This is a genomic window from Paracoccus sp. J56, from assembly GCF_019633685.1.
GTDB lineage: Bacteria > Pseudomonadota > Alphaproteobacteria > Rhodobacterales > Rhodobacteraceae > Paracoccus > Paracoccus kondratievae.
Window position 1 is genome coordinate 1 of sequence record NZ_JAFL01000026.1, and the last position, 46,252, is coordinate 46,252.

General features: G+C 62.0%; 46 protein-coding genes and 1 pseudogene. 30 read left to right on the top strand and 17 right to left on the bottom strand.

The window, feature by feature from the left end; translation table 11 throughout:
* Both M511_RS15555 and M511_RS15560 read left to right on the top strand, forming a co-directional pair.
* Positions 1–271, top strand: a 271-nt coding sequence (locus M511_RS15555; protein WP_139824593.1) for an integrase core domain-containing protein, incomplete at its 5' end; no start/stop codon positions are given.
* A 35-nt stretch (positions 272–306) separates the two neighbouring features.
* The gene (locus M511_RS15560; protein ID WP_254901067.1) at positions 307–591 is read left to right on the top strand and encodes an AbgT family transporter; all 285 of its coding nucleotides are present in this window, start codon (positions 307–309) and stop codon (positions 589–591) included.
* A gap of 26 nt (positions 592–617) precedes the next feature.
* Here M511_RS15560 and M511_RS15565 read toward each other — a convergent pair whose 3' ends face one another.
* Positions 618–1,256: a DsbA family protein gene (locus M511_RS15565; protein WP_085502682.1), complete on the bottom strand. Its 639-nt coding sequence runs from the start codon at positions 1,254–1,256 to the stop codon at positions 618–620.
* Positions 1,257–1,417: 161 nt separating this feature from the next.
* On the opposite strand from M511_RS15565, the gene M511_RS15570 reads away from it, so the two are divergent.
* The gene (locus tag M511_RS15570) at positions 1,418–2,119 is read left to right on the top strand and encodes a L,D-transpeptidase (protein WP_176224567.1); all 702 of its coding nucleotides are present in this window, start codon (positions 1,418–1,420) and stop codon (positions 2,117–2,119) included.
* Between the two features lie 30 nt (positions 2,120–2,149).
* Here M511_RS15570 and M511_RS15575 read toward each other — a convergent pair whose 3' ends face one another.
* Both M511_RS15575 and M511_RS15580 read right to left on the bottom strand, forming a co-directional pair.
* On the bottom strand, positions 2,150–3,517 hold the full coding sequence (locus M511_RS15575; RefSeq protein ID WP_085502684.1) for a sensor histidine kinase: 1,368 nt from the start codon (positions 3,515–3,517) through the stop codon (positions 2,150–2,152).
* Complete coding sequence (locus tag M511_RS15580) at positions 3,514–4,194, bottom strand: response regulator (protein ID WP_010394287.1); 681 nt, start codon at positions 4,192–4,194, stop codon at positions 3,514–3,516. Before M511_RS15580 ends, M511_RS15575 begins: the two co-directional genes overlap by 4 nt.
* Before the next feature lie 95 nt (positions 4,195–4,289).
* Between M511_RS15580 and dsbD the strand changes: the two genes are divergently transcribed.
* From dsbD to M511_RS15600, 4 genes are read left to right on the top strand one after another with little or no spacing between them, the layout of a single operon-like run.
* Positions 4,290–6,059, top strand: a complete 1,770-nt coding sequence (gene dsbD / locus M511_RS15585) for a protein-disulfide reductase DsbD (protein WP_085502685.1) — start codon at positions 4,290–4,292, stop codon at positions 6,057–6,059.
* Positions 6,056–6,868: a TlpA disulfide reductase family protein gene (locus M511_RS15590; protein ID WP_085502686.1), complete on the top strand. Its 813-nt coding sequence runs from the start codon at positions 6,056–6,058 to the stop codon at positions 6,866–6,868. The genes dsbD and M511_RS15590 overlap by 4 nt, the downstream gene beginning before the upstream one ends.
* A gap of 9 nt (positions 6,869–6,877) precedes the next feature.
* A complete protein-coding gene (locus M511_RS15595) occupies positions 6,878–7,525 on the top strand; it encodes a DsbA family protein (RefSeq protein WP_085502687.1) in 648 nt (215 codons plus the stop codon).
* A 36-nt stretch (positions 7,526–7,561) separates the two neighbouring features.
* A complete protein-coding gene (locus M511_RS15600) occupies positions 7,562–8,191 on the top strand; it encodes a DsbA family protein (RefSeq protein ID WP_085502688.1) in 630 nt (209 codons plus the stop codon).
* Positions 8,192–8,282: 91 nt separating this feature from the next.
* On the opposite strand, the gene M511_RS15605 is transcribed toward M511_RS15600, so the two are convergent.
* Positions 8,283–8,723 carry a MarR family winged helix-turn-helix transcriptional regulator gene (locus M511_RS15605; protein WP_227493509.1) on the bottom strand — a complete coding sequence of 147 codons (441 nt, stop codon included), beginning with the start codon at positions 8,721–8,723 and terminating at the stop codon, positions 8,283–8,285.
* Between the two features lie 142 nt (positions 8,724–8,865).
* Between M511_RS15605 and M511_RS15610 the strand changes: the two genes are divergently transcribed.
* The gene (locus M511_RS15610; RefSeq protein WP_010394295.1) at positions 8,866–9,312 is read left to right on the top strand and encodes a hypothetical protein; all 447 of its coding nucleotides are present in this window, start codon (positions 8,866–8,868) and stop codon (positions 9,310–9,312) included.
* Between the two features lie 58 nt (positions 9,313–9,370).
* Here the strand turns inward: M511_RS15610 and M511_RS15615 are convergent, their stop codons facing one another.
* From M511_RS15615 to M511_RS15640, 6 genes are all read right to left on the bottom strand, one after another.
* On the bottom strand, positions 9,371–10,321 hold the full coding sequence (locus M511_RS15615; RefSeq protein WP_085502690.1) for an ABC transporter ATP-binding protein: 951 nt from the start codon (positions 10,319–10,321) through the stop codon (positions 9,371–9,373).
* On the bottom strand, positions 10,318–11,310 hold the full coding sequence (locus M511_RS15620; protein ID WP_010394297.1) for an ABC transporter ATP-binding protein: 993 nt from the start codon (positions 11,308–11,310) through the stop codon (positions 10,318–10,320). The genes M511_RS15615 and M511_RS15620 overlap by 4 nt, the downstream gene beginning before the upstream one ends.
* Positions 11,311–11,313: 3 nt before the next feature.
* Positions 11,314–12,192 (bottom strand): ABC transporter permease, encoded by an 879-nt coding sequence (locus M511_RS15625; protein WP_029371640.1) that lies wholly within the window; start codon positions 12,190–12,192, stop codon positions 11,314–11,316.
* 3 nt (positions 12,193–12,195) lie between these two features.
* Positions 12,196–13,167, bottom strand: coding sequence for an ABC transporter permease (locus tag M511_RS15630; RefSeq protein WP_010394303.1), 972 nt, complete (start codon positions 13,165–13,167; stop codon positions 12,196–12,198).
* Between the two features lie 18 nt (positions 13,168–13,185).
* Positions 13,186–14,778 carry an ABC transporter substrate-binding protein gene (locus M511_RS15635; protein ID WP_029371642.1) on the bottom strand — a complete coding sequence of 531 codons (1,593 nt, stop codon included), beginning with the start codon at positions 14,776–14,778 and terminating at the stop codon, positions 13,186–13,188.
* Between the two features lie 104 nt (positions 14,779–14,882).
* Complete coding sequence (locus M511_RS15640) at positions 14,883–15,827, bottom strand: LysR family transcriptional regulator (RefSeq protein ID WP_029371644.1); 945 nt, start codon at positions 15,825–15,827, stop codon at positions 14,883–14,885.
* A gap of 105 nt (positions 15,828–15,932) precedes the next feature.
* Here M511_RS15640 and M511_RS15645 point away from each other — a divergent pair, with 105 nt between their 5' ends.
* On the top strand, positions 15,933–17,567 hold the full coding sequence (locus M511_RS15645; RefSeq protein ID WP_085502691.1) for an amidohydrolase: 1,635 nt from the start codon (positions 15,933–15,935) through the stop codon (positions 17,565–17,567).
* A 2-nt stretch (positions 17,568–17,569) separates the two neighbouring features.
* The gene (locus M511_RS15650) at positions 17,570–18,478 is read left to right on the top strand and encodes a CobW family GTP-binding protein (RefSeq protein ID WP_085502692.1); all 909 of its coding nucleotides are present in this window, start codon (positions 17,570–17,572) and stop codon (positions 18,476–18,478) included.
* Between the two features lie 371 nt (positions 18,479–18,849).
* On the opposite strand, the gene M511_RS15655 is transcribed toward M511_RS15650, so the two are convergent.
* Together M511_RS15655 and M511_RS15660 are read right to left on the bottom strand one after the other, a co-directional pair.
* Positions 18,850–19,452, bottom strand: coding sequence for a nitroreductase family protein (locus M511_RS15655; RefSeq protein WP_010394313.1), 603 nt, complete (start codon positions 19,450–19,452; stop codon positions 18,850–18,852).
* A gap of 136 nt (positions 19,453–19,588) precedes the next feature.
* Complete coding sequence (locus M511_RS15660; protein WP_010394315.1) at positions 19,589–20,233, bottom strand: TetR/AcrR family transcriptional regulator; 645 nt, start codon at positions 20,231–20,233, stop codon at positions 19,589–19,591.
* 190 nt (positions 20,234–20,423) lie between these two features.
* Here M511_RS15660 and M511_RS15665 point away from each other — a divergent pair, with 190 nt between their 5' ends.
* The 6 genes from M511_RS15665 to M511_RS15690 are packed head-to-tail and all read left to right on the top strand — an operon-like array spanning position 20,424 to position 27,360.
* Complete coding sequence (locus tag M511_RS15665) at positions 20,424–22,637, top strand: TonB-dependent receptor (protein WP_085502693.1); 2,214 nt, start codon at positions 20,424–20,426, stop codon at positions 22,635–22,637.
* A gap of 3 nt (positions 22,638–22,640) precedes the next feature.
* Positions 22,641–23,651, top strand: a complete 1,011-nt coding sequence (locus M511_RS15670; protein ID WP_269468785.1) for an ABC transporter permease — start codon at positions 22,641–22,643, stop codon at positions 23,649–23,651.
* Entirely contained in the window at positions 23,648–24,598 is a 951-nt protein-coding gene (locus M511_RS15675) for an iron chelate uptake ABC transporter family permease subunit (RefSeq protein WP_085502695.1), read from the top strand. Before M511_RS15670 ends, M511_RS15675 begins: the two co-directional genes overlap by 4 nt.
* Positions 24,595–25,371: an iron ABC transporter ATP-binding protein gene (locus tag M511_RS15680; protein ID WP_010394326.1), complete on the top strand. Its 777-nt coding sequence runs from the start codon at positions 24,595–24,597 to the stop codon at positions 25,369–25,371. The genes M511_RS15675 and M511_RS15680 overlap by 4 nt, the downstream gene beginning before the upstream one ends.
* The gene (locus M511_RS15685; protein WP_010394328.1) at positions 25,368–26,327 is read left to right on the top strand and encodes a siderophore ABC transporter substrate-binding protein; all 960 of its coding nucleotides are present in this window, start codon (positions 25,368–25,370) and stop codon (positions 26,325–26,327) included. Before M511_RS15680 ends, M511_RS15685 begins: the two co-directional genes overlap by 4 nt.
* 46 nt (positions 26,328–26,373) lie before the next feature.
* Positions 26,374–27,360 carry a YncE family protein gene (locus M511_RS15690; RefSeq protein WP_139824610.1) on the top strand — a complete coding sequence of 329 codons (987 nt, stop codon included), beginning with the start codon at positions 26,374–26,376 and terminating at the stop codon, positions 27,358–27,360.
* Positions 27,361–27,413: 53 nt separating this feature from the next.
* Here M511_RS15690 and M511_RS15695 read toward each other — a convergent pair whose 3' ends face one another.
* From M511_RS15695 to M511_RS15710, 4 genes are all read right to left on the bottom strand, one after another.
* Positions 27,414–28,919, bottom strand: a complete 1,506-nt coding sequence (locus tag M511_RS15695; RefSeq protein ID WP_085502697.1) for a tripartite tricarboxylate transporter permease — start codon at positions 28,917–28,919, stop codon at positions 27,414–27,416.
* A 1-nt stretch (position 28,920) separates the two neighbouring features.
* Positions 28,921–29,478: a tripartite tricarboxylate transporter TctB family protein gene (locus M511_RS15700; protein WP_085502698.1), complete on the bottom strand. Its 558-nt coding sequence runs from the start codon at positions 29,476–29,478 to the stop codon at positions 28,921–28,923.
* Positions 29,479–29,481: 3 nt separating this feature from the next.
* Positions 29,482–30,453 carry a Bug family tripartite tricarboxylate transporter substrate binding protein gene (locus tag M511_RS15705; protein ID WP_050804171.1) on the bottom strand — a complete coding sequence of 324 codons (972 nt, stop codon included), beginning with the start codon at positions 30,451–30,453 and terminating at the stop codon, positions 29,482–29,484.
* Between the two features lie 61 nt (positions 30,454–30,514).
* Positions 30,515–31,588, bottom strand: a complete 1,074-nt coding sequence (locus M511_RS15710) for a 4-oxalomesaconate tautomerase (protein ID WP_010394339.1) — start codon at positions 31,586–31,588, stop codon at positions 30,515–30,517.
* A gap of 100 nt (positions 31,589–31,688) precedes the next feature.
* On the opposite strand from M511_RS15710, the gene M511_RS15715 reads away from it, so the two are divergent.
* The 5 genes from M511_RS15715 (at position 31,689) to M511_RS15740 (ending at position 36,086) form a co-directional block, all read left to right on the top strand.
* Entirely contained in the window at positions 31,689–32,591 is a 903-nt protein-coding gene (locus M511_RS15715; RefSeq protein WP_010394341.1) for a LysR family transcriptional regulator, read from the top strand.
* A 292-nt stretch (positions 32,592–32,883) separates the two neighbouring features.
* Positions 32,884–33,261 carry a MerR family transcriptional regulator gene (locus tag M511_RS15720; protein ID WP_010394344.1) on the top strand — a complete coding sequence of 126 codons (378 nt, stop codon included), beginning with the start codon at positions 32,884–32,886 and terminating at the stop codon, positions 33,259–33,261.
* A 21-nt stretch (positions 33,262–33,282) separates the two neighbouring features.
* Positions 33,283–34,479, top strand: coding sequence for an MFS transporter (locus M511_RS15725; protein ID WP_085502699.1), 1,197 nt, complete (start codon positions 33,283–33,285; stop codon positions 34,477–34,479).
* 291 nt (positions 34,480–34,770) lie between these two features.
* Positions 34,771–35,175: a RidA family protein gene (locus M511_RS15730; RefSeq protein ID WP_085502700.1), complete on the top strand. Its 405-nt coding sequence runs from the start codon at positions 34,771–34,773 to the stop codon at positions 35,173–35,175.
* Positions 35,176–35,879: 704 nt separating this feature from the next.
* Entirely contained in the window at positions 35,880–36,086 is a 207-nt protein-coding gene (locus M511_RS15740) for a DUF1330 domain-containing protein (protein WP_083825820.1), read from the top strand.
* Here the strand turns inward: M511_RS15740 and M511_RS15745 are convergent.
* A complete protein-coding gene (locus M511_RS15745; protein ID WP_085502707.1) occupies positions 36,017–36,676 on the bottom strand; it encodes a TetR/AcrR family transcriptional regulator in 660 nt (219 codons plus the stop codon). The two genes, M511_RS15740 and M511_RS15745, sit on opposite strands and share 70 nt — an antisense overlap.
* A 243-nt stretch (positions 36,677–36,919) precedes the next feature.
* Between M511_RS15745 and M511_RS15750 the strand changes: the two genes are divergently transcribed.
* The 9 genes and pseudogenes from M511_RS15750 to M511_RS15790 form a co-directional block, all read left to right on the top strand.
* Positions 36,920–37,699 (top strand): cyclase family protein, encoded by a 780-nt coding sequence (locus M511_RS15750; protein WP_040601774.1) that lies wholly within the window; start codon positions 36,920–36,922, stop codon positions 37,697–37,699.
* Positions 37,700–37,755: 56 nt separating this feature from the next.
* Entirely contained in the window at positions 37,756–38,973 is a 1,218-nt protein-coding gene (locus M511_RS15755) for an MFS transporter (protein ID WP_085502701.1), read from the top strand.
* A 24-nt stretch (positions 38,974–38,997) separates the two neighbouring features.
* Complete coding sequence (locus tag M511_RS15760; protein ID WP_085502702.1) at positions 38,998–39,933, top strand: 3,5-dioxohexanoate:acetyl-CoA acetone transferase; 936 nt, start codon at positions 38,998–39,000, stop codon at positions 39,931–39,933.
* 277 nt (positions 39,934–40,210) lie between these two features.
* Positions 40,211–40,897 carry an acid phosphatase AphA gene (gene aphA / locus M511_RS15765; RefSeq protein ID WP_085502703.1) on the top strand — a complete coding sequence of 229 codons (687 nt, stop codon included), beginning with the start codon at positions 40,211–40,213 and terminating at the stop codon, positions 40,895–40,897.
* A 315-nt stretch (positions 40,898–41,212) separates the two neighbouring features.
* Positions 41,213–42,334 carry an ABC transporter substrate-binding protein gene (locus M511_RS15770; RefSeq protein WP_240547674.1) on the top strand — a complete coding sequence of 374 codons (1,122 nt, stop codon included), beginning with the start codon at positions 41,213–41,215 and terminating at the stop codon, positions 42,332–42,334.
* Positions 42,331–44,328, top strand: a complete 1,998-nt coding sequence (locus M511_RS15775) for an ATP-binding protein (protein ID WP_085502705.1) — start codon at positions 42,331–42,333, stop codon at positions 44,326–44,328. Before M511_RS15770 ends, M511_RS15775 begins: the two co-directional genes overlap by 4 nt.
* A complete protein-coding gene (locus tag M511_RS15780) occupies positions 44,300–45,583 on the top strand; it encodes a sigma-54-dependent transcriptional regulator (RefSeq protein WP_085502706.1) in 1,284 nt (427 codons plus the stop codon). The genes M511_RS15775 and M511_RS15780 overlap by 29 nt, the downstream gene beginning before the upstream one ends.
* 163 nt (positions 45,584–45,746) lie before the next feature.
* Positions 45,747–45,902 (top strand): hypothetical protein, encoded by a 156-nt coding sequence (locus M511_RS15785; RefSeq protein ID WP_240547675.1) that lies wholly within the window; start codon positions 45,747–45,749, stop codon positions 45,900–45,902.
* Between the two features lie 63 nt (positions 45,903–45,965).
* Positions 45,966–46,232 (top strand): annotated as a pseudogene (locus M511_RS15790) (transposase); the annotation flags it as partial.
* Positions 46,233–46,252 lie beyond the last annotated feature (20 nt).

Consider the following 46,252-nt stretch of genomic DNA (forward strand, 5'->3'; position numbering starts at 1 on the left):
CTTCACCACCACGCTGAAGGACGCCGGCATCCGCATCTCGATGGACGGGCGCGGCCGTTGGATGGACAACGTCTTCATCGAGCGGCTGTGGCGCAGCCTCAAATACGAGTGCGTCTTCCTCAACGCCTTCGAGACCGGAAGCGAAGCCCGCAACGGGATCGGTTCATGGATAGCCTACTACAATGAGAGACGCCCGCACTCGACCTTCGGCGGCAGGACACCCGACGAGGTCTATGCTACGGCGGAAATGACGGAGCGACTGGCGGCATAGAAACCAACCCGATCCACCTTAGCCAAGCCGCCAAACTGTCTCACCAGGCGGGTCCACCTCTTGGTGTCCATCCGGCGCTGACGCAGGCGATCCACCGTATGGGAGGCAGTGTCGCCAACCCGCTGACTCCGCTGAACGCCTTTTTTCCTGTGCTGCTGGGATTGGCGCAGAAATATGACCGCAATGTGGGGATGGGGACAATCTTCAGCGCGATCATCCCCTATAGCATCGCCTATTCGCTGGGATATCTGATCCTGATCGTCCTGTGGTATTTTCTGGATCTGCCGGTCGGGTTCGGCACTCCCGTCAGCTATCCGTAAAGGATCGGCGCGCAGTTTGCGCTGGGCTAGGCCCCGCGCACCTCTGCGATCATCGACCTGAGCTCGTCCAGGGATTGCTGGCCGAACGCGCCGAAGTCCCCGGCGATGTAGGTGGGTGTTCCGGACAGCCCCATGTTTTCGGCCAGAATCCAGGAATGCTCGATCTGGCGGGCGATATTGATGTCCTCCATGTCGCGGCGCAGCTGACCCATGTTGAGGCCGACCGAGCTGGCGGTGGCGATGGCGCTTTTGTCATCCGCCGGACCTTTGATGCGCATCAGGCTGGTGTGGAACTGCCAGAACTTTCCCTGTCGCAGCGAGGCGAGTGAGACTTTTGCACAATAAAGTGATCCGGCACCAAAGACTGGCCATTCCCGCAGCACCACCCGCAACTGCTGATCCTCAAGGATCAGCCGGTGCAGGTCAGCGACCGAAGCGCGGCAATATGGGCAGTTATAATCAAAGAACTCGGTCAGCGTCACATCACCAGAGGGATTGCCCAGAACTGCGCCCAGCTTTTCATGTTCAAGCGCCTGACGCAGCCCGTCAGGCATGGGATTTTCCTGTGCAGAGGCAGGGATGCCGGTGATGATGACGGCTCCTGTCGCAAGGCCGGTCTGCAGGAATTCGCGCCGGTTGCGAGAGGGGAGTGTTCTGTCTGGCATGGGCCTGTCCTTCTGCGATCTGGAGCGCATTGATAGGCGGCGGGCCTTAACCAAGCCTTAAGCGCAGAACTGTTCGCGCCTGATCACCCTTAAGCTGGTGTTAAGCTTTCTCGCCCATTCGGGCGCGGGATCCGATACCCCGAACGACTGGAGCGTGAAATATGAATCAACCTTGCCACCAACCCCCGCATGATCCGCGCCGCAAAACGGCGACTGTGGATGGCACAGCAAGCAGACGTGCGTTTCTGGGCGGGCTGATCGCCGGAGGGCTGGCGCTGCCGCGGCTTGCATCGGCTCAGGCCATTGATCCGACGACGGGGCAGGCCGTTTATGGCTCGGCGGCTGCCGGGCAGGCGCCGGATGTGGGCGTCTATCAGATCGACCCGACCAAAGACAGCCGCCGCAACCTGTCTTCGTTCCGCAATCGGCATTGGAGCGAGTTCTACCCCTCGCTTGGCAAGGGGGTCATTCTGGCGGACATCTCATCGCGTGCGCTGCATTACTGGTCGGGCGACGGGAACACCTATCTGCTGTTCCCCTCTTCGATCCCGGTGTCGGAAGAGCTGACCAAGCGCGGCCGGACCGAGGTGGTGCGCAAGGCCGAGAACCCGACCTGGACGCCAACCCCCAGTATGCGTCAACGCGATCCCAGTCTGCCGCAGCGGGTCGAAGGCGGGGCGCCGGACAATCCCTTGGGGGTCTATGCCCTGTATCTGTCCTGGCCGGCCTATCTGATTCACGGCACCCATGATACGCGCAAGATTGGCCGTAAATCCTCAAGCGGTTGCTACGGGCTTTATAACGAACATATCGCAAGGCTTTACCCGCTGGTCGAGATCGGCACGCAGGTCACCATCTTCTGAGCCTGCGCAGCGGGCGACCCCCAAATGTGATCAGGTGGTGCGGGGTGCGGCGGGCAGGATCAGTTCTGCCCGCTCTCCGCCATTGTGGCGCGGGGACAGGCGCAGCTCACCCCCCATCGTCCGGACCGCGGCGGCAACGATCGAAAGGCCCAGCCCGCTGCCGCCGCCCGAGGGGCTGGACGCACCGCGATAAAAGCGTTCGATGACATGAGGGCGGTCTGCCTCGGCAATACCGGGGCCGCGGTCCAGCACCGCAAAGCGTACAGTGTCGCCGTCCCGCAATAGCCGTGCCTCGACGCACGCGCCTTTGGGCGAGGCGAGGATTGCATTTTCCAGCAGGTTACGCAGTGCCGGTGCCAGCAGGGCTGCCTGCGTGGTGCGCCACTGGGTTTCTCCGGTCTCAAGCCGCAGGGTGACGCCGCGCGATTGCGCCAGAATCACCAGCGCATCGGCGACATCGGCAAGGATGCGCGCGCCTTCTTGCGGGGGTGCGCCGCTGTCGATGGCGTTCTCGGCCGCTGTCATATCAAGCAGTTGGCGCACCATCCGGTCAGTGCGGTCCACCCCGCGCGCGATCTGCCCCAGCGCCCGATCCCGGGTTGCCGTGTCCGGGGCCATTGCGGCGACTTGCGCCTGCGTTTTCAGCCCGGCCAGCGGGGTTTTCAGTTCATGTGCGGCAAAGGCGGTAAAGCTGCGCTCGCGCTCGCGCAGCCCCTCGACGCGCTGGAACAGGCCGTTCAGTGCCTCGATCATCGGGCGCAGCTCCGAGGCTGCATCGACCTGACGCAGCGGGCTTAAATCGGTCGCCGGACGGCGCGACAGCGCCTGAGTCAGCCGGTCAAGCGGCGCCAGCCCGCCGCGCACCGCCAGCCAGATCAGTACCGCCAGCAGCGGCAGGATCAGCAGGGCGGGTGCGAGCAGTCCCATCGCGACGTCATGCACCAGCCGTTCACGTATCGAGCGTGCATCGCCCACCATGACGCGCACGCCCATCTCGCGGTCCACATGGGTATAGACGCGCCAGACCTCGCCGTCGGCCTCGCGCTCGCTGAACCCTTCCTGCCGGGCAAGCTGGCCCGATGGCGCGCCGTCGGATTCGCTTTTCAGTTGGCCGTCAAAGCCCCAGACCTGACAGATCAGCTGTCGGGCATAATCATGCGGTCCGGTGCCTGCCAGGGCCGGGGCTTCATCGACCAGCATAGCTGCATCGGGGGCGGCGATGCCGCCGTTGCGACGGATCAGCGAGGCGACCATGCGGGCCGATTCCTGCAGGCGGCGGTCCAGAACATGGCCGACCTCGACCCGCGTCGAATGCTGAATCCAGCCCATCGCAGATAGCCAGATGATGCCGGTGGCGACCAGCAGGATCACGAACAGCCGTTTGCGGATCGAGTTCATGCCCCACCGTCCTGTTCGCTGGGCTTGCCCAGCCGATAGCCTGCCCCGCGGACCGTTTCGATGAACGAGGGGCCAAGCTTGGCGCGCAGCTTGTGGATATGGACCTCGACCGTGTTGCTCTCTACTTCGGCCTGCCAGCCATAGAGCCGCTCTTCCAGCACCGATTTGGCAAGGATCGCGCCGGGGTGTTCGATCAGCGCCTGAAGAATGGTGAACTCGCGGCGCGAAAAGGGGATATCCGTACCGTCGCGCCTGCCTTGCATGGTGGCCGGGTCCAGCTGCAACCCGTTCCATTCGATCACTGCCGCCGCCCGGCCCTCTTGCCGGCGCAGCATGGCGCGCAGGCGGGCGGCGAGTTCCGCAAGGTCAAAGGGCTTGCCAAGGTAATCGTCCGCCCCTGCATCAAGGCCTTGTACCCGGTCGCGTACCTGATCGCGCGCCGTCAGCAGCAGGATTGGCAGGCGCGACCCCGCGGCGCGCAGCTCGGCCAACAGGTCCAGACCCGAACCATCGGGCAGCATGATGTCCAGCACCATGCCGGCAAAGCCGCCACCCGTCAGCGCGGCGCGGGCATCACCCAGTGTTCCGACCGCATCGGCGGTGAATCCGGACAGGCCCAGGCCGACGCTTAACCCGTCTGCAAGGGCCGGATCGTCCTCGACAATCAAGAGGCGCATGGTTTTCCCCGCAATTCGTGACGATCACGCTATCGTTGATAAAGCTTAAGGTGGGCTTAAGGTCGCGTCTTTAGCCAGAGCCCATGATAACGAGATTGTTCCCCGCACTTGTGGCGCTGCTGATCGCGGTCCTTGCCGCCAGCGCCGCCACTGCCCAGTCCCACAAGGCGCCTTTGCCGCCGCATGAGGCCTTTGCCCTTTCCGTCAGCCACGATGGAGAAACAGGGCTTTCGCTGAACTGGCGCATCGCCGAGGGGTATTATCTTTATCGCAGCGAATTTTCTGCCGAGGCGGGCGGCCAGAGCCTGCCGCTTTCTTTGCCTGGGGGCGAGGTTCACGATGACCCCTATTTCGGCACGGGCCAGATCTATCGCGACGCGGTCTCGGGCCGGCTTGAAAGGATGGATCGGCCGGTGACCCTGCGTTGGCAGGGCTGTCAGCAGGATGGTATCTGCTATGCGCCACAAACCGCGCGGCTGGACGCTACGGGCAAGCTGATGGCAGGCGATGCCCAAGCAGGCGCGGGGTGGAGGCCGCAGGCCGCTGGCCCCGGGCTGCGGCTGACGCTGGCGCAGGATCAGGGGCTGGTGCAGGGGCTTGCCCTGCGCGGCGGGGGTGCATTGGTCATCGCGGCTTTTCTGGGCTTCGGCTTGCTGCTGGCCTTTACCCCTTGTGTCTTTCCTATGCTGCCCATCGTCGCGGGCATGCTCGCCGCGCAGGGTGAAAGTCTGACCGCGCGGCGGGGTCTGTTGCTGACCAGCGCCTATGTGCTGGCGATGGCGGTGGCCTTTGGTCTGCTCGGTGTGGCTGCGGCGTGGTCGGGGGCGAACCTGCAACTGGTGCTGCAATCGCCCGCCGCGATCGCTGTCATTGCGGTGCTATTCGTGGTGCTGGCCCTGTCGATGTTCGGCTTTTACGAATTGCACCTGCCGCAGGCGCTGTTATCCCGCCTTGGCCGGGCCGGGAGCCGTCGCGGCTCGGTCGGGGGGGCTATGGTGCTGGGCCTTACCTCGGCGTTGATCATTGGCCCCTGCGTGACCGCGCCGCTGGCCGGGGCGCTGATCTATATCGCCCAGACCGGAGATGTCATTTTAGGGGCTGGGGCGCTGTTTGCGCTGGGGCTGGGACAGGGGCTGCCGCTGCTTGCTATCGGGCTTTTTGGTCCGCGCATCCTGCCCCGCAGCGGTGGCTGGATGGAGGGCGCGAGACGCGCCTTTGGCGTGATCTTTCTGGGCTTTGCGATCTGGCTGGCGGGGCGGGTGCTGCCGGGTCCGGCGACGCTGGCGCTTTGGTCGGCCCTGCTGGTCGGGATGGCGGTCTTTCTGGGTGCGCTGGACCGGCTTGAATGCGATACGACGCGTACGCGGCGGCTTGGCGCGGCTATGGGGGTGCTATTGCTTTTCGCCGGGTTGGTTCAGGGTTTTGGTGCGGCGCTGGGGGCCGGTGATCCCCTGGGCCCGCTGGCGCCGCTTGCGGGACGGGACGTGCCCGCTCCGACCAAGGCAGGGCCACAATTTGCCGAGGTCTCGACCCGTGACGAGCTTGGCCGTGCCCTGACCGCGGCTCAGGGGCGTCCGGCGCTGGTTTACATTACCGCTGACTGGTGCGTGACATGCCGCGCCATCGAGCGCGGGCCTCTGGCCGATCCCGCCGTTCATGCCGCGCTGGCTGATCTGGCACCGATCCGGCTGGACGTTACCAGCTTTAACGCCGAGGCACAGGCGCTGATGCAGGATCTGGCTGCTGCTGGCCCGCCGACGATGATCTTTCTGGATCCTTCGCGGGCTGAGGCTTCGGGCAGCCGGCTGATCGGCGCGATGGACAGCGCCGCGCTGCTGGCCTCGATTGCGAAGATCGGGCTGTGAATGCGATCTCGATCGGGCCGTTGGTCCTTGACGGCGCACGCTTTGCCGCCGTGGTGGCGTTTGCCCTGTTCTTTGTGCTGGCTGAGGTCGCAGCGCGGGCAAAAGGGCGCGATGCGGTGCGCTGGCCAATTATCGCGGCGCTGGTCTGGGTTCTTGCCGCGCGGGCTGGCTTCGTCCTTGCGAACTGGTCCAGCTTTGCCAGCCATCCGCTGGACGCGTTGAAGCTGTGGCAAGGCGGCTTTCTGCCTGCTGCGGGCTGGGTCGCTGGCGCAGCCCTGCTGCTGTTTATGCTTTTCCGCCGTGTGCACGGCGCGGGTCTGGCGTTGGTTCTGGGCGGAGCGGTCGCCTTTCTGGCGCATCAGGTCGTCATCGCCGCGCTTCCGCGTCCTGTGCTTAGCGTGCCTGATATCCAGTTGCTGACGCTGGATGGAAAGGCGGTGCAGCTTGCCGGGCGCGGCCGCCCGTTGGTGCTGAATCTTTGGGCGACCTGGTGCCCGCCGTGCCGGCGCGAGATGCCGATGATGGTCGATCTGGCTGCGAATAGCCCCGGCATCGATTTCGCCTTTGTCAATCAGGGGGATGACCTGCGCCGGATTACGGGCTTTCTTGCTGCTGAGGGCCTGCCCGGACAGGGGATGATCAGTGACCCGCAAAGCCGGTTGATGGGAAAGCTGGGTGCTATCGGCCTGCCCTCGACGCTGATCTTTGACGCGCAGGGCAGGCTGGTCGCGTCCCATATGGGTGAGATTTCGCGTGCCGCCCTGACCCGCATGATTGCGCAGGCGGCAATGACCACGCAGCTAAGATAAGGAGACGTTATGAGTATCACCCGGCGCGATATTCTTGCCGCGACCACTGGCCTTGGCATTTCCGGTCTTGCCACAGGGGCGTTTCTTTTGAGCCGCAGACAGGGTGCCAGCGTAAAGCCGACGCCCGATGCGGTGATCGACCAGGCGCTGCACGATCCTGACAACCCGGTGCTGGGCAATCAACAAGGCGCACTGACCGTTGCTGAATATTTCGATTACCAATGCCCTTACTGCAAGATGGGCCATGCCATGCTAAGTCGGGTGGTCCGCGATGAAGGCGATATCCGGCTGGTGATGAAGGACTGGCCGATCCTTGGCGCACCTTCGGTTCTGGCCAGTCAGCTGGTGCTCGGCGCTGTGTCGATGGGTCGCTATCATCAGGCCCATGACGCGCTGATGGCGACCGACGCGCGGCTGTCCCAGGATCAGATCCACGAGGTTTTGAACGCGGCCGGCATTGACCCCGGGACCGCCCTGACTGCCTATCGCGCCGAACGTGATCGGTGGGACGGGCTTTTATCGCGCAACTCGGCCCAGGCGGCGGGGCTGGGCCTTGGCGGCACGCCGGTCTTTGTCATCGGCGGAACGGTCTATCCGGGTGCCATGGACGAAAACCGCCTGCGTCGCGCCATCGCTGAGGCGCGAGGTCAAATCTAAGCTGAAACGCCCGCCACTTTATAAAAAGGAGATCCCATGCAACGCCGAAATCTGATCCTCGCGGGCGCGAGCCTGCTGTCGCTGCCGGTTCTGGGCCGTCCGGCCCTTGCAAAGAAAACGCGTGAGAACCCGATGCCCGAGGATCTGCGCAAGGCGCTTGAGCGTGACCCGACCTCGCCGGTTCTGGGCAATCCGCAGGGGGACATCACCCTGACCGAGTTCTTTGATTATAACTGCCCGTTCTGCCGTAAGATGGTCGATCCGATGCACCGGCTGATCACCTCGGACAAGAACCTGCGGGTCGTCTTTCGTGAATGGCCGGTTTTCGGCGAGGATTCGGAATTTGCCGCGCGCGCCTCTTTGGCTTCATTGCAGCAGGGGAAATACTGGCAGATGCATACCGCGCTGTTTCGCACCAAGGGCCGCGTGACCGAGGTTGCAACCATGCGCGCCGCGCGAGAGGTCGGTCTGGATATCGCCCGGCTTGAACGCGACATGGCTGCCGAACAGATCGAGCGCCATATTTCGATGAGCCATATGCTGGCCGAACATATGGGGCTGGTCGGCACCCCGACCTTTGTTGCGGGCGATGAGGGCGCCTTTGGCCAATACAGCCTCGCCGATCTGCGCGGGCTGGTGGAACGTGCGAGAGAAACCCTGGGGTAGGGTGTCGCCAAGGCTGATGCGCCGCTGACTATCCTGACAGGCAGGGATGCGGCGGCCTGACGGTGGTCGTCCCTGGGTGGGGCGATGATGGTCAGGACTGTCCTTCCTGATCAGCCTCGGCCTCCAGCCGTTCGCGCAGCGTGGCCATGACCCGGTGCGCGGTTCGGATTTCCTCGGCTGACAGGTCCTTTGCCAGCGCATTCACCCGGGGGGTATAGGCGTCGATTGCCGCTTCATAGGCTTGGCGCCCCTTTTCGGTCAGCACCACCAGTTGCGCGCGGCGATGGTGGGGGTTGGGCTGAAACTCGACGAGCCCTTCTTTTTCCAGATCATTCACTATGCGCTGAACGTTCTGACGGTTCGCGCCAAGATCGCGGGCGATCCAGGCCACAGGGCGTGACATTTCTGACAGAACGATTGCGCCCAGAACCTGCCAGCGTGCGCTGGTCAGGCCGAATGGCGCAACCAGCCTGTCCCCCCAGCCAAGCGTCAGGTTGTTCACGCGGAACATGGTCAGGATCAGCCCGGTCAAGGCTTCGCCTTCTGGAGTTGTCGCCTTTTGCTGCATTTTCCTCTCCGTGCTTAGGTTGACACTATGGTGTCAAAGATCTAATTGTAATTATAATACCAAATCGACATCATGATTACAATTTTGCTCTGTAAAGGAAAGCGTCATGCCAAAGATCATCCACCCTATCGCCGGATTAGTCGCTTTCCTGACGGTTGCAGGTTTCTGGCTTTCGACAGTGATTTCAGAGCTGTTTTTGGGTTTAGCAGCAGTTGTTGAGGTCAAGACCGCTATTCCATGGGGTTTTTTGCTGCTGGTCCCCGCGCTGGCCCTGACCGGAGGGACCGGGTTTTCCTTAATGCGAGGTCGCCGAGGCAGGCTGGCCGACGCAAAGCTGCGACGCATGCCGATCATTGTCGTGAATGGGTTGTTGCTTTTGATCCCGGCGGCGCTGTTTCTTGCCTTTAAGGCCAAAGCTGATGAGTTTGATGCCTATTTCTACATCGTGCAGGCGATCGAGTTGATTGCAGGGGCGGTGAATATCACCTTGCTTGGGCTCAATCTTCGCGATGGGTTAATGATGAAGGGCCGGTTGCGCCGTCGCAATGTGTAAATTGCGGCGTAACGCATTGGCTCTTTCACAAAGCTCCGTGCAGCTTGCAGGCAGCCAGTCAGGCCAGATGGCAGGCAACGGCCTGGCCGGGGGCAAGCTCGCGCAACGTGGGGACCCGGCTACGGCAGTCGTTGACCGCGATTGGGCAACGCGAGGCAAAGGGGCATCCCGGCGGCAGGTTGACCGGGCTTGGCGGATCGCCTTGCAGCCGTGCCCCGCCGCCGCGGCGCCGATGCTCGGGCGCAAGCGAGGGGGCGGCGGCGATCAGCGCCTGCGTATAGGGATGCCGGGGAGAGGCAAATATCCGCGCAGCCGACGCCTTTTCCACGATCCTGCCCAGATACATCACGGCGATCTCGTCGCAGACATGGCGGACGACGCCAAGATCGTGGCTGATGAACAGATAGGTCAGCCCGGTTTCCCGCTGCAATCGTCGGATCAGGTTCAGCACCTGGGCTTGCACCGCCACATCCAGCGCCGAGACTGGCTCGTCAAAAACGATCAGATCTGGTTTGGTCGCCAGTGCCCGCGCCAGCCCGATGCGCTGGCGCTGCCCGCCCGAGAACTGATGCGGGTACAGCGATTTCAGCTCGGGGCGCAGACCGACCTGAGCCAACAGCTCTTCGACCCGGGCATCGCGCTGGGGTGGCTGAAGCAGACCCAGCAGGTCCATGGGTTGGCGGATGATCCGCCCCACCCGGTCGCGCGGGTTCAGGGATGAGAAGGGGTCTTGAAAGACCATCTGAAAGCGTGGCCGGGCGCGGCGCAGCTCCTGGCCCTCGATGCGGCTGATGGGGATGCCGTCAAGGTCGATCTTGCCGCTGGTGATCGGGGCAAGGCGCATGACCGCCAGCGCAGTCGTGGTCTTGCCCGAGCCGGATTCACCGACGATCCCCAGTGTCTGCCCGCGTGGAATGTCAAAGCTGACGCCGTCGACCGCATGGATCGTGCCGCCACGCCCGGTCGGGAAATGCACCCTGAGGTCGCGGACGGAAAGAAGCTGGCTCATGCGGAAACCTCATTGGCTTGCAGCCGGATGCAGGCGGCCGAGTGGTCCCGGGACATCGCGACATGATGCGGCTGGGCTGCGTTGCAGGCCGGAACTGCCAGCGCGCAGCGCGGTGCAAAGGCGCAGCCCCGGCCAAGATCGGTCAGGGCGGGTACGATGCCCGGGATCTCGGGCAGGTCGGCGTCGGGATCGGCGTCGATGCGCGGAATGCTGGCAAGCAGCCCGCGCGTGTAGGGATGGCCGGGGTTGTCCAGAACCGCATCCGCCGGACCGCGCTCAATGATGCGACCAGCGTACATGACCGCGACCTTGTCCGCCATTTCGGCCACTGCGCCCATGTCATGGGTGATCAGAATGATCGCAGTGCCGGTTTTCTGGCGTAACTCGTCAAGCAGCGCAAAGATTTGCGCCTGCACGGTCACATCCAGCGCCGTCGTCGGTTCATCCGCGATCAGCAGCCTTGGTTCGCAGGACAGTGCCATGGCGATCATCACGCGCTGGCGCATCCCGCCTGACAGCTGGTGCGGATAGGCGCGGGCGCGCAGCTCGGGTTCGGGGATGCCCACGGCGCGCAGCATCTCGACCGCGCGGGCAAGCGCGGCCCTGGGGCTGACCTTTTGATGCAGGCGTACCGCCTCGGCGATCTGCTCACCGCAGGTAAAGACCGGGTTAAGCGAGGTCATGGGCTCTTGAAAGATCATGGCGATATCGCCGCCCCGGATCCGGCGCAGCTCAGATTGCCGCAACCGGGTCAGGTCGCGACCCTGAAACAGGATGCTGCCGCCGACGATCCTGCCCGGGGGTGAGGGGATAAGCCCAAGGATCGACAGCGCGGTCATGCTTTTGCCACAGCCGGATTCGCCGACAATGGCCAAAAGCTCACCAGCGGCGACGCTGAAGGACACGTCATCAAGGACATGGGCCACGCCGCGGCGGGTGACGAAATCGACCTTGAGGTTGCGGATGTCCAGAACGGGTTCGGTCATCATGGCTCAGCGTTCTCTCATCCTGGGGTTGAAGGCGTCGTTCAGCCCGTCTCCGACCAGGCTGATGCCCAGAACGGTCAGAAAGATCATCGTGCCGGGCAGGGTCACCACCCACCACGCGTCCAGCAGATATTCGCGTCCGGTGCCGATCATCAGGCCCCAGGACATGACATTGGGGTCCGACAGGCCAAGAAAGCTAAGCCCTGCCTCGAAAAGGATGGCCATGCCGATGGTCAGAGTGGCCGAAACAATCAGCGGAGGCAAAGCATTAGGCAGGATGACGCGCCAGATGATATTGCCGTCGCCCGCGCCGACCGCGCGCATGGCGCTGACATATTCCAGCGTGCGGATGCGCCGAAACTCGGACCGGGTCAGTCGTGCGGTCTGGGGCCAGCTGACGATGCCGATCGCCAGCGCCACGTTGATAAGTGTCGGCTGAAACAACGTGACCACCACCATGGCAAACAGCAGCGGAGGCAGGACCTGAAAGAACTCGGTGACGCGCATCAGCATGTCATCGACAAAGCCGCCGTAAAAGCCTGCGTAGGCGCCGATCACCACCCCGATCAGCATGGTGATCAGCGCGGCGGAAAAGCCGACGGCCAGCGTGGCGCGACCGCCCTCGATCAGCCCGGCAAGGATGTCGCGGCCAAGGTTGTCGGTGCCAAGCGGAATTGTCGCCTCCTCGCCCGGCGGTGTCAGCGGAGCCCAGACGATTTCGAACGGATCGACCTGATAGAGAAAGGGTCCGGCAAAGGTCATCAGTATGACCAGCCCCAGCAGCAACAGGCCAAGCATGGCGGCAGGGCTGCGGCGAAAGATGTCCCAGGCTTCGGCCATAGGGCCGCGGGCTGCTGGAACCGTGGTTCTGGCGGGCGCGGTCATGTCTTAGCGACCTCCGGCAAGGCGCGGGTCCAGCAGACGCGAGATGAAATCGGTCAGCAGGTTCGCGATGATGACGATCAGAGTGGAAAAGAACAGGATACCCATCACAGTGGGATAGTCGCGGGCCAGAATCGACTGAAAGGCCAACGTTCCAAGTCCTGGCCAGCTGAACACCGTCTCGACCAGGACTGCGCCCGAAATGATGGTGCCGAACTGCATGCCCGCGACGGTCACGACCGGCAGCAGGGCGTTGCGAAAGGCGTGGCGGCCAAAGACCTGCCGCTCGCTGACCCCCTTGGCGCGGGCGGTGCGGATGTAATCCGCGCCCAAAACCTCAAGCATCGCGGCGCGGGTCAGGCGGCTGTATTGCGCCAGATAGACCAGCCCCAGCGTCAACGCCGGCAGAACCAGATGATGGGCGATGTCCAGTGCACGGCCCAGCGGGCCACCCTGTTTCACCACGTCGATCATCCCGGCGATCGGAAACAGCGGTATGGTTGCGCCAAACAAGATGACGAGCATCAGCCCGGTCCAGAACACCGGTGCCGAATATCCGACAAGCGACAGCACCGTGACCAGTGCCGAGGCGATCCCGCGCGGATTGCGCGATGCCAGCATTCCCAGCCGCGTGCCTATGATCAGCGCAAAAGCCAGCGCGGTCGCCACCAGAAGCAGCGTTGGTCCAAGGCGCGACAGGATCAGTTCGGCCACCGGGCGATTGTAGAAATAGGAGGTGCCCAGATCGCCTTGCAACGCGCGGCCCAGATACAGGGCCAGCTGGGTCAGTACCGGCTTGTCGAGCCCGTATTGCTCGCGGATCGCGGCCATGACCTCGGCATTGGCTCCGCCCATTTCACCGGCGATGACCTCGGCCGGATCACCGGGGGCAAGCTGGATCAGCAGAAAATTCAGGACCAGGACCGCAAGGATCAGGGCCGCTACGTAAAGCAGCTGCCTGAGGATAGCTTTGAACATCTCGATTGCCTCTGCCGGTTATTGCTTCAGCCAGACCTCATCCATCGGCCCCATCGCCCCCCAGATCGAGACGGGCGGGTTCTGCACCGCCTGAGACCAGACCGTGTGATAGGGAATCTCATTAAGGAAATGGATCGGGATGTCGGCGGTGATCTGTCCAAACGCCTGGGCGTAAAGCTGTTTGCGCTTGGTCAGGTCCGGTTCGTCCCCGGCTGCGTTCAGGAGCTGGTCCACCTCTTCGTTGCAATATTGCTGGGTGTTAGACCAGATGATCCCCTGTCGGATGTTCGAACACAGATAGGTTCGGTTCACCCCGATCACCGGGTCGCCCCAGTTGAAGACCAGATCCATCGTCATATCGAAATCATAAGAGGACACACGCTGTGCCCAGGTCGGGAAATCCGGCGAGGCGCGGACCGAGACCTCGACCCCCGCCTTGGCCAGCGCCGCCTTGACATATTCCGCAACCGAACGCTGCTGCTCGTCAGTGTCGGGCAGATAGTCGATGCGCAGTTTCAGCGTCTGCCCCCCTTCGCCAAAGCCTGCCTCGGTCAGCAGAGCCTTGGCCTTGTCGAGATCAAAGTCATAACGCTCGACCTCTTCGGTAAAGAAGGGACTGTCCCGCACGACCGGCTCGATCGCGGGTTTGGACAGGCCTGAATGCAGGGCCTTGGTGATGAAATTGCGGTCGATGGCGTAAGCGATGGCCCGACGCACGCGCACATCGGACAGGGCGGGGTGCTTGGTGTTGAAGGCGAGCCAGTTTACCGGACCGATCCCGGCATAACCCTGATCGCTGATGGTCAGGCTGCTGGATTTCTCAAGCCGCCGGATCAGTCGGGTCGAGTCGAGCATCGGGAAAAGCTGCGCCTCGCCCGATTCAAGCGCCAGCACGGCCGAGTTCGGATCCTGATACTGGCGGATGACGATCCGATCCAGATAGGGCCTGTCTTTGAGGAAAAAGCCATCGTGACGCTCCAGGATGATATGCTGCCCCGGCTCGAAAGCCGTTACCTTGAAAGGGCCCGAGCCGACGGGCATGTTGTTTTTCGGGTTCGACTTGATGTCCTGCCCATCGTCAAAGACATGTTTGGGCATGATCGGTGTCAAAGCCGATGACAGCACCAGCAGGATCGCGGGATGGGGCTGCGTCATGCGGATGACAACGGTCTGCTGGTCAGGCGCCTCAAAGGTCTCGGCCGGCGCGAGCATGCTTGAAAACGGGTGGTTTTCCTTGACGACGCCCAGCGACCAGATCACGTCCTCGGCGGTGATCGGCTGGCCGTCATGAAAGGTCGCGCCGCTGCGCAGCTTTAGGGTCAGAACCTTGCTGTCCTCGCTGAACGACCAGCTTTCGGCCAGATAGGGCTGAGGCTCGAAATCCTCACCATAGCGCAGCAATGTGGCAAAAATCTGTGCGGCGGGGACGGCGGTTGCGATGCCCGACTGGACGGCGGCATTCAGGTGGCGTGGTTTTTGCACCGAGGCGACGACCAGCGTGCCACCTCTTTGCGCCTCCTGCGCAGAGATGGAGGGGGCGGTGCCAAGTGCGGCCAGGGCGACCGCGCCGGCCAGCAGGAACCGACGTGAAAAGGCAGGGCTCGGGATCATCTGAATCTCCTGTTGGTCGCGCGCCAAATTCTGTGGTGGCGCTGCATCCAATGGATCGGCCATAGGCGGCCTTTCCGGCAAATGCATTTTTGCGCCAGAATTCCTCAGAAATCTTGTGGAAGGTAGGGCCGCACAAAGGCGCGGTCAAATTCCCCGCGCATCGCCTGCATCTCGCAAGTAGCTATAATCGCTTCGCAAACTGGCGACAGTTGTACGTCACGGCGAGTCAGGACCCCCGCGCGGGGGGCGTCATGTTCGCCCGCCAGCGGCAGCCGGACCAGATCGCCCCGGGCATAGGTCTGCTTACTCATTGGGCGGATGTTAAAGATCCCGTAACACATTCCGGCGGCGATCAGCGCCCGCATCATGTCGGTCGAGCGGGCTGAATAGACCACGTTCGGTTTCAGCCCCCGCGCCGAAAAAAGCTCCATCAGGTAGCGCCGCGACATGTCGAGATCCAGCACCACCAGCGGTTCGGGCGCCAGTTGTTCCAGCGTGACGAAACGTCCGCTGGCCAGCGGATGAACCGCGGGCAACGCTGCATGGGGATGGGCAACGAAAAGCGGCAGGAAGCGATAGGTCATGTCGTTAGCCATCCCATAGCAAAAGGCGAAATCGGCGTCACCCGTATCGACGGCGCGGGCGAGCTCTTCCCAGTTCCCCTCGATCACCTCGATTGCCAGATTTGGGTAACGTTCGCGAACTTCGCACAGGATGGTCGGCAGCAGGATCGGTGCCAGCGGCGTGAAACAGGCGATTCTGGCGGTGCCGTCGATGCGTTGCTCAAGATCGGTGATCTTGCCGTCGAAACGCGACTGCGCTGCCAGCAAAAGGCGGATCTCGTCGATGATCTTGCGGCCAAAGCTGGTTGCTGCAATCCCGCGTGAGGGCACGCGGGCAAAGATCGGCTGGCCCAGCTGTGCCTCGATATGGTCGATGGCGGCCGCGATGGATGAGGGCGAAACTGCCAGCCCCTCGGCTGCGGCAGTGATCGATTGGTGCCGCTCGGCCGCTTCGATGTAGTGCAGGTGTTTCAGCGTATAATGCATCGAACCCTCATCAAAATAGCGGAAATACCCCGAAATTATGCATTTCACACAGGATCTTTGTCACGGCTAATCTGCTCTGAACGCCGCATCTGACGGAGAAATTTCATGATCCCGACCGTATTTTCAGCCCGCCGCATCATCACCATGGACCCATCCCGGCCCGAGGCCACGCATGTCATGGTGTCCAGTGACGGGCGCATCCTTGCGGTCGGCGGACCCGAAGAGATGCGCGGTCGTGGAGAGCTGCGCTATGATGAGCGTTTTGCCGAAAAGGTACTGATGCCCGGTTTTGTCGAAGGTCACGCCCATATGATGGAGGGTTCGGTCTGGCGCTTCACCTATCTGGGTCATTACGACCGCATCGCCCCGGATGGACGGTTGTGGAAGGGGATCGGCAGCACCAATGCGCTGGTCGAGCGGTTGCGTGATCGGGCCGGGGAACTGGCCGACGGGCCGATCATCGGCTGGGGCTTCGATCCGCTTTTCGTGCCCGGAGACCGGTTGTCGCGGCTGGATCTTGACCGCGTATCGACCACGCGACCGGTCATGGTGCTGCATTCGAACGTGCATCTGCTGACCGCCAACAGCGTCGCACTGGAAATGGCCGGATATGACGAGAACACCGATATTCCCGGCGTTGTGCACACCGAGAATGGCGCGTTGCACGGCGAGTTGCAGGAAATGGGCGCCATGTTCCCGGTCATGCGCCGGGTCGGCGCAAGCTTTCGCTCATTAAGCGGCGATCCCGAGGCTGTCTGGAATTTTGCGCGCTCTGCTTGCCGGGCGGGGGTTACGACCTCGACCGACCTTCTGAACGAACTGCCGGATGACACATTGGCCGACCTTTTTGCGATGACGGGTGATGAAGGCTATCCGCTGCGGCTGGTCCCCATGCTTTCGGCCATGTCTTTGCCGCCTGAGGCCGTGGCTGTGCGCGCAAAAGAGCTGCGGGCGCGTTCGACGGACCGGCTGCGGCTTGGCGGGGTCAAGATTGTCACGGATGGCTCGATTCAGGGCTTTACCGCGCAACTGAATGCGCCGGGCTTTCACAGCGGTATCGACAACGGCATCTGGAATATCGCCCCCGAGGCGCTGAACACCCTGGTGGATGAGCTGAACCGCGAGGGCGTCCAGATGCACATCCACGTCAACGGTGACGGCGCAAGCCTTGCCGCGATCGAGGCGCTGGAGGCGGCGCTTTCAGGCCATTTCCGCCCCGATCACCGCCACACCCTGCAGCACTGCCAACTGGCCGACCGCGCCCAGTTGCGCCGCATCGCTGCGCTGCAATGCTGCGTGAACCTGTTCGCCAATCATCTGTATTACTTTGGCGACAAACATTATGAGGTGACCGTCGGCCCCGAACGCGCCTGCCGCATGAACCCCTGCGCCAGCGCGCTTGAAATGGGGATTCCGCTGGCGATCCACTCGGACGCCCCGATCACGCCGCTGGCACCGCTGGTTACGGCATGGTGTGCGATCAACCGCCTGACCGACAGCGGCCGGCAACTTGGCAGCTCGGAACGGATCTCGTTGGACGCGGCGCTTAACGCCATCACGCTGGGTGCCGCCTATACGCTGAAGCTTGACGGAGAGCTGGGCTCGGTCGAGGTCGGCAAACGTGCCGATTTCGCCGTGCTTGAGGATGACCCGTATGTGCTTGGCCCCGAGAGTCTGCGCGAAGTCCGGGTCTGGGGCACCATTTTTGGCGGCAAGCCGGTTCAGGCGGGTTCGTTCTGAACATGGCACCTTTGCCGGTCAATATCCTCTGCGGTTATCTGGGGGCGGGCAAGACGACGCTGCTGAACCGCCTGCTTGAACAGCGGCAAGAGCGTATTCTCGTCATGGTCAATGATTTCGGCGATATAGCGATTGACGTGTCACTGATTTCACTCCGCTCAGCGGATACGATCCAGCTTAGCAACGGCTGCATCTGCTGCACGATGGGCGGTGGGCTGTTCGAGGCCTTTGAGCGGGCCCTGCGGTTTGGCAACAAGGTCGACCGGCTGGTGATCGAGGCAAGCGGCGTTGCTGAACCCCGGCGGCTGGCGAGCTTTGCTTTGGCCGAGCCGGATCTGGATTGTCGGGCGGTGGTGGCGGTGACTGACCCGCAAACGCTGCCCGAACGACTGGCTGACCCGCGGATAGGCAAGGTCGTGGAAAGCCAGATCCGCGGTGCCGACGCCGTCTTTTTGTCACGTGCTGATATCGCCTCCCGTGTATCCATGCGCCGGGTGGCAAGGCTGACTGCCGGGCTGAACCCTTTGGCAAGCCAGCATCGTGCGCTGGATGGGGTCTTTATGCAGGCGCTGGCTGCGCCCCATGATGGCCGCAGCCTTTCGGCGCTTGCGCCCGAGCGTGATCATCAAAGGTTGTTTGCCAGCCGCACCATCGCACTCGGCCCCGCGCCCGAACGCGGGCGGCTGGCCGAGATCATCGAACGGCATCGGCACGCGGTTCACCGGCTTAAGGGCTATGTCCGATGCGCGGGGATCGAGCGCCCCCTTCTTGTACAACTCGCAGGTGGCGCGCTGTCGCTTGATCCTGCCGCGCTGCCCGAGGGTATGCAGGTGAACCGGCTGGTCGCAATCTCGCCCGATGCCAAGGCTTTGGCGCGGCTTGAGGCTGATCTGGGCTTGGCGGTGGCTTAAGAATGTCGCCGCGATGATCCGTCCCTGCTGGCCGAAGTCGGCTTAGCGGTTGCGAAATAAGGGCTTTCGCTTTTCAGCAAAGGCGTTCATTCCGTCGCGGCGATCCTCGGTGGATTTCCTGTCCGGCCAGCGCCTTGTCCGGCAGTATTTCCCTGAACGGCTGGAGGTGCGCGACCACCTGCCTTTGGCCGCCTTCGGGAACATCCGGAAATTTGTGCCGCGAAATGAGCTGCGGGCGGAATGCGAGGCTGCCAGGAATTGTCCTGCATCACGGCGGCAAACGGCTGGTCAGCGTGATGCAATGCGGTGGCTGGGGCGGGCCACCTGAACCGTCGGGGAAAGTCGGGGGCGGCAGCCGCCCCCGCTAAGGCTTACCTGCCCAGTGTGACGAAACGCTTTTCATCCTCGATGAATGTCTTTTCATCCGGCGCGGCTTCGTTCGAGCCGAAGGGCATCTGGGCGATCAGTTTCCAGCTGGAAGGGATGCCGAAGGCCTGCGCCAAAGCCTCATCCGCGATGGGGCTATAGTGCTGCAGGCTTGCGCCGATCCCTTCTTCGGCCAGCGCGGTCCAGACTGCCAGCTGGGCCATCCCCGCCGAGTTGCTGGAGAAACCCGGGAAGGCATCCGCATAAAGCGGAAAGCGTTCTTGCAGGTCGCGGACCGTGTCCTGATCTTCATAGAACAGTACGGTGCCGGCACCGGCGGCAAACCCCTTCATCTTGGCCTCGGTCGAGGCAAAGGCGTCGGCGGGGACGATCTTGCGCAGCTCTGCCTCGATCAGCGACCAGACTTTATCGCTTTCCGCGCCGAACAGGATGACAGCGCGCGAGCTTTGCGAATTGAAGGACGAGGGCGACAGGCGGATGGCCTGTTTGATCAGGGCTTCGACCTTATCCTGAGAATGGGGCAGGCTCTTTCCAAGTGCATATTGGGTCCGCCGCTGGGCAAGCAGTTCGATGGTCTTGTTGGTCATTATGGATCATACCTTACTAAGATCCGCCGGGGAGGCTGGATGATTGCCGCCTAGTTCTGCCCCGCATCACGGGCGGCGGCAAGCCTTGGCCCCCAGATATTGGGAGGCTGCATGAAATGGCGCAAGCTGTGGGGTTTCAGCCCTTCTGGTATCCGGCTGTCGCCTCGACCGGATAGGGAAAGCTCTCGATCTGATCGAGGATGGACATCGCCCCGATGATCAAGGCGCGAATTCCGTCGCGGTGCTCGGGGTCGATCGGGTTTTCATCCGGGTCAGTTGGTGCGTCGCGTGCGGTCCGGGGCAGCACCGTATCGGCGACGGCGACGCAATGGAAAGCGATGGTCAGCAGCAGCCAGCGGGATTGTGCAAAGGTCAGCCCGCATGAAAGCATCATCGCCTCTTGATGCGCGACGATTTTTTCGGTCATCGCGGGGGTGATCATGTCGCCGCGCAGCAGATAGGGGGCGATGCCCGGATGAGCAGCGACAAGACGCCAGATCGATTCCGCAAACCCGGTCATATAGGTTTGCAGGTTCTCGCGCCTCGCTTGGGCAGGCGGGGGAAACTGCCAGCGCAGAAATATCTCTTCGGCGATCAGGCGGCGCAGCTCTTCCAACCCCGAGACATGCTTGTAAAGGCCCATGTGGCTGACACCCAGCCGGGCTGCGACCCCGACAAAGGTCAGCTCTGGCAGGCCGATGGCGATGCCGGCATTGGCGATACGTTCGCGCGTGATGGTCGGCGGGCGGCCACGGGGTGCGGCAGGGGTGTCCGAATTCATGGCGTTCCTTTCTGGTCTTGATGGGGCGGCCACGCAGGCGCGCATAGAGCATATCGCCTGTCGTTTCTAACCAAATCTGGGCTCTTCATCTGACCAAAACATTAAGTTGACTGTTTTTGTAGGTTGGTTTACAGGCCATCTCCGAATTTAGTTGAGATATATGCAACTAAATACTGCGGGGACAATGACCATGAAGAATTCCAACATGATACCGGGCGAGACTGGCCGCGTTCGGACCGTCGCCCGCCAGCTGTGGGTGACGACGATGCTGGCCGGGCTTGCGCTTTCCACTGCTGCCGCTGCGCAAGAGGCGCCTAGCGGCGCGGCAGAGCCGGCAGAAGGTGCGGCGATCCGGCTGAACACCATTGTCCTGCGGGCCAAGGGTGGTACGGCCCCCGCCTATTCCGGCGGTCAGGTGGCTGCCGGCAGCGGCGTCGGTATCCTGGGCAACAAGGACTTTATGGAGACGCCCTACAGCACCATCGCCTATACCGATGAGCATCTGCGCAACCGCGAGGCGCAGGATATCGGTTCGGCTATCGGCGGCACGGATCCTGCGATCTATGTTCCGAACAAGCGCAATATCTATGAGACCTATACGATTCGCGGCTTTTCCAGCTCGGCCGATGACGTGACCTTTGCGGGGCTGGTCGGGATGGCGCCGAACATGCGCGGCACCATCGAATTCGCCGAGCGGGTCGAGGTGCTAAAGGGGCCTTCGACCTTCCTTTACGGGATGCCTCCGGGCGGCAGTGTGGGTGGCGCGGTGGCACTGGTTCCCAAACGCGCGGGCGACGATCCCCTGACCCGGGTGACGACCTCTTACAGTTCGGACAGCCTGTGGGGCCTTCATGCGGATGTTGGTCGTCGGTTCGGCGCGAATAAGGAATGGGGCCTGCGCGTCAATGCGGTAACCCGCGACGGCGATACTGCGGTCGAAAACCAGAAGCATGGCGTCGATATGGGTTCGGTGGCGCTGGATTGGCGGGGCGAGCGGGCCCGCGCTTCGCTGGACTATTACAAGCTGCGCGAGGATATGAAGGGCGTGAACTATTTCGGCCTTTCGGCAGGCAGCGACGTGACCACCCTGCCCAAGGCGCGCAGTGGCGAGCATTCCTTGGCCGCGCCGTGGTCCTTTAACACCAATGAGACCGAGACCTTTGTTCTGCGCGGAGAGGTTGATCTTACCGACGATATCACCGCCTGGGCCGCATATGGCCGCCGCATCGGGGGATATGACGCGCTGATGACCAGCAGCACGCTGCTGAACAATGCCGGGGACATGACGGTCAGCGCCATCCGTTCGCGTCGCGACGGGACACAGGAATCAGCCGAGTTGGGCTTGCGCGGCAGTTTCATCACCGGTGCGGTCGGGCATGACTGGACCATTACCGCGACCCGTTTCGATTCCGGCAACACCTATAAGGATGCGCGGCTGGGAATTACCTCGACCACCAATATCGCCAATCCCGACTGGGGCCATGCCCCGGATCTAAGCGGCTATGATGCCAGCGGTCCGACCCAGATCATCAATCAGAAACTGACCAGCATCGGCGTTGCCGATACGATGAAGCTGTTTGACGACCGGTTGCAGCTGACCCTTGGCCTGCGTCATCAGACCGTCGAAAGCTCGAATGTGATGATCAGCCCCACGGGCGTTCGCACGACAAGCGCGAGCTATGATTCCAGCCGGACCTCTCCCGCACTGGCCTTTGTCTATAAGGCGACCGACCAGCTGTCTTTCTATGGCAACTATATCGAGGGGTTGAGCCCCGGGCAGGATGCCCCGGCAAACGCAGTGAACGCGGGTGAGACCCTGCCCCCCTATCGGACGCGGCAGGTCGAACTGGGCGGGAAATGGGATCAGGGCGCATTTGCGACAACACTGGCACTGTTTCAGATCACCAAGCCAAGCGCCTATCTGGACCCCGTGACCATGGTCTATGGCGTTTACGGCGAACAGCGCAACCGCGGGATTGAACTGAACGTCTTTGGTGAGGTTGCACCCGGTCTGCGTCTGCTGGGCGGCGCGTCTTATACCGATGCCAAGATCACCAAGGCCAGCGTTTCAGAGAATGAAGGCAGGAAGGCGGCGGGAACTCCGGCCTTTATGGCGAAACTCGGGGTGGAATATGACGTTGCCCCGGTGCCCGGCCTGACGCTGACCGGTGCCCTGAACCATACGGGCAAGCGTTATGCCAGCAACGACAACACCTTGTCGCTGCCCGCCTATACGGTACTCGACATCGGTGCCCGGTATGAGGCCGAAATAGGCGGCAACCCTTTGACGGTCCGCGCGACGATCCAGAACGTCACTGACAAGGCCTATTGGGCCGGTGGCAATCTTGCCGGTGGCTATGGTGCGCCGCGGACCTTCCTTTTGTCAGCCAGTATGGATTTTTGATCCATGGACAGGCCTGTAGCCCCCGCAGCCGGGCCGGGGGCAGGTAACGATTGTCGCCCCTGGCGGCGGCGCGGTATGGGCCGGGCCCTGCCGGGGGCGTTGTTTGCCGCCCTTTGCCTTGCGTCGCTGATGGTCGGGGCAGGGCGGATGGAACTGGCGCAGCTGACCACGTTTTCGGGTGAGGCATGGCTGACTTTGACCGCCAGCCGTCTGCCAAGGCTGGCGGCAGTGGTGTTGACCGGCGCGGGGCTTGCTGTCTGCGGCGCGGTTCTGCAACAGATCCTGCGTAACCGGTTTGTCGAACCCGCGACCACCGGCGGGCTGGAGGCAGCCAAGCTGGGCATTCTGGTCGCCCTGACCCTGTTGCCCGGGGCGGGGCAGGGTGTCCGTATGGCGCTGGCCATGGCGTTCTGCCTTGCTGCCAGCCTGATCTTTGCCGTGATTACCGCAAGGCTGCGTGCGACGGTACTCGTGCCGGTGGCGGGGCTGATGTATGGCAGTGTGCTGGGCGCATTGGCCGAATTCTATGCCTATTCCCGCAACTTTCTGCAGGGGATGCTGGGCTGGATGCTGGGCGATTTCTCAAAGGTCGTGCAGGGCAGCTATGAGGTCGTCTGGCTGGTCCTGCCGGTGGTCGCCGCGACCTATGTCTTTGCCCGCCGCTTTACCCTGATCGGCATGGGGGCAGAGGTCGCGGCAAGCCTTGGCCTTGGCTATCGCGCGATGGTGGTCCTTGGGCTTGTCCTCGTCTCGGCCACGGTGGCGGCGACGGTGATCACGGTCGGGGCGATTCCATTTGTCGGGCTGGTGGTGCCCAATCTGGTCTCGCTCTGGCGTGGGGATGACCTGACCCGCACGCTGCCAATGATTGCGGCAGGTGGGGCGATGCTGCTTTTGATCTGTGATCTTCTCGGGCGGCTCATCATCTGGCCCTACGAGGTGCCGGTCGGTCTGACGGGCGGCGGTGTCGGCGGGCTGATGTTTCTGTTTCTGATCCTGTGGGGCAGGCGATGACGGCGCGCGCGACTTTTGCCCTGACTGCGTTTGGTCTTGCCCTGCTGGCGCTGGCCTTTGTCCTGCAAGGCGCTGCGGCTGACCCGGTCTGGCTGATCCCCCGGCGACTGATGAAGCTTGCTGCGATGATCGTCGGAGGCTGCGCCGTGGCGCTTTCCTCGATCAGTTTTCAGACTGTTGCAGGCAACCGGATCTTGACCCCGGCGGTCATGGGATATGAGGCAGTCTATCTGCTGCTGCAATCGGTCCTGGTCGTGACGCTCGGGGCCTCAGGCCTGACCCTCTGGGGCGGCAGCGGGGGCTTCCTGCTCTCGATCCTGTTTATGCTGGGCTATTCGCTTACCCTTGACCGCTGGCTGTTTCGCGATGGGCGGGCGGACCTGTGGATGCTGATGCTGGTCGGTTTGGTCCTGACCATGGTGATCGGTACCGTCACGCAATTCCTCCAGTTGCGCATCAGCCCCGGAGAGTTCGCGATCTTTCAGTCCGCCGCGCAGATCTCGTTTGAGCGGGTTGAGCCCTGGCGCCTGATTGTCTCGACCATCCTGTTCTGCGTGATCTGTCTGGCGGGCTGGCGCGGGCTGCCGGCCCTTGATGTGCTGGCGCTTGGCCGGGATCAGGCGATGTCGCTGGGCATTGATCATCGTCGTGCGGTGCGCAGGCTGCTTATGCTGATCGCGGTGCTGGTCGCGGTATCGACCAGTCTGATCGGCCCCACAGCCTTCATGGGGATTTTCGTCGCCAACCTTGCCTATGCACTGGCGCCGGGCGCAGGTCATCGCCTGACCCTGCCCATGGGCTGCGCTATCGCTGTCGGTATGTTCCTGCTGGCGCAACTGATGGTCGAACGCCTGTTCGATTATCGCACCACGGTCGGCATTCTGGTCAATCTTGCCTGTGGCGTCTGGTTTCTGGCGCTGATGCTGCGCCAAAGGAGCATGATATGATCCTTCTGACCGACATCGGCAAAAGCCACGGTACGCGCGCCGTCCTGTCGGGGATCACTGCGCGGTTTCCAAGGCAAAGCCTTACCTCGATTATCGGGCCGAACGGCGCGGGGAAATCGACGCTGCTGATGCTGATCGCGCGTCTGGCCGAACCGGGTTCAGGCCGGATCACGCTTGGCGGTGCGGATATCGCCCGCATTTCCCGGGCTGAATATGCCCGGCGCGTTGCCACGTTGCGCCAGTTCCCCGCCATCGAGTTACGCCTGACGGTCGAGGAGCTGGTCGCCTTTGGCCGCTTTCCCCACAACCGTGGCCGTCCGACCGCCGAGGATCGCCGCGCCACGGATGAGGCCATTGCATTTCTGTCGCTCGATACAATCCGCAAGGCGCGGCTTGATGAGCTTAGCGGAGGTCAGCGGCAGATGGCTTTTCTGGCCATGACGATTGCCCAGCAGACCGATTGCCTGCTGCTCGATGAGCCGCTGAACAATCTCGACATGCGCCACGCGCTGCGGATCATGCAGGCGCTGCGCTCGCTTTGCGACGATCTGGGCCGGACGGTCGTTGCGGTGATCCATGACATCAACTTTGCTGCCAACCATTCTGACCAGATCATCGCGCTAAAGGACGGCAGGCTGCATTCCTCGGGCACGGTCGATCAGGTGGTGACCGAGGCCGGGCTGCGCGATCTCTATGGCCTTGATTTCCACATCCTGCCGCGCCCGCATGGCCGGCTTTGCGATTACTTCACCCCGAAAGGAGAAGCGGGATGAGCCGATCCCCCCGACTGCGCTGCGGCGCCCCCCTTTTGCTGGCGCTTGCGCTGGCGATCCTGCTGCCCGGTCCTGCCAGCGCCGAGGCTGTGCCCTTTGCCCCGATTCAGGTCGAACATGCATTGGGAACGACAAGCATCGAGCATCGGCCCGAAAAGGTCGCGGCACTTGACATGAATGAGCTTGATTTCCTGGACCAGCTTGGCGTGCCGGTTGCGGGCACGGCCAAGGATTATGTGCCGCATTTCCTTTCGAAGTACCGGGAAGATCCGGCGGTTGCGGATCTGGGCTTTATCGTCAAACCCAATGTTGAAAAGATCCATGCCCTGCGCCCGGACCTGATCCTTATCACCTCGCTACAGGCGGAACATTACCGCGAGATGAGCCGCATCGCCCCGGTCCTGCATTTCGATGTCGATTACCGCGATAGCGGGGCGGGCCATATCGAGGTCGTGCGGGATCACTTCCTGCTGCTCGCCCGGATTTTTGGCAAGGAGGGGCGGGCGCAGGAAAGGCTGGCTTCTCTTGACGCAAAGCTGATCGCCCTGCGCGACCTGACCCGCGACCGTCCTGAGCGTGCACTGATCGTCATGCACAACAACGGTGCTTTCAGCGCCTTTGGCCCGCATTCACGCTATGGTTTCGTATTCGAAACCTTCGGGGTCAGACCTGCCAATGACGCGGCAGAGACCGGGGTTCATGGTCAACCCGTGACCAGCGAATTCATTCAGGCCACCAACCCTGACATCATTTTCGTGATTGATCGAACCGCGGTGATGGAGCATCGGTCCGTTCTGGACCCCGAGACCATCGGCAATCCGCTGTTGCGTGAAACCAACGCCTGGAAAAAGGGCAGGGTGATCCTTGTCGATCCCGAGGCCTGGTATGTGACCGCAGCCAGCATCACGCCGCTGGAAATCATGATCGACGACGTAAGCCGCGCCTATGCGCATTAAATCCGCACCGGGCGAGGGTCCCGAAAACCGCAAAAGGCAGGACCGGATGTTGCAAAAAGCCGTTGCGCCGGGTCTTTACGAAATTGTCCACTCTCGGCGTCAGGGCGCGGTTTTTGTCGCCTCTGCAGGGGCCCCGGGGTCGTCACGCATCCTGCGCCTTGACCCCGACACGCTTGCGGTCGAGGCTGAGATTCCTTTGCCGGGCAAGGGCTTTGGCCTTGCGCTGGATGATGCGGCGGGTCGCCTTTATGCAAGCGGCGGCACCGAACCAGAAATCACGGTGATTGATATTGCCGCCGGTGCCGTCACTGCGATCATCCCTCTGACCGCGTTCGGGGACGGTTATCATTTCCGCGAACTTATTGCCGATCCACAGCAACGCCGGCTTTACGCGCCGGGTGTCTCATTTTCGGACAGCGCGCTGCATGTCATTGATACGCATTCCCTTGCGGTAGAGCGGGTGGTGCCGGGCCTTGGGTTCGTCGCGACGGGGATCGCGCTGGATCAAGGGCAGGGGCGGATATTCATCTCGAACATGCAGGGCCAGATCATCACGCTGGACCGCGCGACGCATAAAATCATCGGAAAGGCCGAGACGCCGGGGGACCAGCTGCTTAATCTGGCGTTTGATGCCGCGGGCGGGCGGATATTTGCGACCGATCAGGGCCATGCGTATTTCGATACGCTCTGGCAAGAGCACCTGCCGACCTATCGCCGCAAGGGGCGCGGCAATCGCCTGTTTGAGCTTGAGGCGGCGACCGGGCGCGAGATCCGGCACGCACCGGTTGGCGTCGGGCCGATTGCGGTCCTGCATGACCCGGCACGTCGCCGCATTTATGTCACCAATCGCGGCGACCGGACGTTGGCCATTCTGGACAGTGACACGTTTGAACTGGCGGGCCGTGTTCTGATGCATGGCGCGCCGAACAGCCTTGCGTTGGATGCGCAGAACGCCGTTCTTTATGTCACCGTCAAGACGCCTGAGGGCGAAGTCAAGGGCGGCGTGGAAAGTGTCGTGCGCCTTGCCTTGTAGAATGGATTCGCGGGTAAGAATACGCGGCCCTTCCAGGGCCGCGTATTGGCATCTTAAGCTTCGGTAAATATCTCTTCGCGCGATTTTCGCATCGAGGGCAGAACGGCGACCGCCAGCGCCCCCAGTGCGATCAGCAGCAGTGCCGCCGACAGGGGCGAGGTGACGAAAGTGCCCATGCCTCCGTCCGAGATGATCAGCGCCTGACGCAGCTTTTCCTCAAGCAACCGGCCCAGGACAAAGCCGAGGGCCAGCGGCGCAGGCTCGAACTGCAGCTTGTAAAGGGCAAAGCCGACCAGGCCCATGATCCCCGCCATGATCACCTGTGCCCCGTCGTTCGAGATCGAGAACAAACCGATGCAGCAAAAGGCGACAATGGCCGGGAAAAGCAGGCGATAAGGCACCTTCAGCAGTTTTACCCACAGCCCGATCAGAGGCAGGTTGATCACAACAAGCATCAGGTTGCCAATCCACATCGAGGCGACCAGTCCCCAGAACAGATCGGGGCTGTTCTGGATCACCTGCGGTCCCGGCACGATGCCCTGGATCATCATCGCCCCGACCATCAGCGCCATGACAGCATTCGGAGGAATGCCCAGCGTCAGCAGCGGAATGAACGAGGTCTGCGCCCCCGCGTTATTGGCCGATTCAGGACCCGAGACAGCCTGCGGCACGCCCGAGCCGAAATCCTGAGGCCGGTCGGACAGGCGTTTTTCCAAAGCATAGCTGGCGAATGGGGCAAGGATCGCACCATTGCCCGGCAGCACGCCCAGAACCGAGCCGAGGCCAGTCCCGCGCAGGATCGCGCCAAAATTCTCACGCAGCTCTCTCAGCGTTGGCAACAGGCGGCCGATCCTGTTGCGCATCACGTCCCGCTTTTCGGGATCGGCAAGGTTCTTGAAGATCTCGCCAAAGCCGAAAATGCCCATGGCCAGCACGGTGAACTCGATCCCGTCGCTGAGCATGTAGATGTCAAAGGTCATGCGCTCGCGCCCGGTTTCCATATCCGCGCCGACGCAGGACAAAAGCACGCCCGCGACGATCATCGCCAGCGCCTTGACCAGCGAGCCATGCGCCAGCACGACCGCAAGCACCAGCCCCATGATCATGAGCGAGAAGTACTCGGCCGGCCCGAACAGCAGGCCCAGCCGCGTCATTGGCGTTGCAAGCGCAGCGATGACGACGGTGGCCACCGTGCCCGCGATGAACGAACCGATGGCGGCCAGTCCCAGCGCCAGCCCGGCCTGGCCCTTTTTCGCCATCTCATGCCCGTCGATGGCGGTCACGACCGCGGTGGCCTCTCCGGGGATGTTGACAAGGATTGCGGTGGTCGAGCCGCCGTATTGCGCGCCGTAATAGATACCGGCGAGCATGATCAGCGCCCCGGTCGGGTCAAGCGACAGCGTGACCGGCAGCAGGATCGAAATTGTCGCCACCGGTCCGACGCCCGGCAGCACGCCAACCAGCGTGCCGATAAGGCAGCCGATAAAGCAGAACAGGATGTTTTGCAGGGTGAATGCGACCGCAAGGCCCAGCCCCAGATGTTCAAGAACGGCCATCATGTCAGTATCCGATCAACCATGGGGCCACGGGCAGCGACAGCCCCAGCGCATAGCGAAACAGACCGATGCAAACGACGGTCAGGATCACGCTAAAGACGATAAGCTCGCCGATGCGCATATCCTTTGCGGCAAGACCGGACAGAAATGTCGCCAAGGGCGTTGCCACCGCCATACCTAGCGCAGGGATCTCGAAGGTGCCGAACTGGTAGCCGCGGATGGTGATTGCGAACAGAAACACCCCGATCAGCACCGGCAGCATGTCGCGGACCGGCCAGCGCCCGGTCGATTCAGGCTTGTCAGACCAGGTGACCGCAATCTGCACGAACCCCAGCGCGATCAGGATCAAGGCCAGCGCGCGCGGCAACAGTCCCGACCCCACGCCGCTTTCGCTTGCAAAGGGCAGATCGGCGCTGGCGTAAAGCGCAAAAAGGCCAAGACCGATCAGGCTAAGCCCGGCAAGCCGTTCACGACCGAGCCATGGGCTTGACGGAGGCGGCAGGGGCTGCGCTGGCTCATGCGCCGGCAGATCGACCTGGATTGTTTCTGAGCCTTGGGTCATCGCTTATTCCACCTTGATATCGGCGGCTTTGACGACCTCGCCCCAGCGGGCGCGCTCGGCGGCCATGAAACCGGCGAAATCCTGTCCGACCAGATCAGAGGGCACGCCGCCATCCTTGTTCAGGCTCTCGATAAAGGCGGGATCGGCAAGTGCCTCTTGCGTGGCCGCCGCAAGCTTGTCGCGTACCTCTTGCGGCAGGCCTTTGGGTCCCAGCAACCCGTACCAGGCCGTGGCGCTATAGGTGGGCAGCGCGGCCTCGGCCACGGTCGGCACATCGGGCAGGCCGGGGAAACGATCCTTGCCGGTGACGGCCAAAGCCTTCAGCGTGCCGTCCTGAATAAGCCCGATGACCGAGGGGACCGTAGTGACCATGAAATCGACATGCCCACCCAGAAGGTCGTTGATCGCAGGACCCGCGCCTTTATAGGGGACGTGCTTCAGTTTGACCTCGGCGGTCTGGCCCAAAAGAAGGGTGGCAACATGGCTTGCCGAGGCATTGCCGGCCGAGCCATAGACGAGCTGACTTTCCCTTGCTTTGTCCAGCAGCGCCTGCATGCTGTCGACCTTAAGGCTGGGGCCGGCGACGACGACCAGCTGCGCATCGGCAATCATTGCGATCGGGTCCAGCGTCTCGGCTGGGTCGTTGCGCAGCCTGAAGATATGGGGGTTCACGACCATCGGCCCCTGATTGCCGATCAGCAGCGTATAGCCGTCGGGCTGGGCCTTGGCGACGACATCGGTGCCGATGTTTGCGGCGGCGCCGGGGCGGTTTTCGACAATCACCCGGCCCCCAAGCGCGGTTTCCAGCCGCGCGGCAAAGATCCGCGCGATGGCATCTGTACCCCCGCCTGCCGCGTAAGAGACGACCAGCGTCACGGGTTTTGACGGATAGTCCTGTGCCATCGCGGGCATCGAGGTCAGCGTCAGGGCCGCTGCGGCAACGCCCAGCATGAATCGGCGTGTGTAATTCATCATCCTGAATTCCTCCCTTGTGTTCAGAGTGGTGGCGAGCGCCTCCTCGACGCCGTCAAGCTTGTCAGTTCCTGCGGCGCACGAGCGCGGCACCCTCGAAAAGGCGGCGGCAGGTGCGGGTCACAAAGACGACTGGCCTGCCTCCTGCCGCCTCATCCAGTTCGACACGGACGTTCATGCGACCGGTCGGATGTTCAAATGTCAGATCAGCCGGATAGCGCAAATCGGACAGCGCTGCGCCAACAATGCTGTCGGGCAGGGTCGCCGCAATCGCAATCGAGACTGCCCCCGTGGTCGCAAGCGCGCTGTGGCAGCTATGCGGGGTGAAATAGCGCACCGCGAGGCTGCCCCCATTCCTTGGCGCGCCGATCAGCACTGGCTTTGGCAGGACCGAGTTGCGTACCCCTGCAAGCCCCATCCGGGAGCCGGCCTCGACCCGGATTTCTTCAAGACGCGCCATGAAATCGCGATTCCCGTCCAGTTCCGCCGCGCTTTCCGAACCGGTCAGGCCAAAAGCCTCGGCTCGCGCGATCACGACCGGGGTCGCGCCGTCGATCAGCGACACCGGGATGCCGTGGATGATCTCATGCGGGGTGCCCGAGGGCAGCATCTTGCCGGTCTTTGCGCCAATCGCCTCCAGAAATGCCAGATATACCGGTGCGGCTGTTCCGGGAACGCCGTCGATCCGGGTATCGCCCTGATAACGCAATTCGCCACCCGGTGTCTGGATGCGCGCCTCGATGATCTTGCCGGTGTTGACGTTGTGAACCTTGACCCGGGTTTCGCCGTTCTGGGCCGGAACAAGGCCCTGTTCGATGGCAAAGGCGCCGACGGCGGACAGCATGTTGCCGCAGTTCGGCCCGGTGTCCACCAGCCTCTCAAGCACGTTCACCTGTGCAAACAGGTAATCGACATCCGCCCCTTCGCGCGTGGCCGGGCCGATGATCGCGACTTTGGAGCTAAGGGTATTGCCGCCGCCGATCCCGTCGATCTGCAACGGATGGCCCGAGCCCATGATCTCGATCAGCAGCTGATCGCGCTGTTGCGGATCGCTGGGCAGGTCGCTGCGCAGAAAGAACGGCCCCTTAGACGTGCCGCCGCGCATCATGACGCAAGGAATGCGGATCTGATCGTCCACGCTGATTCTCCTCCGAGGTGCCACCGTCCACCTCACGAAGAAGCAATTGCTACAATCAGACTGTGTTGTGAATTGCAAAGAATTTCATTATTATTGCGTAATGCAAAACAATTTCGAGTTTCTGGATCTTCGCGCCTTTCTGGCCGTGCTGGAATTTTCCTCGTTCAGCGAGGCGGCGCGTTATCTGAACATGTCCACTCCCGCGCTGTCACGGCGGATCAAATCCTTTGAGGAGGCGGTTGGCGCTCAGTTGATCGAGCGTACGACCAGGCGCGTGGCTCCGACCCAGATAGGACGCGAGCTGATGCCTCTGGTTCGCCGGCTGGTCGATGAATTCGAGGAATCGATCCTGTCGATCAGCGATCTGCGTGGCCGCCACCGCGCACAGGTGACGCTGGCTTCGGTGCCGACCGCGGCCTTCTACTTTCTGCCGCGGGTGATCGAAGCGTTTAACCAGCGCTTTCCCGGTATCCGCTTTCGCATCATGGACCTGTCGGCGAACGAGGGGCTGGATGCCGTCGCGAATGGCGAGGTCGAGTTCGGCATCAACATTATCGGCGCTTCACGCGAAGAACTGATCTTTACCCCGCTGATGGAGGATCCCTTTGTTCTGGCTTGTCGCCGCGACCACCCCCTGGCCGCGACCTCGACCCTGCCATGGGAGGCGCTGCAGGGCCATCCGCTGATCGGCGTTTCCAAGAAATCGGGCAACCGTGCGGTGCTGGACCACGCTCTTGCCGCCGCAAATCAGCAGCTTGAGCTGAACTGGTTTTACGAGGTGAACCACCTTTCCACCTCTTTGGGGCTGGTCGAGGCGGGTCTGGGCATATCGGTCCTGCCAAAGCTCGCCACCCCGCAACGCGAGCATCCGCTGATCGCGACGATCAAGCTGGTCGATCCGATTGTCACCCGCTCGATCGGGCTGGTCGAGCGGCGCGGGGCGCGCCTGTCACCATCGGCCATGCGGTTCAGAGAGATGCTTGTGACCGAGTGGCGCGGCTAAGTCTGGCGCTTGGGTAGGGTGACGGTTTTTGGGGCCCGGATCGCCGCTGTTTTCGGCCAGCAAAATCAGTAGTTTTATTGACATGGTGGAAATGCAGGATAGTCAAAGGTTTGCAACAAGTCTGGTCCCACATACGCGGGGATGAACCGGCCACCCGCCTTGGGCGCTGGCAGAAATCGGACTTATCCCCGCGTATGCAGGGACGAATTGGGGGCGCGGTTGACAACCTGCCCCTGCCTCCCTAGATCTACACCCAACGTCAGGTTAATGTGGTGCGAAATTGTCGTCTCGTATGCAAATCGGAGAACTGTCCGAGCGGGCTGGGGTCAGCCATCGCACGATCCACTATTACGAACGTCTGGGCCTGCTGAAACCTGCCGAGCGTGAGGGTGCGGGTTATCGCTATTACGACCAGACCGCGCTCAAGCGGTTGGAAAAGATCGCCGCGCTCAAGCGTCTTGGGCTGAGTCTGGACGAAATTGCCGCTGTCATCGACCTGTATTTTGAAGATGCAAGTGGCATCAAGGGCAAGGAAAAGGTGCTGGAGATCCTGCAGACGCAGATCGCCAAGGCCGATACCCAGATCAGTGAATTGACCGCGTTCCGGCGCGATCTGGAAGCCAGCATTGCCCGTATGCACAAGCTGATCGCAGAGGCGCGGCAGCAATAGGACGGGCAGGGGCAGGATTACATGCATCTTAAATCTACACTTAACGTCGGGTCTCAGTTTAAGGCCGAGACCCTGGCAGTGCGCCATATCTCGTTGCTCGCGCTGCTTATGGCCTGCGGGTTCATGGTGGTTGGCCAGCTTTATGTAACGATCCCGATGGTCGCCGAAATCTCGGCACGGTTTGGCATCGATCCGGCACAGGCAGCCTTGGCCGGCACCGCTTTCGGCGTGGCATATGCGGCAGGTTTTCTGCTGTTTGGGCCGATGTCGGACCGTCTGGGCCGCAAGCGGATGATCCTGATCGGCCTGATTGCGACGGCTATCGCGACTGGCCTTGTTGCCCTCGCTGACAGCTTTCAGGCACTTTTGGCAGCGCGGGCGGTACAAGGCCTTGCTGCCTCGATCTTTCCTCCTGTTGCCCTGTCGCTGGTGACTGAGGAACTGCCGCCAAAGCATCGCCCGCTAGGCGTATCGCTGATGAGTTTCGCATTTCTTGGTGCAGCCCCGCTGGCGCAACTTTTTGCTGCATGGGCGCCTGGAGGCATGACCCAGACGATGCTTCAGCTTGCCCCATTTTATCTGCTTGGTGCGGCGGGTCTGTTTTTTGCGGTGTCGGCAGGGCGCGCGACGCTTGCTTCTGCGCCTGTCTCGGGCGGGTCGCGTTTTGGTTCGCTTTTGCGCGATCCGGTCATCCTTGCGGCCTGGGCTGCTGCGGTTACCGTGCTGTTCGGGTTTGTCTCATTCTACGGTGGCGCGCAGGCTCTGGGTGCACAGCTTGGCATTGATCTGCAGACCCTGCGCCTGATCGGTTTGCCGCCGTTGCTGCTGGCATTCGCAGCGGCGCCCCTGACCCGTCGATACGGTGCCACGGTGACTGCGCGGGCGGGCCTGGTGCTTGCGGCGCTGGCGCTTGCCATCGCTACGGCTGGTTCGTCGCTTGCAATCAGCGCGGCCGCCGCCGCCCTTGCTGCGGGCGTTGCTCTTGCCGTTCCCGGCCTGATCGCAACCGTCGCGGGCCGGGCAAGCAATACCAACCGTGGCCTTGCCCTTGCCATCTACAGCTTTGCGCTGTTCCTTGGTGCCAGTTTCGCGCCCCCGGTCGCGCAAACGCTGGGCCGTATCGGCACTGTGCCGCTGTGGCTCTGCCCCGCTGCGCTGTTGTTGCTGGCGACTCTTGCGTTGTCTGTCGGCGTGCGCCGCGGCCAGTCCGCAGCCTGACCCTTCAAACAGTTCGGGGCATGAGGCCGCCCCCAACTTTCTGTCCCCCGTATGCTGCATAGGCGCGCGCTGCGTAGAATGGACAGAGCTTCCCGGCTGAGGATCAACCAGGAACTGGCCGCATAATCACTGGACGGGCGAAAAGAGGCGTGTCCTTTTCACGCTCCATCCTGCCTGCCAGCTTACAAGACATGCCTTCTGCGGGCTGGCTTTCCCCTTGTCGCGCTGACTTTTGACCGGCGCCTTTCCCAGCGGTCCGACGGACCGCACTGATATCGGAGTTTCAAAAACATGACCCTCAAGGCACAAATGCAGGCGGTGAATCCCGCTGACATCAACATCCCCAATATTTCGCAGGCCATTTTGGTCGAAAGTGGCAAGCTGCTGTTTTTGTCGGGCCATGTGCCGCTGTGCCAGGATGGAACCCTGGCGGGACCAGAGCTGGAAGATCAGCTGGAGCAGGTGTTCCAGAACCTCAAAGACACGTTGCAGGCGGCGAATGCGGATTTCTCGAATGTCGCCAGAATGACGATCTATATCCGCGACCTGTCCTCTGCTGACCTTGGCACAATCCGTTCTGTAAGAGATCGCCACATCGACCAGAGCCGCCCTCCGGCAAGTGCGCTGATCGGTGTCGCCGCGCTTTATGATCCGGCTGTCAGGGTCGAGATTGATGCAGTCGCTGCTATCCCCTGATCATATCGCGCGACAGATAAGGCGGCCGCTTGCCCAGGCGGCTGCCCGCCTGGCATCCGATGATGCCGACGACGTGCTATCGGCTCCGTCAACAATGTCTGCGCTGGTTTGTGGGTTATGAGTAACCTGTTGATCGCAGTGCCTGGCCCGTCATCCTATTGTTTGCCTGATGCCAAACAGGGCCGCGGGGCTGAGTGCTTCATCGTTCTGTTCGGCTTTCTTGCGAGCTGCGCGATGGGGCGCATCACATGACCCCAGCAAAGCTGGGACAGTTTCCTGTGCGGCCTGCGTGAAGGCAGGTGCGGAAACACTGGGAACTAACCTGAGCTCTGCTGCACGGATGTGATGAGGGTGCTTTCACTGTCCTCGCCTCACCAAAGAGGCGGTGATCTGCACAGTCCAGTGCTGTCGCCAGAGGCCATATCGGTCGCCTGCGATAGGGGGGCGGCAACGCGGATGATGGTTGTGATGCAGGCGAGATCAGGCGGTGGGGTAAAGAGTCCGGTCTGAACAACCTTTCAGGCGGCTATTTTGACCTTGATGCGTGGATTTTCCTGTCCAAGGATTGCGGCGACCCGCTGAAGCAACAGGGACAAAAGCGCCCTGAGATGGGTAAGGGTTTTGCGGGTGTTGTGGCCGCAGGCGCAGAGGACAGCAAAGATCGGCGTCGCCGATAGGCCCTTCCCGCCCTTCAGCGTCATGCCGTGATCCGCTTTCCTGACCTTGCCAGTGCGTATGCCTGTTATCATGCGCCGGAGTATCAGCAAGCCCGCGCCCGCCGTCTTGGTGCCTGTGATGGGCATGTCGTCATTGTTGAGGGCGTCGTCCAGACAGGCTGCCGTCACCCTGCCGTCGGTTTATGGGCTGACAGCACCCGATCAACACCCCCCGTGCAAAAGTCGATCAGATGAAGGGTCAGGCTTTCGGTATCGGGGGAGGGTTGCTTGCTGCTGTCATGTGCGCCCAGACGCGCAAAGCGGCTTCCCGAAGCCAGCGTCATGACCAGTGCGCCGACCATGAACAGATAGGCGTCGGCGATGCTTTGACGCGGTGCGCCGGGATAGAGCTGCGACAGCGCCGCGATAAAGCGCTGCGCGGTGGGGTCATAATGCTCGGCCAGGATGCCGCGCCTGGCCTCGCGCGGGTCGATCGCCTCAAAGGCTGTCAGCAATGCGAAAGCTGCCCCCTGCTGATTGCCGGAATAGCGCATCGCGACCGAAGGGCGCACAAAGGCTTCGGCCAAATCCCGGATGCCGAATTCGGGGCGCCCGATCGCCTGAGCCAGCGCATCGCTGCGCGCCTCGGCCAGCTGGTTGGCCCGGCGAGCAAAGACTGCGCGATAAAGGCCGGCCTTGCCGCCAAAGTGATAGCTCAGCAGTGACAGCTTCACATCGGCCGCCGCCGCAAGTTCGCGCATCGAAACACCATCCTCGCCACCATGTTCGGCAAAGAGGCGCTCGGCGGCGTCAAGGATGCGGTCAGAGGTTGGTTTCTCGGTCATGGCGGCGGATCTCAAATTTGAACGGACGACCAATCAAATTCTTTACGGGTCATTGATTCTTTGCTATCAGCAGTGGACCCGGTCCAAAAGCTGCGAATTGCGCGGCAGGTCAGGTCGAGGGAGAATTGGGCCCCCGGGCCCATGTTTGTGGGCATATCTGTCTGCCGTCCTGACGGCACCACCTTGCGTATCCATTCGCGGGGGTTGGTCGGTCATGCCCTGCGTTTGAGGGAGGAGGTGCGCATGTCAAGCCGCCGCATCGTTGATCTGTCGGTCCCGATCGAGAATACGGATTATGCCGACCCGCCGGGCATGGGGCCCAGCATCGAATATTTTGCCCATGATGCCACCGGACCGGACATCATTGCCTTCTTTCCTGGCATGACGGTAGAGCAACTGCCGGGGTCCGAGGGCTGGGCGCTCGAGAAAGTTCGGCTTTCCACCCATAACGGCACCCATGTCGATGCGCCTTATCACTATCATTCCACCATGGATGGCGGTGTTCCGGCGGCAAGGATTGATGAATTGCCGCTGGACTGGTTCTATGGTCGCGGCGTCAAACTGGATTTTCGCCATCTGCCGGACGGGCATCTGGTCTCGGCTACCGAAATCGAGGCCGAGTTGGCCCGTATCGGCCACGAACTGATGCCGGGCGATATCGTGCTGGTCAATACCTCGGCCGGGCTTGCCTATGGTCAGCCGGATTACGTGTCCCGTGGCTGCGGTATGGGGCGCGAGGCGACGCTGTGGCTGACGCAGCGCGGTATCCGTGTCGTCGGGACCGACGGCTGGTCCTGGGATGCGCCTTTCGTCCATACCCGCAAGCGGTGGGAAGAAACTCGCGACCCCGCCATCATTTGGGAAGGGCATCGCGCCGGGATGGTGCGCGGCTATTGCCAGATTGAAAAGCTGCACAATCTGGAAGGCCTGCCGTCCTTTGGTTTCATGGTGTCGTGCTTTCCGGTCAAGATCCGCGCGGCCTCTGCCGGCTGGACCCGCGCCGTCGCCATCTTTGACGAATGAACTGCGCCTCCGCGCTTGCGGCGGGCATGTCCTCACGTCTTTTCAGGGATAAACCGATGATCCAGAATCAAGAAAGCTCTGGCGAGTTTCGTCGGAACGGCGTTCTGCTGCTGGCAGCAACGCTTGGCAGTGCGGCGGGGCTTAGCTCTCTGCCCTTCTACAGCCTTGGCAGTTTTGTCGCTCCGCTGGAGGCTGAATTCGGCTGGAGCAGGGGGCAAGTAACCTCGTCATTCCTTTATACGACGTTGGTTCTTGCGGTGATCGCGCCGTTTCTGGGCAATCTGATCGACCGTGTCGGGACGCGGCTGGTAGCGCTGGTTTCGATCCCGCTTTTGTCCGGGGTACTTTACGCAATGAGCCGCTTTGAGGGCTCGATCGGTCAATTCCATATGCTTTACGCACTGGCCGCTTTGGCCGGGGCAGGGACGACCCCGATCAATTACACCCGCGCGGTGAATGGAGCCTTTGACAAGGTGCGTGGGTTGGCGCTTGGCATCTCGCAAGCAGGGATTGCCGTTGCCGCCATCACCCTTCCCTTGCTGCTTGCCAGCCTGAACCAAAGTTATAGCTGGCGGACGGGTTACCTTGTCCTGGCCATGCTGGCGCTGGTTCCCTGGCCTTTTGTCCTTTTGGGGTTTCGCAGCGCCCCCATGCCGCGCGTCGCAAAAGCCAGCCTTGCCGAGGGTCGCGGCGAACTGTTCCGCAGCCGGCTGTTCTGGAGTGTGGGCATCTCATTTGCAGCTGTCGCCGTGGCGGTGTCTGCGCTGGTCGTCCACATGGTGCCGCTGCTGCGGGATGCGGGCATGACGCCGATTGCCGCGGCCAGTACCGCCTCGGTCATTGGCTTTGGCGTGCTGGGTGGGCGGCTGCTCACCGGCTGGCTGATCGACCGCTTTTTCGCTCCTTATGTGGCTGCGACCCTGTTTCTCGCGACCGCCGGGGGCTGTCTCTTGCTGCTTTACGGAGGTCCGGGCATGGTGCCGCTTGCTGCGGCCCTGATCGGCCTGTCGCTTGGGGCCGAGGCTGATCTGATCGCCTATCTGACCGCGCGATATTTTGGCATGGCCCGCTATGCCTTCGTCTATGGCTTTATCTACTCGATGTTCCTGATCGGTACGGCCACGGGGCCGGCGCTGGCGGGCAGGCTTTATGACGCCTCGGGCAATTACAATTCGACCATCTGGACGGTGATCTGCCTGCTGGTCGCGGGATCGGTGGTGATCCTGTGCCTGCCGCGATTTGAGAAATCCGCATCCGTCGTTCCGGCGCAGTGACGCGCCCCCGTCAAGGAGAACCTCATGTCCCGCAAGAAACAGCCGGTTGTGATCACCTGCGCCATTACTGGTGCGATCCATACGCCGACAATGTCTGACGCGCTGCCTTATACGTCCGAAGATATCGCCACGCAGGCCATCGCGGCGTCCGAGGCGGGGGCGGCGATCCTGCATTTGCATGCGCGCCGTCCCCATGACGGCGGCGTCACCATCGACCCCGATGCCTTTGCCGCCTTCCTGCCGCGCATCAAGCAATCCACCGATGCCGTCATCAACATCTCGACCGGCGGCAGCCTGACCAACACCGTAGACGAGCGGATCCGGCCCGCGCTGCGCTTCTCGCCCGAGATGTGTTCGCTGAACATGGGCAGCATGAACTTTAGCTTCCACCCGCTGGCCAAGCGCTATGACAGCTGGAAATTCGACTGGGAGCGCGACTACGTCGCCAAGTCCGACGGCAATATCTTCCGCAACACCTTCGCTGATATCGAGAACGCTGCGAACCAGCTTGCCCCCCACGATATCAAGTTCGAGCATGAATGCTACGATGTCGGCCATCTTTATAACCTGCGCTTCTGCATGGATATCGGGCTGTTCAAGGCGCCGGTCTTCATCCAGTTCATCTTCGGCATCCTGGGCGGCATCGGCCCCGATATCGACAACCTGATCTTCATGAAGCGCACCGCCGACCGGCTGTTCGGCGATGATTACCGCTGGTCGGTTCTTGGCGCGGGCGGCGCGCAGATGCCCTTTGCCACCACGGCCAGCCAGATGGGCGGCAATGTCCGTGTCGGGCTTGAGGATTCGCTGCTGATCTCGCGCGGGAAACTGGCGGAATCCAATGCCCAGCAGGTCGCCAAGATCCGCCGCATCATCGAGGATCTGGGCAGCGAGGTCGCCACCCCCGAGGAGGCGCGCGAAATCCTGGGCCTGAAAGGCGGCGATAGGGTGAATTTCTGAACTGATCGCGAACAACAGATGTTGTGCAGGCAGCTGCGCGCGCTTGTGTATCCCTTTTGCCGGTATTGGGCGGGCAGGGCGGAGCTGTCAATTCGCAACTTGCGCGGCCGCGTGGATTGCGGTCTGGTGAAGGTGACGGGTCAGGCGATAGGCAGCGCGTTTGCTTTGGTGGCAAGCTTCGGTATCGTGAACTGACCCAGCCCGAGCCAGGATACCGTTCATATCACCACCGGAATGGGCATAATACCGTTCACAGAAAAAAGGACAGAGATCGCATATGTCGAAACGAATGATCTCGATGGTGTTGGTGCTTGCAGCCTGGCCAGCTCTGGCAGATGATATCTCTAATCTTAATCCCGGCGTCACGACTTCCGAGCTGCTGGCGACCGCACCGGTGCGCTGGGTTTCAGTCCCGCAAATTGCGGCCAGTCTGGAAGGGCAACCACCCATGGCCGTTGGCTTTGATGTGGATGATACGGTGCTGTTTTCCAGCCCCTGCTTTTATTATGGTCAGAACAAATATTCGCCCGGCTCTGACGATTACCTTAAGATGGATGAGTTCTGGACCGATATCCACACCAACAATTGCGACCGGTATTCGATGCCGAAGGAAGTTGCGCGAGAGCTGTTGGATATGCATGTAGCGCGCGGTGACGAGATTTACTTTATCACCGGACGCACGAAAGGTAGCGGTGGGGAAACCTTGACTGCCACTTTGAAAAGCGCCTTTGGCCTTGGAAAAATGAATGACGTCGTTTTCACCGCTTCGTCCGAAAACAAGGTCCAGTTTCTAAAGGATCATGAGCTGAAAATATACTATGGCGATGCTGACAGCGACATGCGCGCTGCGCTTGAGGCAGGGATCCGGCCAGTTCGTGTGATGCGGGCCCAGAATTCCAGCTATAAGCCCGAGCCTCGCAACGGAAACTTCGGCGAAGAAGTGATCATAAACTCGACCCAGTAGCACGTGGCTTTGGTCGCGCACGCGCCGCCGGGCTAACTGTAAGTTGGTCAAGGCAAAGCCGGTCGGTGCGGATCCGGGCCGCGATATCCCCAGCAATGCCTAAGAAAGCTGAAAAACAGATCAACGATCTTGCTGATAAGGGGGCAGGAACCCGCGCATAGGCTGTTTTGTAGCAGCCGGGTGCATCTGCCCCGGGGTCGGTTGCTTTGCTGTGGCTGGTAATGCAACAATCCGTCGGCAGAGGGGGAAATGTACGCGCCAGATCATCGCAAAAGCGCAAAATTCAGGCTGGCCGCCATGTTATGGGCGGTCATCTTGCTTACCGTTCCTGCTTTTGCGGATGAGCTGCGGATCATCACCTCATATCAGGCGGATGTGGTTGACCCGTTGGTCGAGGCGTTTGGTCGCGAACATCCCGATATCCGCATCCGGGTGCTGAACAAGAATACCCATGCCGCGGTCGATGAGGTTCTGGCCGGGAATGATCGGGGATTTGATCTGTTCTGGGCTTCGGCCCCCGAAGCTTTTGTCGTGCTGGACAAGGCCGGGCGTCTGGCTGATCTGGGCGACGGTTCATATGCGGATTTTGCGTGGTCCGCTGTCGGATGGACCTGGCGCAATGCGGATGACAGACCTGTGCCGCAGGATTGGAATGACCTTCTTGAACCTGGGTTCAACCAGGATATCGCCATGTCGCACCCTATGCGATCAGGCACGATGCATTCTCTTTTAGAGACGATTTTGCAAGATCGCGGATGGCAGGCGGGCTGGGCCTGGATCCTGGAGCTGGCAGGGCAGCTGAACACCATTTCGGCGCGCAGTTTCGGCGTACTTGAGGGGGTTGAGGATGGCGATTACTCGATCGGACTGACCATCGACTTTTTGGCTTTGACGCGTGAGGGGCTGAACTTTCGCTATGGCCGCCCGGTTATCCTTATCCCGGCGCGGATTGCCGCATTACAAGGGGGCGTCCAGCCCGAGGCAGCCAGGGCGTTCGTGAATTTTATCCTGTCACCCGAGGGCCAGCGCATCCTGTTGCGCTCCGATATCCGGCGTATCCCGGTCGATCCCCGGATCCGCGCCGAGCAACCCGATGTGCTTGACCCTGAGGTTCTGGCGGCCCTGAATTTCAGCTGGTCCCGCTATGACCCGGAGCTGGCCGCAGGGCGCTACTGGCAAGTCAAGCAGCTGTTTGAGGCCTTCGTTGCCCGGGACCTGTTGCTGCGCCGGGATCTGTGGCGGCGTTTGCGTGCGCTCGACCATGCGCCAGCGGCCGAAAAGGCACGCATCCGCCGGCTGCTGACATGGATGCCGCTGACCGAACATCAGGCGCGTTCGGCCCCGACTGATCGCGAAACGCTGCTGGAGTGGTCCGAACGCTCATACACGATCCTGCGCGACGCCGAGGCACTGATCCGCGCGTTGGAGCGGTCATGATCCGCCGGGGCTCGATCCGGGGGCGGTTGATGGCGGCCCTGGTGCTGGTCGTGCTGATCGCGGCTGGGGTATTGGCGGTCGGCATGGTGGTGATGCTGCGCGCCGAACGGGATTTTCGTGCGTTGGCGCAGGATCGCATCCCCGCTGTTGCGCTTGCGGGTGAACTGGCTGAGGCGACGGGCGAGCTTGCGGCGCTGGCGATGCAACTGGTGGCGGACCCGGCAATGCCTGCCGAACGGATGAAGCGCGCTATCGACGGCGCTTCGCAGGGGGTCGAGGGCGTTCTTTCCTCGCCGCTGTGGCAGGCCGCGCCTGAACGTGCGGGGACCCGTGCAGAGATCGAAAGAGCCGAGCGTACCTTGCGTCATTCCCTGATCAGTTTTGGCAGGATCAGCACAGATCTGACCCGGCGGGCCCAGCTTGACGCGCGGGTCGGGGCCGACCTGCGTTGGATCCATGCCGATGTGCAGGATCAGGTGCAGGGGATACTTAGCGATCTGTCCTTTAATATGGACACGCAGCTCGCGGCCTTGACGACGGACACTGACCTTGCCGCGCGTGCGGGGGCCGAGCAGGCGCTGTCCCGGGACTGGCTTTTGCGTGATCGGGTGCAGCAGATCGGCTCTGAGGCTGCGACGCTGACGGCGCTGCTGTTACAGGCGCGTTCTGCTGATAGCCTGGATGCGCTGGAACAGGTCGGCATCCTTGGCCGCGATACGCTGGACCGGTTGGCGCTTGCCCAGCTGAACTTGCCTGAACGCGTCGATGTGAGGCTGCTGCTTGAGGCGCTGGAGCGGTTGAAAGCGTCCGCCTTGGGGGCTGAAAGCATCTTTGTGCAGCAGCGGCAGAGGTTGGAACTGCATCACGCCGCAGTCTCTGAGTTGCAAACTGCGCAGGCGGCCCTGGCCCGGATGCAAGCCTCGTTAACCGATCTGGGCCGGACCGAGCGGATTGGGGCACAGCGCCGTGCTGATGCTGCCGCGACTGCCATCTTGCGCGGTTCGGTCGGACTGGGGCTTGTCACATTGCTGGGCGCGGTCGCGACGGCGGTCATTCTGGCGATCTTTGTGCACAAGCGCATTCTTTTGCGGATCGAGGCGCTTTCTGCCGATCTGACCCGGATCGCGCGGGGCGAGGATGGCGACCCTTTGCGCCCTGCCGTCTCTCAAGAGGATGAGATTGCCGAAATGGCCCGCGCCGTTGAGGTCTTTCGCGCCTCGGTCCACGCTCGCCAGCGGGCGTTGGAACGGCTTGAGATGACGCAGCGCGAACTGGTGCAGGCGGGTAAGATGGCCGCCCTTGGCCAAATGTCTGCAGCGATCAGTCATGAGATCAACCAGCCGCTGGCGGCCGTCGGACATCGTCTGCACAACCTGCGCGCCGCTTACCCCGAGGCGTATGCCGCGATTGCCCGGATCGAGGCGCTGCTGGAGCGGATCACCCGAACCATCGGCCACCTGCGTCGCATCGCCCGCCGCTCGGCCCATCGCAATATGCGGGTGATGCTGGCCGAGCCGGTGCGGGCCGCGCTTGAGCTGCTGGATCATCGCCTTCGGGCCGAGGGGGTTCGTGTTGATTGCGTGGATCTGGAGGGGGTTGCGGTTGCTGGGGATGAAATCCTGTTGGAGCAGGTTTTGCTGAACATCCTTGGCAATGCGCTGGACGCGATTGATACGCGCGAAGACGCTGCACAACCGGGCCTGATCCGCATCGAATTGCACGGCGACGATCCAGTCTGGCTGATTGTGCGCGACAACGGCATCGGGCTTGGGGGTCAGAGTGGTCAGTCCCTGACAGATCCCTTTGTGACCACCAAAGAGCCGGGCAAGGGGCTGGGCCTTGGCCTTTCGATAGCGTTCAACGTCATGCAGGACATGGGTGGGCATCTGGAAATCGAACAGCATACCGAAGGCGGAGCCGAGGTCCGGTTGCGCCTGAACCGCTGGAGTGAGGGGGGGGGATGGCGTGCCCGAGGTGATGCTGGTCGAGGATGATGCCGACCTGAGGCTGGCTGCTGCCGAAACGCTGGAGCTGGCCGGTTTCCGTGTGCATGCCTTTGATGCGGCAGCGCCAGCACTGGATGTGCTGGTGGCAGATTTCCCCGGTGTGATCCTTTCTGATCTGCGGATGCCGGGACTCTCGGGGCTGGATTTTCTGGACCGTGCGCGGGAAATCGCGCCTGACGTGCCTTTCATCCTGATCACCGCCCATGGCGATGTGCCGGCCGCCATCCGCGCCATGCGTGGCGGCGCTCATGACTTTCTGGAAAAACCCTGCGCGCCCGAGTTGATGCTGGATGTGTTAAAGCGGGCGCAGGCAATGCGCGACCTGCATCTGGAAAATACCCGCCTGCGCCAGATACGTATCGAGGACCGGCTGATTGGACGATCTGCCGCTATGCGCGATTTGCGTGACAAACTGCGGGCGCTGGCGAGGCTGCAGCTTGATTTGCTGATCTCGGGCGAGACCGGGACCGGCAAAGAGCTTGTCGCGCGTATCCTGCACGATCTTTCCCCGCGCTGCGACGGACCTTTTGTCGCCGTTAATTGCGGCGCGCTGGCTGAGACCGACGTGGACCGAGAGCTTTTTGGCACCAGTGACTCGCCCGGTCTGATCGCACGGGCTGCGGGTGGGACGCTGTATCTGGATGAGCTTGAATCCATGCCCGACGGGCTGCAGGTGCGACTGTTGCGGGTCGTTGAGGCACGCGAGATCACCCCCTTGGGCGCCGGACCTCGTCCGGTTGACATACGCATCCTTGGCAGCGTCAAGCGCCCGCCCGAGAGCCTGACAGCTGAATCCCGGTTGCGGGCGGACCTGTTTCACCGTTTCCACGCAACATTGCCTTTGCCTCCCTTGCGCGAACGCGAAGAGGATGCGGCCATGCTGGTTACCCATTTTGCAGCCGAGGCGGCCGCCCGGCACAATCTGCCTAAACCTCATATCGACAGCAGTTTGCGCCGCCGCATCGCTTATCACGATTGGCCCGGTAACGTTCGGGAGGCCCGCAACCTGGCCGAACGTCTGGTGATCGGGCTGGACACCAGCTTTCCTCAGCCCGGATCGGCACCCGGCGCCACGGATCAGCTGGCAGGAATGAGCTATGACGCAGCCATGGAGGGGTTCGAGGCCCGCTTGTTGCGATTCGCCCTGATCCAGACCGGTGGGCGCAAGACCGAGGCAGCGGCCCTGCTTGGTATTCCGCGCAAAAGACTTTATCTGCGGCTGCGTCACCATGACATGCTGTAAGTCCTGTGGGATGGGTCAGAATTGACCCATGGGGCGTGTCAAAACTGACACAAAATAATTAATAAAAACAAATACTTGCAAGGTTAATTCCTGCAATGCACAGTTGGTGTGCCATTGCAGGACCGCCCAGTCCGGCCTGCCTGATGCCTGTGGGAGGAGAACCATGAACAGGATATCTGCATTCAGCGTCTTTGCGCTGATGATGACTTCGGCTGCCGCCTTTGCCGATACGGTGACAGTAGTGACCTCGTTTCCGCGTGACCTGACCGACCCGTTCAAGGCCGCCTTTGAGGCAGCGCATCCCGGTACGACGCTTTGAGGTGGTGCCGGTTTCTGAGACAGGGGCATAAGGTGGATCGACCGATGAAAAGGACGATCCAGCATGAAGACACGCAGACGGTTTACGGCCGAGTTCAAGGCCAAGGTCGCGCTTGAGGCGATCCGCGGCGAGCGGACGATTTCGGAGTTAGCCACGAAACACCAGCTTCATCCCAACCAGATCACGCAGTGGAAGCGGCAGGCCATCGAGAACCTGGCCAAGGCGTTCGACGACAAGGCTTCCGACGCACAGGTCGGCCGGGAGGCCGAGGTCACGAAGCTGCACGCCAAGATCGGCCAGCTCGTCGTCGAGCGCGATTTTTTGGCCAAAGCCTTCGATCGCTGAGCCTG

Excerpts from the sequence above, each read along its gene's own strand:
- M511_RS15715 (WP_010394341.1), top strand. The coding sequence starts at position 31,689 with ATGCAAAACAATTTCGAGTTTCTGGATCTTCGCGCCTTTCTGGCCGTG.
- M511_RS15665 (WP_085502693.1), top strand. The coding sequence starts at position 20,424 with ATGAAGAATTCCAACATGATACCGGGCGAGACTGGCCGCGTTCGGACC.
- M511_RS15745 (WP_085502707.1), bottom strand. The coding sequence starts at position 36,676 with ATGACCGAGAAACCAACCTCTGACCGCATCCTTGACGCCGCCGAGCGC.
- M511_RS15630 (WP_010394303.1), bottom strand. The coding sequence starts at position 13,167 with ATGTTCAAAGCTATCCTCAGGCAGCTGCTTTACGTAGCGGCCCTGATC.
- M511_RS15635 (WP_029371642.1), bottom strand. The coding sequence starts at position 14,778 with ATGATCCCGAGCCCTGCCTTTTCACGTCGGTTCCTGCTGGCCGGCGCG.
- M511_RS15610 (WP_010394295.1), top strand. The coding sequence starts at position 8,866 with ATGCCAAAGATCATCCACCCTATCGCCGGATTAGTCGCTTTCCTGACG.
- M511_RS15730 (WP_085502700.1), top strand. The coding sequence starts at position 34,771 with ATGACCCTCAAGGCACAAATGCAGGCGGTGAATCCCGCTGACATCAAC.
- M511_RS15775 (WP_085502705.1), top strand. The coding sequence starts at position 42,331 with ATGATCCGCCGGGGCTCGATCCGGGGGCGGTTGATGGCGGCCCTGGTG.
- M511_RS15650 (WP_085502692.1), top strand. The coding sequence starts at position 17,570 with ATGGCACCTTTGCCGGTCAATATCCTCTGCGGTTATCTGGGGGCGGGC.
- M511_RS15640 (WP_029371644.1), bottom strand. The coding sequence starts at position 15,827 with ATGCATTATACGCTGAAACACCTGCACTACATCGAAGCGGCCGAGCGG.
- M511_RS15660 (WP_010394315.1), bottom strand. The coding sequence starts at position 20,233 with ATGAATTCGGACACCCCTGCCGCACCCCGTGGCCGCCCGCCGACCATC.
- M511_RS15655 (WP_010394313.1), bottom strand. The coding sequence starts at position 19,452 with ATGACCAACAAGACCATCGAACTGCTTGCCCAGCGGCGGACCCAATAT.
- M511_RS15720 (WP_010394344.1), top strand. The coding sequence starts at position 32,884 with ATGCAAATCGGAGAACTGTCCGAGCGGGCTGGGGTCAGCCATCGCACG.
- M511_RS15695 (WP_085502697.1), bottom strand. The coding sequence starts at position 28,919 with ATGATGGCCGTTCTTGAACATCTGGGGCTGGGCCTTGCGGTCGCATTC.
- M511_RS15760 (WP_085502702.1), top strand. The coding sequence starts at position 38,998 with ATGTCCCGCAAGAAACAGCCGGTTGTGATCACCTGCGCCATTACTGGT.
- M511_RS15615 (WP_085502690.1), bottom strand. The coding sequence starts at position 10,321 with ATGAGCCAGCTTCTTTCCGTCCGCGACCTCAGGGTGCATTTCCCGACC.
- M511_RS15725 (WP_085502699.1), top strand. The coding sequence starts at position 33,283 with ATGCATCTTAAATCTACACTTAACGTCGGGTCTCAGTTTAAGGCCGAG.
- M511_RS15645 (WP_085502691.1), top strand. The coding sequence starts at position 15,933 with ATGATCCCGACCGTATTTTCAGCCCGCCGCATCATCACCATGGACCCA.
- M511_RS15600 (WP_085502688.1), top strand. The coding sequence starts at position 7,562 with ATGCAACGCCGAAATCTGATCCTCGCGGGCGCGAGCCTGCTGTCGCTG.
- M511_RS15700 (WP_085502698.1), bottom strand. The coding sequence starts at position 29,478 with ATGACCCAAGGCTCAGAAACAATCCAGGTCGATCTGCCGGCGCATGAG.
- M511_RS15670 (WP_269468785.1), top strand. The coding sequence starts at position 22,641 with ATGGACAGGCCTGTAGCCCCCGCAGCCGGGCCGGGGGCAGGTAACGAT.
- M511_RS15750 (WP_040601774.1), top strand. The coding sequence starts at position 36,920 with ATGTCAAGCCGCCGCATCGTTGATCTGTCGGTCCCGATCGAGAATACG.
- M511_RS15680 (WP_010394326.1), top strand. The coding sequence starts at position 24,595 with ATGATCCTTCTGACCGACATCGGCAAAAGCCACGGTACGCGCGCCGTC.
- M511_RS15685 (WP_010394328.1), top strand. The coding sequence starts at position 25,368 with ATGAGCCGATCCCCCCGACTGCGCTGCGGCGCCCCCCTTTTGCTGGCG.
- M511_RS15625 (WP_029371640.1), bottom strand. The coding sequence starts at position 12,192 with ATGACCGCGCCCGCCAGAACCACGGTTCCAGCAGCCCGCGGCCCTATG.
- aphA (WP_085502703.1), top strand. The coding sequence starts at position 40,211 with ATGTCGAAACGAATGATCTCGATGGTGTTGGTGCTTGCAGCCTGGCCA.
- M511_RS15595 (WP_085502687.1), top strand. The coding sequence starts at position 6,878 with ATGAGTATCACCCGGCGCGATATTCTTGCCGCGACCACTGGCCTTGGC.
- M511_RS15570 (WP_176224567.1), top strand. The coding sequence starts at position 1,418 with ATGAATCAACCTTGCCACCAACCCCCGCATGATCCGCGCCGCAAAACG.
- M511_RS15675 (WP_085502695.1), top strand. The coding sequence starts at position 23,648 with ATGACGGCGCGCGCGACTTTTGCCCTGACTGCGTTTGGTCTTGCCCTG.
- M511_RS15575 (WP_085502684.1), bottom strand. The coding sequence starts at position 3,517 with ATGAACTCGATCCGCAAACGGCTGTTCGTGATCCTGCTGGTCGCCACC.
- M511_RS15705 (WP_050804171.1), bottom strand. The coding sequence starts at position 30,453 with ATGATGAATTACACACGCCGATTCATGCTGGGCGTTGCCGCAGCGGCC.
- M511_RS15785 (WP_240547675.1), top strand. The coding sequence starts at position 45,747 with ATGAACAGGATATCTGCATTCAGCGTCTTTGCGCTGATGATGACTTCG.
- M511_RS15620 (WP_010394297.1), bottom strand. The coding sequence starts at position 11,310 with ATGATGACCGAACCCGTTCTGGACATCCGCAACCTCAAGGTCGATTTC.
- M511_RS15755 (WP_085502701.1), top strand. The coding sequence starts at position 37,756 with ATGATCCAGAATCAAGAAAGCTCTGGCGAGTTTCGTCGGAACGGCGTT.
- M511_RS15565 (WP_085502682.1), bottom strand. The coding sequence starts at position 1,256 with ATGCCAGACAGAACACTCCCCTCTCGCAACCGGCGCGAATTCCTGCAG.
- M511_RS15690 (WP_139824610.1), top strand. The coding sequence starts at position 26,374 with ATGTTGCAAAAAGCCGTTGCGCCGGGTCTTTACGAAATTGTCCACTCT.
- M511_RS15580 (WP_010394287.1), bottom strand. The coding sequence starts at position 4,194 with ATGCGCCTCTTGATTGTCGAGGACGATCCGGCCCTTGCAGACGGGTTA.